Annotated in this window: 40 protein-coding genes, 6 pseudogenes and 1 riboswitch (2 of these 47 cut by a window edge); of the genes and pseudogenes, 23 read left to right on the forward strand and 23 right to left on the reverse strand. The window is 69.7% G+C overall.

Going from position 1 to position 57,671, the window contains the following annotated elements:
- On the reverse strand, positions 1-131 hold the 5' end (the start) of the coding sequence (locus ABZ826_RS12365; RefSeq protein ID WP_361446209.1) for a pirin family protein. The gene continues 850 nt to the left of window position 1, outside the view; only the first 131 of its 981 coding nucleotides appear in the window; its start codon is at positions 129-131; its stop codon lies off the left edge, out of view.
- Positions 132-248: 117 nt separating this feature from the next.
- Between ABZ826_RS12365 and ABZ826_RS12370 the strand changes: the two genes are divergently transcribed.
- Positions 249-737 carry a carboxymuconolactone decarboxylase family protein gene (locus ABZ826_RS12370; RefSeq protein ID WP_361446211.1) on the forward strand — a complete coding sequence of 163 codons (489 nt, stop codon included), beginning with the start codon at positions 249-251 and terminating at the stop codon, positions 735-737.
- A gap of 426 nt (positions 738-1,163) precedes the next feature.
- Entirely contained in the window at positions 1,164-1,514 is a 351-nt protein-coding gene (locus ABZ826_RS12375; RefSeq protein WP_361446213.1) for a UBP-type zinc finger domain-containing protein, read from the forward strand.
- Positions 1,515-1,585: 71 nt separating this feature from the next.
- Here ABZ826_RS12375 and ABZ826_RS12380 read toward each other — a convergent pair.
- The 3 genes and pseudogenes from ABZ826_RS12380 to ABZ826_RS12390 form a co-directional block, all read right to left on the reverse strand.
- Positions 1,586-2,014, reverse strand: a pseudogene (locus tag ABZ826_RS12380) (glyoxalase); the annotation flags it as partial.
- A 609-nt stretch (positions 2,015-2,623) separates the two neighbouring features.
- Entirely contained in the window at positions 2,624-3,766 is a 1,143-nt protein-coding gene (locus ABZ826_RS12385) for an alpha/beta hydrolase-fold protein (protein ID WP_361446319.1), read from the reverse strand.
- A gap of 138 nt (positions 3,767-3,904) precedes the next feature.
- A complete protein-coding gene (locus ABZ826_RS12390) occupies positions 3,905-4,453 on the reverse strand; it encodes an FABP family protein (protein WP_361446215.1) in 549 nt (182 codons plus the stop codon).
- A gap of 347 nt (positions 4,454-4,800) precedes the next feature.
- On the opposite strand from ABZ826_RS12390, the gene ABZ826_RS12395 reads away from it, so the two are divergent.
- From ABZ826_RS12395 to ABZ826_RS12425, 7 genes and pseudogenes are all read left to right on the forward strand, one after another.
- Entirely contained in the window at positions 4,801-5,160 is a 360-nt protein-coding gene (locus ABZ826_RS12395; protein WP_361446329.1) for a hypothetical protein, read from the forward strand.
- Entirely contained in the window at positions 5,073-5,711 is a 639-nt protein-coding gene (locus ABZ826_RS12400; protein ID WP_361446321.1) for a choice-of-anchor M domain-containing protein, read from the forward strand. The genes ABZ826_RS12395 and ABZ826_RS12400 overlap by 88 nt, the downstream gene beginning before the upstream one ends.
- Positions 5,712-5,728: 17 nt before the next feature.
- Positions 5,729-6,970 (forward strand): choice-of-anchor M domain-containing protein, encoded by a 1,242-nt coding sequence (locus tag ABZ826_RS12405; protein ID WP_361446217.1) that lies wholly within the window; start codon positions 5,729-5,731, stop codon positions 6,968-6,970.
- Positions 6,971-7,053: 83 nt separating this feature from the next.
- A pseudogene (locus tag ABZ826_RS12410) lies at positions 7,054-7,548 on the forward strand (ATP-binding cassette domain-containing protein); the annotation flags it as partial.
- A 247-nt stretch (positions 7,549-7,795) separates the two neighbouring features.
- Positions 7,796-7,945, forward strand: a pseudogene (locus tag ABZ826_RS12415) (metal ABC transporter permease); the annotation flags it as partial.
- A 118-nt stretch (positions 7,946-8,063) separates the two neighbouring features.
- A complete protein-coding gene (locus ABZ826_RS12420) occupies positions 8,064-8,615 on the forward strand; it encodes a metal ABC transporter permease (RefSeq protein WP_361446323.1) in 552 nt (183 codons plus the stop codon).
- 412 nt (positions 8,616-9,027) lie between these two features.
- Positions 9,028-9,486: a hypothetical protein gene (locus ABZ826_RS12425; protein WP_361446219.1), complete on the forward strand. Its 459-nt coding sequence runs from the start codon at positions 9,028-9,030 to the stop codon at positions 9,484-9,486.
- Positions 9,487-9,619: 133 nt separating this feature from the next.
- Here the strand turns inward: ABZ826_RS12425 and ABZ826_RS12430 are convergent, their stop codons facing one another.
- Positions 9,620-10,696 carry a hypothetical protein gene (locus ABZ826_RS12430; protein WP_361446221.1) on the reverse strand — a complete coding sequence of 359 codons (1,077 nt, stop codon included), beginning with the start codon at positions 10,694-10,696 and terminating at the stop codon, positions 9,620-9,622.
- A 194-nt stretch (positions 10,697-10,890) separates the two neighbouring features.
- Here ABZ826_RS12430 and ABZ826_RS12435 point away from each other — a divergent pair, with 194 nt between their 5' ends.
- From ABZ826_RS12435 to ABZ826_RS12465, 7 genes and pseudogenes are all read left to right on the forward strand, one after another.
- Positions 10,891-11,478, forward strand: a complete 588-nt coding sequence (locus ABZ826_RS12435; protein WP_361446223.1) for a L,D-transpeptidase family protein — start codon at positions 10,891-10,893, stop codon at positions 11,476-11,478.
- Positions 11,479-11,755: 277 nt separating this feature from the next.
- Positions 11,756-13,123: an alkaline phosphatase gene (locus ABZ826_RS12440; protein ID WP_361446225.1), complete on the forward strand. Its 1,368-nt coding sequence runs from the start codon at positions 11,756-11,758 to the stop codon at positions 13,121-13,123.
- A 605-nt stretch (positions 13,124-13,728) separates the two neighbouring features.
- A complete protein-coding gene (locus ABZ826_RS12445; protein ID WP_361446227.1) occupies positions 13,729-14,202 on the forward strand; it encodes a hypothetical protein in 474 nt (157 codons plus the stop codon).
- Positions 14,203-14,270: 68 nt separating this feature from the next.
- Complete coding sequence (locus tag ABZ826_RS12450) at positions 14,271-15,446, forward strand: MFS transporter (RefSeq protein ID WP_361446229.1); 1,176 nt, start codon at positions 14,271-14,273, stop codon at positions 15,444-15,446.
- Positions 15,447-16,271: 825 nt separating this feature from the next.
- Positions 16,272-17,187 (forward strand): annotated as a pseudogene (locus tag ABZ826_RS12455) (diiron oxygenase).
- Positions 17,188-17,220: 33 nt separating this feature from the next.
- Positions 17,221-18,869 (forward strand): annotated as a pseudogene (locus tag ABZ826_RS12460) (FAD-dependent oxidoreductase).
- Between the two features lie 369 nt (positions 18,870-19,238).
- Entirely contained in the window at positions 19,239-20,519 is a 1,281-nt protein-coding gene (locus tag ABZ826_RS12465; protein WP_361446231.1) for a cytochrome P450, read from the forward strand.
- 188 nt (positions 20,520-20,707) lie between these two features.
- On the opposite strand, the gene ABZ826_RS12470 is transcribed toward ABZ826_RS12465, so the two are convergent.
- The 11 genes from ABZ826_RS12470 to ABZ826_RS12520 form a co-directional block, all read right to left on the reverse strand.
- A complete protein-coding gene (locus ABZ826_RS12470) occupies positions 20,708-21,910 on the reverse strand; it encodes a cytochrome P450 (RefSeq protein WP_361446233.1) in 1,203 nt (400 codons plus the stop codon).
- An 81-nt stretch (positions 21,911-21,991) separates the two neighbouring features.
- Positions 21,992-23,047 (reverse strand): NADP-dependent oxidoreductase, encoded by a 1,056-nt coding sequence (locus ABZ826_RS12475; protein ID WP_361446235.1) that lies wholly within the window; start codon positions 23,045-23,047, stop codon positions 21,992-21,994.
- Positions 23,044-24,768, reverse strand: coding sequence for an NAD(P)/FAD-dependent oxidoreductase (locus ABZ826_RS12480; protein ID WP_361446237.1), 1,725 nt, complete (start codon positions 24,766-24,768; stop codon positions 23,044-23,046). The genes ABZ826_RS12475 and ABZ826_RS12480 overlap by 4 nt, the downstream gene beginning before the upstream one ends.
- Positions 24,769-24,788: 20 nt before the next feature.
- On the reverse strand, positions 24,789-26,471 hold the full coding sequence (locus ABZ826_RS12485; protein ID WP_361446239.1) for an NAD(P)/FAD-dependent oxidoreductase: 1,683 nt from the start codon (positions 26,469-26,471) through the stop codon (positions 24,789-24,791).
- On the reverse strand, positions 26,461-35,952 hold the full coding sequence (locus tag ABZ826_RS12490) for an amino acid adenylation domain-containing protein (protein ID WP_361446241.1): 9,492 nt from the start codon (positions 35,950-35,952) through the stop codon (positions 26,461-26,463). The genes ABZ826_RS12485 and ABZ826_RS12490 overlap by 11 nt, the downstream gene beginning before the upstream one ends.
- Positions 35,953-36,032: 80 nt before the next feature.
- The gene (locus ABZ826_RS12495) at positions 36,033-36,974 is read right to left on the reverse strand and encodes a sterol desaturase family protein (protein ID WP_361446243.1); all 942 of its coding nucleotides are present in this window, start codon (positions 36,972-36,974) and stop codon (positions 36,033-36,035) included.
- Between the two features lie 853 nt (positions 36,975-37,827).
- Positions 37,828-38,673 carry a Gfo/Idh/MocA family oxidoreductase gene (locus ABZ826_RS12500; RefSeq protein ID WP_361446245.1) on the reverse strand — a complete coding sequence of 282 codons (846 nt, stop codon included), beginning with the start codon at positions 38,671-38,673 and terminating at the stop codon, positions 37,828-37,830.
- A 127-nt stretch (positions 38,674-38,800) separates the two neighbouring features.
- Positions 38,801-39,715 carry a class A beta-lactamase gene (gene bla / locus ABZ826_RS12505; RefSeq protein WP_361446247.1) on the reverse strand — a complete coding sequence of 305 codons (915 nt, stop codon included), beginning with the start codon at positions 39,713-39,715 and terminating at the stop codon, positions 38,801-38,803.
- 282 nt (positions 39,716-39,997) lie between these two features.
- Positions 39,998-40,870 carry a DMT family transporter gene (locus tag ABZ826_RS12510; RefSeq protein WP_361446249.1) on the reverse strand — a complete coding sequence of 291 codons (873 nt, stop codon included), beginning with the start codon at positions 40,868-40,870 and terminating at the stop codon, positions 39,998-40,000.
- A gap of 192 nt (positions 40,871-41,062) precedes the next feature.
- Positions 41,063-41,716, reverse strand: coding sequence for an HD domain-containing protein (locus tag ABZ826_RS12515; RefSeq protein WP_361446251.1), 654 nt, complete (start codon positions 41,714-41,716; stop codon positions 41,063-41,065).
- Between the two features lie 94 nt (positions 41,717-41,810).
- Positions 41,811-42,890 carry an NAD(+)/NADH kinase gene (locus ABZ826_RS12520; protein WP_361446253.1) on the reverse strand — a complete coding sequence of 360 codons (1,080 nt, stop codon included), beginning with the start codon at positions 42,888-42,890 and terminating at the stop codon, positions 41,811-41,813.
- 328 nt (positions 42,891-43,218) lie between these two features.
- On the opposite strand from ABZ826_RS12520, the gene ABZ826_RS12525 reads away from it, so the two are divergent.
- The gene (locus ABZ826_RS12525; protein ID WP_361446255.1) at positions 43,219-44,046 is read left to right on the forward strand and encodes an alkaline phosphatase family protein; all 828 of its coding nucleotides are present in this window, start codon (positions 43,219-43,221) and stop codon (positions 44,044-44,046) included.
- 172 nt (positions 44,047-44,218) lie between these two features.
- Here the strand turns inward: ABZ826_RS12525 and ABZ826_RS12530 are convergent, their stop codons facing one another.
- Entirely contained in the window at positions 44,219-45,616 is a 1,398-nt protein-coding gene (locus tag ABZ826_RS12530; protein ID WP_361446257.1) for an APC family permease, read from the reverse strand.
- A gap of 348 nt (positions 45,617-45,964) precedes the next feature.
- Between ABZ826_RS12530 and ABZ826_RS12535 the strand changes: the two genes are divergently transcribed.
- Positions 45,965-46,282, forward strand: a complete 318-nt coding sequence (locus tag ABZ826_RS12535) for a hypothetical protein (RefSeq protein ID WP_361446259.1) — start codon at positions 45,965-45,967, stop codon at positions 46,280-46,282.
- 155 nt (positions 46,283-46,437) lie between these two features.
- Positions 46,438-47,088: a DUF2461 family protein gene (locus ABZ826_RS12540; RefSeq protein ID WP_361446261.1), complete on the forward strand. Its 651-nt coding sequence runs from the start codon at positions 46,438-46,440 to the stop codon at positions 47,086-47,088.
- Between the two features lie 138 nt (positions 47,089-47,226).
- On the opposite strand, the gene ABZ826_RS12545 is transcribed toward ABZ826_RS12540, so the two are convergent.
- On the reverse strand, positions 47,227-47,958 hold the full coding sequence (locus ABZ826_RS12545) for a LysM peptidoglycan-binding domain-containing protein (protein ID WP_361446263.1): 732 nt from the start codon (positions 47,956-47,958) through the stop codon (positions 47,227-47,229).
- A gap of 4 nt (positions 47,959-47,962) precedes the next feature.
- Positions 47,963-48,136: riboswitch (cyclic di-AMP (ydaO/yuaA leader) on the reverse strand.
- Positions 48,137-48,826: 690 nt separating this feature from the next.
- On the opposite strand from ABZ826_RS12545, the gene ABZ826_RS12550 reads away from it, so the two are divergent.
- On the forward strand, positions 48,827-50,488 hold the full coding sequence (locus ABZ826_RS12550) for an ATP-binding cassette domain-containing protein (protein ID WP_361446265.1): 1,662 nt from the start codon (positions 48,827-48,829) through the stop codon (positions 50,486-50,488).
- Positions 50,489-50,566: 78 nt separating this feature from the next.
- On the opposite strand, the gene ABZ826_RS12555 is transcribed toward ABZ826_RS12550, so the two are convergent.
- Together ABZ826_RS12555 and ABZ826_RS12560 are read right to left on the reverse strand one after the other, a co-directional pair.
- Positions 50,567-51,241: a DUF305 domain-containing protein gene (locus ABZ826_RS12555; protein WP_361446267.1), complete on the reverse strand. Its 675-nt coding sequence runs from the start codon at positions 51,239-51,241 to the stop codon at positions 50,567-50,569.
- 100 nt (positions 51,242-51,341) lie between these two features.
- Positions 51,342-52,847: an alpha/beta fold hydrolase gene (locus ABZ826_RS12560; protein WP_361446269.1), complete on the reverse strand. Its 1,506-nt coding sequence runs from the start codon at positions 52,845-52,847 to the stop codon at positions 51,342-51,344.
- A gap of 56 nt (positions 52,848-52,903) precedes the next feature.
- On the opposite strand from ABZ826_RS12560, the gene ABZ826_RS12565 reads away from it, so the two are divergent.
- From ABZ826_RS12565 to glpK, 3 genes and pseudogenes are all read left to right on the forward strand, one after another.
- Positions 52,904-53,377, forward strand: a complete 474-nt coding sequence (locus ABZ826_RS12565; RefSeq protein WP_361446271.1) for a MarR family transcriptional regulator — start codon at positions 52,904-52,906, stop codon at positions 53,375-53,377.
- Positions 53,378-53,583: 206 nt separating this feature from the next.
- Positions 53,584-54,429: an MIP/aquaporin family protein gene (locus ABZ826_RS12570; RefSeq protein WP_361446273.1), complete on the forward strand. Its 846-nt coding sequence runs from the start codon at positions 53,584-53,586 to the stop codon at positions 54,427-54,429.
- 45 nt (positions 54,430-54,474) lie between these two features.
- Positions 54,475-55,991 (forward strand): annotated as a pseudogene (glpK, locus tag ABZ826_RS12575) (glycerol kinase GlpK).
- Positions 55,992-56,053: 62 nt separating this feature from the next.
- On the opposite strand, the gene ABZ826_RS12580 reads toward glpK, so the two are convergent.
- The 3 genes from ABZ826_RS12580 to ABZ826_RS12590 all read right to left on the reverse strand — a co-directional run.
- Positions 56,054-56,515: a hypothetical protein gene (locus tag ABZ826_RS12580; RefSeq protein ID WP_361446275.1), complete on the reverse strand. Its 462-nt coding sequence runs from the start codon at positions 56,513-56,515 to the stop codon at positions 56,054-56,056.
- Positions 56,425-56,877 (reverse strand): alpha/beta fold hydrolase, encoded by a 453-nt coding sequence (locus ABZ826_RS12585; protein WP_361446277.1) that lies wholly within the window; start codon positions 56,875-56,877, stop codon positions 56,425-56,427. The genes ABZ826_RS12580 and ABZ826_RS12585 overlap by 91 nt, the downstream gene beginning before the upstream one ends.
- A gap of 403 nt (positions 56,878-57,280) precedes the next feature.
- A protein-coding gene (locus ABZ826_RS12590) for an MFS transporter (RefSeq protein WP_361446279.1) crosses the window boundary here: on the reverse strand, positions 57,281-57,671 show its final stretch. 836 nt of this gene lie beyond the right edge of the window; 391 of the gene's 1,227 nt are visible here — the last part of the coding sequence; the start codon falls outside the window, past its right edge — the gene reads right to left on this strand; it ends in the stop codon at positions 57,281-57,283.

Genomic DNA, 57,671 nt, shown 5'->3' on the forward strand with positions numbered 1-57,671 from the left:
CGTACCGTCATCGCCCGCGGACCACCCAACGGGACGTCCCGCGCGGAGAGGACGTCGACCTGCGGCACCTGCCCACCCTGGTCCGATGCCCCGCAGCGCGGTTCGGTGAGGTCCTTCTCGACGTCGCTCATCGCACACCCCTCCCAGAGACGGTTTCATGTTCAATAATCATGCCTGATGGTAGACCGACGCCCATCAAGCACACGCAGGACGAGCGGGGGCCGAGAAGTCCCGTGAAGGAGTCCAGGTTGAGCGAGACAGCAGCAGGCCCCGTGAGGCAGCGGGTCTTCGTGGACAAGCAGAGCCCGAAGGCTTACGACGCACTGGTCGAGACGTCCGGTGCGGTCCGCGCCGTCGCCGCGGACGCGGGGCTGGACCGCACGCTTGTGGAGCTGATCAACCTCCGCGTGTCACAGATCAACAACTGCGCCTACTGCCTGAACGTGCACACCCGGGCCGCGCTACGTGCGGGCGAGACCACCCAGCGCCTGGGCGTGCTGCCCGCCTGGCGCGACACCGAACTGTTCACGGCACGGGAACGTGCGGCACTCGCCCTGGCGGAAGCGACCACCGAGCCCGCGAACGCTGTCGCACAGGAGAACGCCTACGACGCGGCCCGTCAAACCCTCACCGACGACGAGATCTCCGCGGTGATCTGGGTGGCGATCACCATCAACGCGTTCAACCGGGTCTCCGTCATGAGCAAGCATCCTGTGCGCGGGGTCCCCCAGCAGTGATCCGGTGTCGTGCGGCCGGGCAACGAGCCGTCGGCCGTGCGCAACGACTTCCACCGCCCGAGCAGGGGGCGGGTGGGCCGCCGAGGTGAGCGGTGTCCCGTGAGCGATCGGCCCCGCCGCAGGACGCGTTGACCGGAGGCGCATGCGGTGCCGCCTGTCAGCGGACCGTGCGCGTCTCGGGTGCGGGCCTCGTGTCGCGCCGTCGGCGTGGACCGCAACACCCGACTCGCCTGGCACGCGCCACGCTGGAAAGACATCGCGGCACGCCCTCCCGGCAAGGCACCACCGGCGGTCGCCACACTGTTGGCAGTACCTCACCTGCCGGGTCCGCGGCGCACTTCATGGCACCCTTGCCACCACCACCCGGGGCGCATGCCGCTCACCCGTCGCAGGGGATCTCGGCACGCCGACACTGTGAGGAGCCGCATGAGCACGGCAGAAGGAATCGATCCGGGCGTACCGCCCAGCGGCACGGGCTGCGCCGAATGCGACGCCTCCGGAGGCTGGTGGTTCCACCTGCGGCGCTGCGCCCGGTGCGGGCACATCGGCTGCTGCGACGACTCCCCCTCGAAGCACGCCACCGCCCACGCAAAGGCGACCGGCCATCCCGTCATCCGGAGCTTCGAGCCCGGCGAGACGTGGTTCTGGAGCTACGACACGTCCGAGCTGTACGAGGCAGGCCCTGACCTCGCTCCGCCGCACAGCCACCCCACCGATCAACCCGTTCCCGGACCACAGGGGCGCGTCCCCGCGGACTGGGCCGACCGTCTGGGCTGAACAGGCACCCGGTCCCGGGACAGGACCGGGTGGCCGACACCTGGTGTCACGCCGAGCCGAGTGGCACCCGGTTACGACGCCGTCTCCCATGCGAACCCGTCCGGGTCGGTGAAGGGAGCGCCGTCGCTGCCGATCGTGAGCCGGTGGGATCCGGTGCCGTCGGGAGAGACGCCGGCGTCCTTGGCGAGGGCCCGGCGACCGTACAGCGCCAGCTTGACAGGGCTCGACGGCGTCGCGAACTCGACATACTTGCGGCCGAAGCTCTTGCCCACGACGAAGCCGCGGTCGACGTAGAACTGCTTGCTCGCGGCCACGTCGTCCACTCCCAGCAGGAGCACGAACTGCTCGATCTGTCGGGTGGCCGGGCCCCTGTCCTTCTTCGCGGAGGTAGCGACCTTCCAGAGCGCCCCGTCAGGGGCTCGTACGACGCCGCCGTAGCCCCAGAGCGACTTCGTGACCGGCTTCACCGGCGAGACACCGGCGTCGAGAGCCCGCTCAAGGCCTTCCGGGGTCAGCCCCTCGACAGCGCACCCGGGCGGTGTCCGTTCGCCGGCCGGTGGCGACGGACGTGGACACGCAGGCGGTGCGGGACCGGGGCCTGGCCGTGCGCGACGAGCCGCCGCCCCCGGGGTGCCGACCCGGTGGGACCGGCTGATCGTCACGGCAGGGGAGGACGGCGGCAAGTCGCTGTTCCGCCGGCAGATGGCCATGCGGGCGCTGTCCGGGCTCCACCGGTTCAAGCGCGCTGGCGGTCGCCGGCCGGGCGTCACGGCGCGCGGCATGTGCGGGAATCGGCGGCCTCCACGTCGTTCTTTGACAGGGCGCACTGCTGGTCGGCATCGGACGGCGTGCCCCGACCGCCGCGGAGAGGCCGAATGGGCCGAGCCGGCCGCCGAACTCACGTACGCTCCCGGATGATCGGTCCGCCGGTGTTCGTCCGGCCGACCGTGGCACCGCAGTATGGCTCGACGGCAGGTTTCGGCGACTGCACGGCGTGCGGCGTCAGGCCGCTTCCCCGGGGTCGGCGGCCGTGGCCGGAATGACGTCGGACTCACGGCCGACGAGGCACGTGCCTCGACCGGACTCCGCGACCGGTCCGGCCTCGTCGGTCAGATGCCCTTCGCGCGAGTGACCCCGCCCGGGTAGGGCGCCAGTTCTGCCGTCAGCCAGCGAAAGACCTGGGGCACCTGGCGCTTCCACAGTCCGATGGTGTGCGGCCCGCTCACCTCGGACACCGCCACCCGTGTCGGGAACACCGCGGCCCGCCGCAGTGCGAGGCCGTCACGGTAGCCGTCGTTGAGCCCGCCCGAGAGATACAGCGCGACGGGCGGCGGGGCGGTGGCGTGGCGCAGAATCCACAGCGGGTTGTTGACGCGCCGAAGCCTCGGGTCCCGGGCCGTGAGGGAGACCCGTTCGGCGGCCGGATCGTTGTAGCCGGAAAGGCCCACGGCGGCCCGGTAGCGGTCGGGGTGGGCGAGCGCCAGCTTCACGGCGCAGTGTGCCCCGGCCGAGAACCCGGCCACCGCCCAGCCGCTCGCACGGCTCTGCGCGCGGAAGGTGTCGGTCACCATCCGCCGGACGTCCACGCTCAGCCAGGATTCGGCGTCCACGACACCCGGCACATTGGCGCACCCGGTGTCCTGCCCGGCCAGTAGGTTGGTCCGCGGCTCCACGAGGATGAACGGGGCGATCCGCCCGCTGCGCATCCCGGAACCCAGCTGTGACTGCACCCGCAGGCTGCCGAACCACGCCTTCGCCGATCCGGGGAAGCCACCGAGGAGCTCGACCACGGGAAACTTGCGGTGCCGGAAGGCCGGCTGGCCGTACTGCGGCGGCAGCCATACGTAGACCTCGCCGCGCACTCCCGACACCCGGCCGGTCAGCTGGGTGACGCGAACGCCGCGGCCCATCCGGGCATCGTGCGTCAGGCTGAAGTCCTGGACGATCTTCGGCTGGCTCGCCAGACGCTCGTGTTCACCGAGTCCGTCGCGCCCGAGACTCGGCGCGGCGACGATGTGGTGTCCGGTGCCGAGCAGGTCGGCCCAGTTGTCGTAGAGGCCGTTGGTGTTGTTGACCATCACGAAGACGCTCAGCACGGCCGCCGCCTGCGCGGAGACGACCATCACCAGGCGGGCCGTGCCGCGCACCACGGCAGGACCGCGTACCCGGCTCCACAAAAGCAGGGGCAGCAGCACGGTGACCGCGACCAGCGCGATCGTGGCCAGGAAGAACGGTGTCCCCGTCAGGCTCATCACGCCTGGGAGGATGCCGTACACGCCCCAATGGTTTACCCGCTTTTCCACCTTTTTACGTCGGACGCGAGAAAGCGGGGAACGCCGCGTTGACGCCGGGCGCCATCGGCCCGGGTCCCGCAGGCGCGGTCCGCCCGACTAGCCGGCTGCCCCCCGTCGAAGCCGTGCCGACAGGTGGTGCTGCAGCGGCTGACCGACCGCCGCGAGGTCGTGGACGAAGTCGAGCGTGCCCTCGTCCGTCAGCGTGTAGCGGCGGCGCGTGGCGTCGACCTCCTTCGCGGTGGGAGCGAGAGCCACCTGATGGGAGGCGAGGTCGACCGAGCCGTCAGCCGCATGGCCGACCAGGATTTCCGCGACGCCGGTGGGCTGGGTGATCAGCGCTTCCACGCGCGCCTCTGGCTGCAGCCGCCACCAGCCGCTCTCCCGCGCCGACGGTCGCAGCGGGGCGCCGTCCGCGTCGAGCAGCCAGGCTCGCGCCTCGTAGCGGAGGAATGGTCGCCCGTCATGACTGAAGGTGACCTCCTGCGCGTACGCGAATTCCTCGGTGAGCGTCGGGTACCCGCCTCGGCCGCGGCCGACCCAGGTGCCGAGGAACCCGATCAGCGGCGCGAGCAGTGCGTGCGGCTCAGGTCCTTCGTCCGGTCGAAGGGCGTCGGGGTACGGATGCTTCTGAACGGGGCCGAACATGAGGTGCGCTCCTGGGTCGAGGCCGGTACCGGGTGGAAGCCTAGGCGTTCCGTCCACAGCGATCACCGACAGAACACACGGAGCGCCGCCGAGCGAGCCGCCCCGGGCGCTCGCGGCCGAGGACGCTCCACCCTTGTCGCACCGCTCGTCGGCCCTCCTCCCACCGCGCGAGCCGCATCGACGGATTCCTGAACGACGAGCGACACGAGCCTGTCCCGGCGGAGGCCGGACGTAACTCCGCCATGGCACCTTCAGTTGTCCCAACTCCCTTGCCCCGCCTTAATGAAAACGATTATCGTTGTGGAGTAAGTGCACATCAAGACATCCAAGCTCAAGGGGGGCTTCCTTTGCGTACCATCACGCGCACTCTCACCGTCGCCGGATCCGTGGCCGCTGCCATCGCCGTCGGCGGGCTCGCCTCGGCCCACGCGGCGGGGACCACGCTGTCCAAGGGGCATGTCGATGTCCTCGACGTCGAGTACGACGGTCTCGCGCTGGACCTGCACGTCCACGACGAGTCGGTGACACCGGACGTCGAGTACGCGCCTGCCGACGTGGTCCTCCAGGCGCTTCCCGCGCGTCGGCGTACACCGTCCCGACCGGCAGCTGCTACACGCACCTGGGCACCGCGGGCTCCACCGTCTTCCGCCTGCCGCAGGTCCAGAACACGAATCTGCTGTGGCCGGGGCTTTCCGGTGAGCACCTGACCAGCGGTGTGTTCCAGAACAACAAGGTCCAGGTCAAGCTGGTCTCGGTGTCGGGTCCGGGCAAGATCACCGTTTACAAGGACGGCCTGTGCCCGAAGAGCAACCGCTCCTGCGACAGCGGTGACGCGACCCTCACCAATGTCAAGGACATCGCGGCGGGCGAACACGACCACGCCAACTGGGTCTTCACCAAGGCCGGTACGTACACCGCGACCTTCCAGGTCAGCGGCCACGCTCGCGAACGGCACCAAGGTCGGCCCGGCCTCTGCGACGTACACCTTCAAGGCCGGTTCCTGACCCTGCGGCCACAACGGCCCTCCGACTCCGTGCCGGGGGGTGGGTCTGCCTCCAGCCGACCCGCTCCCCGGCACGGCCGTGGTCCACTGATCCCACGCTCGAAGGAGACGCCCCGCATGCGGGCCTCACTGTCGCGAAATACGTCGAGAGCCGCCGCTCTCACCGCCGTACTGTCCTTGCTCGCCGCCGCACCCGTCGCGCTCGCCGCCGACGCTCCGCCCCGTGAGGCACCTCCGGCGAACGAGCCGTTCTGAACGGCGGCCACCTGGACATGGCCGCCCGGCTCACGGACGGTGGGCTCGAATACCGGATCAAGGACGGTACGGTCGCGGGCGAGCCCGTCTGGCGTGAACCCTCCGATGTCCTGCTGCACTTCGATCCCCGGCACGAACTCGTCATCCCCCCGCGTGAGGAGGTGCCGCAGTTCCAGGGTTTCGGCGAACCCGGCGAACGCCTCTGGGTCGACAAGGACTTCGAGGTGAAGGAAGGGCTGCTGTGGCCCGGCTGGAACACCATGGAGATCCTGCCCTCGGACGTCTCGGGACCGGTGAAGGTCACCTTCCCGAAGATCGAGGGGCCGGGCCGGCTGGTCCTCGGCCGCTTCGAGGACGACCCGGAACGGGGCATCCGTATCGGCGTCACCGTCGACAGCGCCCGCGCCGACCCGGGCTCGGTCGAGTTCCCCGCGTACTCCCATTCCCATCCGCTGTGGATCTTCAATGCCTCGGGCATCTACCGGATCACGATGGAGATGAGCGCCACCCTGCGCTCCGGGGCGAAGGTCACCGACCGGGAGACCCTGGCCGTGGCCGTGGGCGACGTGGACCCGTCGATGGTCGTGCCGGGTGACGGCAGCACGGGGCCCACGCCGACGCCCACGTCCTCCTCACCGTCCCCCTCTCCGACCGGCACTCCACCGGTCGGTCCGACGACGACCGCGCCGACGACGCCCTCGGCACCGCCGACGCACACCGCCGGCATTCCCCCGTCCGCGACCGCGAGCGCCCCGCCGCCGGATCCCAGGGCGCCGGCCCCAACACCCGGCCACAGCAGATTTTACCTCGGCGTGGGCCCCGTCGCGGGACGACCGGTGCGGCCGGCCGTCTGGCCGCTACGGGCGCCGGAGCCATCGGCCGTCCTCGGTGGTCCGGGCGTCGGCTCCGGCGCCCTCGGTACGAAGGTGAGCGACACCGAGACGCTCACCTTCGCGGTCGGCGCGACCGATCCGCACACGGTCCCGGAGGGGACCTCGGCAGGAGGCGGCAGCACCGGTGGCACCTCCACCGATGGCGCCTCCACCGGTGGCGCGGAACCAGGCGGCACCGGCGGCTCCGGTACCACCGGCGGGAACGTGTCGGCCGGCACCGCGGGCGGTGCGGCCGCCGGCTCCGCCGACCGCGGCACCATGGCCTCCACGGGCGCCGGCTCCGCACTCCTGCTCGGCGGTACGGCCGCCACGCTCGCCGCCGTGGGCGCCGGATTCCGCTACGTCACCCGCAGGAGCGCCGCGTGACCGCCGAAGAAGCCCTGCTCAGGGTCGCATCCCTCTCCGTCGCGCTCGGTGGCCGCACGGCCGTCCAGGACGCGTCCCTGACGGTGTCCGGCGGTGAACTGGTCGGCCTGCTCGGGCCGAACGGCGCGGGAAAGACCACGCTGCTGCGCGCCGTCCTCGGCCTCGCCGCGTCGGCCGCAGGCAGCGTCACCGTCGTCGGCCTGGTCGGCTATGTGCCCCAACGCCATGAATTCCCCTGGGACTTCCCCATCGACGTGGCAGGAGCCGTGCTCAGCGGCCGCACCGGATCCATCGGCCGGCTCCGGCGGGCGAAGGCGCACGACCGGGCGGCGGCCGACGAAGCACTGGAGCTGGCGGGCCTGACCGAGCTGCGCCGACGTCCCATCGGCGAACTGTCGGGCGGGCAACGCCAGCGCGTGCTGGTGGCGCGGGCACTGGCCGGGGAGCCCCGGCTGCTGCTTCTGGACGAGCCGTTCACCGGGGTCGACGTGCCCACCCTGGAACTGCTCAACGAACTCTTCGGCCGACTGGCCGCGAACGGCAGGGGGCTGCTGATGACCACCCACGACCTGGCCTCCGCGGCACGCACCTGTACACGGGTCGTGCTGCTGAACCGCACAGTGGTCGCGGAGGGGCGGACCCGAGCTGCTGGCAGATCCGGAGCAGATGCTGCGGGCGTTCGGACTCGACCGGGCGATCCGCACCGAACCGGGCGCCGTCGCATGACCGACGTCCTGGCGTTCCTCACCGATCCGTGGCAACTCCCCTTCACGGCGCGCCTTCACCGTCGCCGCGATCGTCGGCCTCGTCTGCGGAGTGGTGGGCGTGTATGTCGTCCTGCGCGGCATGGCATTCATCGGGGACGCGGTGGCGCACTCGGCCTTCCCCGGAGTGGCGCTCGCCTACGCCTTCGAGGGCAACCTGCTGCTCGGCGGAGCGGCGGCCGACGTGACGACAGCCGTGCTGATCGCCCTCGTCTCCCAGAACCGGAGACTCAAGGAGGACACCGTCATCGGCGTCTTCTTCGCCTTCGCCTTCGCCTTTCGGACTCGGCATCGTCCTCGTCCCGACGCGCGACAGCTGGACGACGGATCTGTCCTCCTTCCTGTTCGGCCAGGTGCTCGCGGTCGACGCGTCGGATGTCCGGCGGGTTGCGGGCATCGGTGCCGTGCTCGTCGTGCTCGTCCTGGCCCTGCGCAAGGAACTGGTCGCGGTGAGCCTCGACCGCGAAACGGCCCGCGCGGCCGGACTGCCGGTTCTCGGTCTCGACCTGACGCTCTACATCGTGGTGACCGTCACGATCGTGATGTCTCTCGAAGCGGTGGGCAACATCCTCGTCCTGGCCCTCCTCATCACCCCGGCGGCCACGGCCCGGCTGCTGACCGAACGCCTGTGGGCGATGACACTGCTGGCCTCGTCCTTCGGCTGCGTGGGCAGCCCGACCGGACTGTACGTCAGCTACGCGCTCGACCTGGCGGCCGGCGGATCCGTTGTGGTGGTCCTGACCGGGTTCTTCGCCCTGGCGTGGATGCTGGTGCCTCGGCACGGGGTCGTCGCCCGCCTGCGGCGGTCCATGACCGGCGGTCGAGGACCGACCATCGGCTCCGACCCGGCCGGATCCGCCGCGACGGCCGACAGCTCCTGAACCCGACCACCATCGAGCCGAGGTCCGGCGCGCCGGGCGCAGAGACTCCGGGCCGGGCAGTGGCAGAGACCGGCCACTCCCGGCCCGCCAGGCATCTCACCGCCCCGACGGCGCGGCGGCACGTCCTGCACTCGCGTCTGCGCCCACCCGGGAGTCAGCGAATCACGGGCCACGCCCAAGCCCGCGAGCAGACTCGAAAGCACCTCTCGCCGCGCTCGCGGAAACCTGTCGCCAGGCTGACCAGAATTGACCGTAACATGCCAAAAATCATGACGGTGCACCTTGTTGCCTCAAGGGGGCTGTGCCTCAATGGGGAACCAGTTCGCTGACGATCCGTCAGGGAACTGACACGTTCCGACGCGGCCCGGTGATGACGCGCGTCGGCAATCCCCCCACACGAAGGGCAACCACCATGAGGCTTGGCACAAGGCGACTCGGCGTCTGTTCCGCCCTCGCCGCAGGCACACTCGCGCTGGCACCCACGGCCGACGCGGTCAGCCCCACCACCGCCACCATCTCCTTCGACTGCGGCGCCTACGGCTCGGGCAGCGCGACCCTCACCGCTGCTGAGAACGGGACGGCCGCGACCATCAACGTCTCGACGTCCGCCATCACCGCACCGATCAGCATCGGGGCGAACTCGGTGAAATCGACGCTCACCCTCACCAACAAGGGCGCGGGAACGGTGACGTTCACCGGCGACGCCAACCCGGCCATCCCCGCCGGCAGCCCCGTGTCCACGGGCCCGCTCAACGGCACCGTCGCCTCCGGGGACAGCCTGGAGGCCAAGTCCCTCAAGGTTGTGGTCCTGGGTATCACAGCGACCTGCAACACGACATCCACCCAGTCGCCCGGACCGTTCGTGTTCTGAGCCGGCCCCAGGCACTGAACGAGTGCCGGGTCGCGCCGCCGGTGCGGCAGGCCGGTTTCCCGCTCCATGAAGGGGAACCGGCCGGCCGCTCGTCCAGGACTCGGCGCGCCTCGGCTTTCGCAGCGGAAGAAGGTCACGAAAGCTGGTCGTTCCACTGGTAGGCGTCAGCCTGGATATGAACGCTCTGGGATGTCTCGCGCGTGCCCCAGCTCATGTCCGACGACTCGATCACCCACGCCATGGCCTGGTAGGCGCGGGGACGGTCGGCGTGCTGCGCGCAGGCCGCGAGCGGCGTGATGGCCACCTGTCCGGCCGGCACGGTCAAGCGGACGCCGTTGCCCCATGGTCGCGGGCAGGGCCTGATCCCCCGGCTGCGCACCCAGGACAGACGGGCACGCACGGTCAGGGCACGAGGCCCCGGATTGTTGATCTGCAGTGCGAACCGGACGGTGTTGCCGTCGTCCAGGACTTGTGTGCAGGCGCTCCAGTCCGCCCAGGCGACAGCGCGCACCACCCCGCAGCGGTAGTCACCGGTCATCGGCCCCAAAGACGCGGTGGCCGTGACCGTGGCCGGGCCGACCGGACCTTCGAGCGGCGCCCCGTGGCCCGGCAAGGAGGGCTCCGACGGGTCGGAGACCGCCCAGCCCGCCGCCAGCGCTGCGGCGGTGATCGCCGCGATGGCCACCGCGCTGTGGAGCCGGCGACCACGGCGCGGGACGGGGGCGTCGGTCGCCGGTGCGGCCGGCCCCGAAGACGTGCTCGCGTCCGGAGCCGGGCTCACGGGAGCAGGCGGGCCTTCCACGGGGACGGAAGCGTCCGGACCGGGGGCGTCCTGCGTCGCTACGGGAGCGCTCGGCGCAGGTGAGGATGCGCGGCGGCCCCTGGCAGCCCTGCGCCTGCGTTCCTCCGCGCGGGCCAGATCCAGTAACCGTGTCCACTCCTTCGTCTCCGCTTCGTCGACGTGGAAGATCTGGGCCAAAGCGATCAGGACGGCCGGGTCGGGCAGTGCCGTCGCTGTCGGATCCTTGTAGCGGTTGAAGCTGGAATCGCTCAGTCCGCGCTTCTTCTGGCCGTCGAAACGGCGCTTGAGCCGGGCCTCGATCCGCTCCTGCGCCAGGCAGCCCGACCGGGTCCATGCCGCACCGATCCTGCGGGCCAGCTCCGCGCGGGTCTGTCCCCGCTCCGGGGTCTCGCACATGTTCGTCGTCATCCCTCCGCCATCCCAGCCTCTGACATATGTGCAGGTCAAAGAGACGGGACGAGCGCGGGACCAGGGTGAAACAACGGCGGGCGGGCAGGCCCGGCCAGGGTCCTGGTGACACGGTCGCGTCCTGCGGATGCTGGATGAGCCGAGCCCTTGGAGGGCGCGGCAATCCCTCTGCCTGACACAGGAGAAGAACGAACATGAATCGCGTCAAGACACGCGCCGCCGGCCTCGTCGCAGCGGCGACCGTTCTCTCGCTCGCCGCCCCCGCCACCGCCTCCACGGCCGTCACCCCGTCCGTAGTCCCCGCTCACAGGGGGGCCGCGTCCGCAGCCGGTGCGGCGGTGTACCTGGTGTTCGACAAGAACCCGAAGCACCCCACCTACTCCAAGCTCACCGCCTACAAGGGCACACGCGAGATCGGACACTGGCGGGCGGGATCGGGCACCGACACCCGTGAGTGCCACGTCGGCAACAACGGGAAGACCGGCGGCTGGCTGCCCGACGGGGCCTACGCGATCAAGGGCCGCACCAAGAGTTACAACGGTCAGCAGATCAAGGGGTACGCCATCCGGCTGGCCGACAAGCGGTGCGACAACGGCAAGGGGGCCTTGCGCAACGAACTCTTCATCCACAGCAGGATGAGCGTCAAGGGGGCTTCGCTGTGGCGGGGTGACCGGGACTACCGGTCCGTCGGCTGCATCAAGCTGCGCCCCGACCACATCAAGGCTCTCTTCGCCGCACTGGACCGCAACGGCGAGCCGACCACCCTGAAGGTCATTCCCTGACGGCACCCGGGTGCCGGGGCGGGCGAGGAGTGTCCGGCGCCCCGCGGCCCCGGCACCGCTGGGCGTGAGTGCCGCACAGCATCCACGCGGCCGCGATCCCGCCCTCCGGGTGGCCGGGTGGCCGGGTGGCCGGGTGGCCGGGACTCCGGAGAGAACGCGGCACGACGCGCCACGTCCCGGCAGGGCCGAAGGCGCCTGAATGCCGTCCGTGGTTCACGTGGCGCTGATGGACTGATCAGCGTTGGCACCCTGCACCGACCCGTACAAGGAGACCTTCATGCGCGGAACGCGCCTGACACGCAACCACCTGATGGCCGCCAGTGCGGTCTTCGTCGCCACCGCCGCCGTGGCAGTCACCACGACGGCCGGCGCGTACGACACGGCGGAGCATGCCAAGGGCGCAGTCAAGGGCGGAACGGCGAAGAACGTCATCCTGCTCATCGGCGACGGCATGGGCGACTCGGAGATCACCCTGGCCCGTGACTACACCGTGGGCGCGAGTGGCCGTCTGAACATGGACAAGTTCCCGCTGACCGGCGCCTACACGACGTACGCGGTACACGCGGACGGCACCCCGGACTACGTCACCGACTCCGCGGCCAGCGGCACCGGCTGGGCTACGGGCCAGAAGACGGTCAACGGACGGATCTCCAAGACGCCGGGCACGGACAAGGCCGTGCAGACCATTCTGGAGCTGGCGCAGAAGGGCGGCTACGCGACCGGTTCGGTGACCACCGCCGAGCTCACCGACGCCACCCCTGCCGTCCTGGCCTCGCATGCCACCGACCGCTCCTGCCAGGGCCCGGCCGATATGGCCAAGTGCCCCACCGACACGATCGCCAAGGGCGGACCGGGCTCCATCGCGGAGCAGAGCGTCAATCACAAGGTCGATGTCCTCCTCGGCGGCGGCAAGCAGCGCTTCGACCAGAAGGTGACCGACGGCAAGTACAAGGGCCTGACCGTCACCGAGCAGGCGCGGAAGCTCGGGTACCAGGTCGTCGAGGACAACGCCTCCTTGAAGGCGGTCAAGGGCGACAAGCCGGTGCTGGGGCTCTTCGCGCCCGGCAACGTGCCGACCGAGTGGACGGGCAAGGCCGCCGCGGTCGGCGGGACCGACCCGCAGCGCTGCGTCACCTCCAATCCGAACCGGCCTTCGGGCACCCCGAACCTCGCCGACCAGACGACCAGGGCCATCCAGCTCCTGGAGGCGAAGCAGAAGCCGAAGCACACCAAGAACGGCTTCTTCCTCCAGGTCGAGGGCGCCTCGATCGACAAGCAGGACCACGCGGCCGACCCGTGCGGCCAGATCGGCGAGACCGCGGCGTTCGACCGTGCGGTCGAGGTGGCACGCGCCTACGCCGCCAAGCACCCCGACACCCTGGTCATCACCACGGCCGACCACGGCCACACCAGCCAGATCGTGCCCCTGGAGGCCCAGCCGCCCGGTCTGTCCTCCACGCTGGTCACCGACGAGGGCCAGCAGCTGAAGGTCAACTACTCGACCAATGCGCCCGGTCAGTCGCAGGAGCACACCGGCACCGAGGTCCGGATCGCGGCTCAGGGGCCGCTGGCGTACCGGGTCCTGGGCGTCACCGACCAGACCGACCTGTTCACGACGATCCGCGAGGCGCTGCGTCTGCGCTGATCACTCGCAGACCGCCCACCGGCCCCGTCGACGCGAGCAGCGCGTCGACGGGGCCTTCGGGGAACAGGGCGGAAGCACTCGTCTGCCACGGCAGACTCACCCGAATGAAATGAGGTCCAACGGCCTCTCGTCTGGATCAGGCCGGGCCGCGCGGCGTCCGGTGCGTGCGATCGCGAGGCGGAGGGACCGCAGAACCTGCTGACCGCGCCCGTCATCGACACCGACAGCGGCGCCGTGACTGCAGGTCTCGGCCCACGGCCGGACCGGAACACTTCGGGCGCTCGATCGGGTATCGGGGCAACCAGCGCCTGACTATTTTCCGGATTATGGAAAAGTGACGGGTGGGTCTCTCGCCCGTCCGAGCATTCCATCGGACGGGCGCTCCAGCGGACGGGCGCTCCAGCGGACGGGTGCTCCATGGGACGGAGCGAACCTCTTCGTCCCTTTTCTGCACAGCTCTCACCTGTACGGGTGGTGCATGCCTGGGCGCGGTCGTACTGTCGATTCTGGAACCGCCGCCGGAAGAAGTGCACGGCCACCGGCGACTTCCCTTGCCGCGCGGGCCTCCGCGTGCGGAGCGGTCGCGGCGTGAACGGATGGGCCGCGTGGGCACGGAAAAGGGCAGCTGGGGAGCCGACATGCAACGAAACAAATTCAGGAGCGCGGTCATGCTGTGTGCCGCCCTGGCCCTCGCGGCTGCGGTTGTTCCGGCTTCCGCCTCCGCGCAGTCGCCCTCGCACGCTCGTGCAGTGGTCGTCGACTGCTTCTCGAATTCACAAGTACGCCCAGGCGAATTCCTGATCGCCTGCGGGGACGGAAACAACCGCCTGATCGCCCTGCAGTGGAGCAAATGGGGTCCGACGTCCGCTGTGGGGAGCGGACTCGACGCGGTGAATGACTGTCAGCCCTACTGTGCTGCGGGAAAGTTCCACTCCTATCCTGTCACCGTAACGGTCGACCGTCCCAAGAGTTGGCAGCGGCATCCCGAGGTACAGCAATTCACCCGACTGCAACTCGTGTACACCGGTGCCAAGCCGGCACAGACGCAGCAGGTCGTGACATACAAGCTCTGGGACTGACGGTTCCCGAAAACCAGGCCTCAAGCCGACCGGCCGCATCCGTATCGGGCTATCCGGCAGCGGCAGCGGTGTTCGCCATCGGGATGGCCGGGACCACTCTGCCGACGCCGTTGTACGGGCTCTACCAGCACCGGATCGGGTTCTCCGAGCTGATCGTGACCGTCGTCTTCGCCGTGTACGCCATCGCGGTCATCGGCGTGCTTCTGGTGGCGGGAAACTACTCCGACGAGGCGGGTCGCAGACCTGTCCTCCTGTGCGCCATGGTCCTGTCGGCCGGCAGTGCGGGATGCTTCCTCCTGCAGAGCGGCCTGCCACTGCTTTTCGCGGGACGCCTGCTGTCCGGCTGCGCGGCCGGGCTGCTGAGCGGCGCGGCGACAGCGGCCGTCATCGAACTGGCCGGTCCCGGGCAGAAGGCGCGGGCCGGGTTCGCGGCCACCGCCGCGAACATGGGTGGTCTGGGGTGTGGGCCACTGCTCTCCGGCGTGCTCGCGCAGTACACCCCGTGGCCACTGACGTTGCCGTTCTGGGTCCACCTCGGGCTGGTGGCGGCCGCCATGGGGATCACCTGGTTCCTGCCGGAAACCGTGGTGGAGCCGAAGAGATGGCCGCCCCTGAAGCCGCAGGGCGTCACGGTTCCTCCCGAGGTGAAGGGCGTGTTCACGCCCGCGTCGCTGGCCGCGTTCGCCGGCTTCGCGCTCCTCGGGCTGTTCACCGCGGTCGCGCCGAGCTTCGTCTCGCAGACACTGGGGGTGCACAACCTGGCCGTCACGGGCGCCGTGGTGTTCTCCGTATTCCTCGCTTCGACTGTCGGGCAGTCCTTGACGCAACGCATCGGCGCGCGTCTCGCGCTCCCCGTGGGGTGCGGCGTCCTCATCGTGGGCCTGTTGCTGGTGGCGTCGTCACTGATCGCCGAATCCCTGCCCCTGCTCGTCCTGGGCGCCCTGTGCGGCGGCGCCGGCCAGGGGCTCGCCTTCCGCTCTGCACTCACCCTGATCAGCGACGCCGCCCCGGCGCAGCACCGTGGCGGCACGATTTCGGCGTTCTTCGTCGTCGCCTACGCCGGGATCTCGGTGCCCGTCGTCGGTGTCGGTGCCCTGGCCACATGGCTCGGCCTGCGCCAGGCCGGCCTGCTCTTCACGGGCTGCGTGATGCTGCTGGCCGCGGCCGCGGGCACGTACGCCGCGCGCAGGCCACCGGCGGGGTCCCGGGCCGAGGACGACCGCCGCACGGCGCCGTCCGATTAGCCCGGCCGGACAGGGACGCCCACGCCCACTGTTCGGCATGCCGCGAACACCGGGGCAGCCATGTGCTGAAGATCCCCCGGCCCCCTCCGTGCGAGCCGATGTCCATGGGCTTCCGCCGGACAAAGCGGCGGCCCCCTGCTCGCAGGAGGCCGCCGCTCGCGGTGAATCCGATCTCCCTCTGAGAGGAGCCGTTTCCGTGGATCATGCTACGGCGGAATGCCGTGAGCGCCCACTCCAAGGAGGCCCGCCGCACGCGGTGCGTCGCCTTCGATGCCGCTCGTCGGCGGCCTCGCGCCGCGTCCGTGCGGGCACCGCCTCCCCGCGCCGTGGAACGCGGTCGCTGCGGCGCGGGCGTCGGCGAAGGCCGTGTTCGTTCGCCGGTCGGGAAAGTCCCGCCTGGTCAGCGGCAAGGTGACCGGGTGGACGACGTACACGGTCGTGGGTTCCGTGAGCCCGCCGGCATGCCGCTCAGGGCCCCGCCCCAGCCCCTCACCGGACCTGACGCAGAGTGACTCGCCGCACCGCCGCCCGCATCGGAACGGGCGCACCCTCTTGACTCCATCCGGGCACGCACCCGCTCACGGCAGGGCGGGCGAACCAGACTGCCCGGTCGGCGGGACGGGGTGTCGACGGGCGGGAGACCGGGCGGATTTCTCCACAGGGGGGGTAGGCCCGCACGGCACTTGCTATACGTTCCGTCCAACAGCTTGCTAGACGTCACGTCTAACAAGCGAGGGCGGCGTCCGGCTGCCGACGGTCTCATCGAGGCGCGAGATGGGGCCACGGCCGGCGTCGAGTCGTTCCGTCGATTCAAGGAGCCGCAGCATGGCAAGGAGCACCGTTCGGCCGGAGGACCAGGACCGGCTCCACCAACACGACATCGCCCGTCGCCTGCTCGACTCGTCCGCGAAGTTGTCCTACGACCCGGTCACGGAGGTGGACTGGGACACACCGCTGGACAAGGACTTCCACGGTGCGAGCCCCGAGTGGAGCACGCTCTACGGCACGGCCTACTGGCAGGAACTGACCGATGCGCAACGCAAGGAGCTGACGCGGCAGGAGGCCGCTTCGGTGGCCAGCACCGGCATCTGGTTCGAGATGATCCTGCAGCAGATGGTGCTGCGCGACATCTACACCACGGACGCCACGGACCCCCCGGTTCCAGTGGGCCCTCACGGAGATAGCCGACGAATGCCGACGCTCCGTCATGTTCGCCCGCAGCGCGGCGAAGCTGGGCGCCCCGGCCTACCGTCCGCACCGGCTGGTCGTCGAACTCGGACGGGCATTCAAGACGCTCGCGTTCGGCGAGGCGGCATACGCGGCGATTCTGGTCGCCGAAGAGGTGCTCGACGTCATGCAGCGTGACTGGATGCGGGACGCGCGGGTCGCGCCGTTCGTACGCACCATCAACAACATTCATGTCGTGGAGGAGTCACGCCACATGAAGTTCGCCCGCGACGAGACCCGTAGGCATCTGCGGCACGCCGGTCCCCTGCGTCGACAGCTCAACGCCTTCGTGATCGCGGTCGCTTCCTACTACATCGTCACGAGCATGGTGAATTGGAGCGTCTACGCGAACGCCGGGCTGGACACGGAGCGAGCGGTGGCCGAGGCCAGGGCGAACGAGCACCACAAGTCCCTGATGCGGTCAAGCTGTTCGGGCCTCATGGAGTTCCTCGCCTCGGCCCGGCTCCTCACCAGGCCCGCACTGTACTTCTACAAGCGCGCGAACCTGATCTGATCCGAGCCGAGCCGAGCGACCCGGGCCGACGACATGACCTACGCCATCACACAGACCTGCTGCAGCGACGCCACCTGTATCGCCGTGTGCCCCGTCAACTGCATCCATCCGACACCGCAGGAACGGGCGTTCGGCAGCACGGAGATGCTGTACGTCGACCCGAAGTCCTGTATCGACTGCGGTGCCTGCGCCGACGCCTGCCCGGTCGACGCGGTCTTCCCGGTGGATGGCCTGCCCGAGACGCAGAAGGGCTACGCCGCCATCAACGCGGCCTATTTCGCCGAGGAGGAGCCCGAACCGGAGGGCACGGGACCGAACTTCCATGTCTGGGGCGCGCCCACGTTCGAGCGCAGCCTGCCGTCCGATTTCGCGCCGATCCGGGTCGCGGTCGTGGGCACCGGCCCGGCCGGCATGTACGCCGCCGAAGACCTGCTGCTGCACACGAACGCCGAAGTGACGCTGATCGACCGGTTGCCGGTGGCCGGTGGTCTCGTACGGTACGGCGTGGCGCCGGACCACCCCTCGACCAAGAAGGTGTGCGACTCCTTCGCACGCCTCCACACCCATCCCCGGGTACGTATGCATCTGGGCGTCGAGATCGGCAAGGACATCACCGCGAACGAGCTCGCCGCGCATCACGACGCGGTCATCTACGCCGTGGGCGCGTCCGCCGATCGCCGACTCGGCTTCTCCGGCGAGGAGTTGGCGGGCAGCGTCTCGGCGACCGCGTTCGTGTCCTGGTACAACGCCCACCCCGAGGTCGCGCCGGACGCCATCGATCTGTCCGCCGAGCGCGTGGTCGTGGCCGGCAACGGCAATGTCGCTCTCGACGTCGCCCGTGTCCTCGTCATGGATCCCTCGAAACTGGCCCGTACGGACATCGCCGACCATGCCCTCGCGGCCCTGCGCAGCTCAAGGGTGCGCGAGGTGGTCCTGCTCGGGCGGCGCGGCCCCGAGCACGCGGCGTACAGCACCTCCGAGTTGCTCGCTCTCACTCACCTGCCCGGTGCGGAGTTGGTCGTCGACGACCACGATCCGCGGATCGGCGCGGCGATCGACGGCGCGCGGCCCGGCGGGAAGGCCGCCTCGCTGCGCGGCGCGGTACGCGAGTCGGTGGACTGGTCGCGCGCGCCGGCGTCCGGGCGGCGCATCGTCTTCCGCTTCCACTCCGCTCCTGTGGCGGTGCTGGGTGACGACAGTGTCCGGGCCACGCGCGTGACCGGAGGTTCAGGTGAGCTGGACATACCGGCCGACGTTCTTCTGCGGCGGTGGGCTACCGCGGTGTGCCGTTGGCCGGGCTGCCCTTCGACGAAGCAACCGGCACGGTCCCGCACGAGGATGGTCGGGTGACGGGAATGCCGGGGACGTACGTGGTCGGCTGGATCAAGCGCGGGCCTTCGGGCGGTATCGGTGCCAATCGCGCCTGCGCCGCCGAGACGGTCGGCACCCTCCTGGCCGACGCCGTCGCCGGCACGCTGCCCCCGCCAACCGGTTCGGCCAAGGCGTTGCTCCGCCTCGCCCGCAGCCGAAGCCGTCATGTCGTCGACGCCCGGGGCTTGGCGGCCATCAACCGGGCCGAGTTGGCACGTGGCCGCGGCGAGGGGCGCCCCCGGGTCAAGTTCGGCACCGTGCCGAAGCTGGTGGCGGCGGCGAAGGGCAGCCGCTGGAAGATGCCGGGCTGAACCCCGGCGCACCGTCACGTCGGCATCGCGCGCCGCGAGCGCGTGCTGCGGCTCTCCTGCCGTGCTCGCCCGTCCGCCGGTGGCCCGGCACCGGCCGGGGCCGCGTGCACGCGGCCCCGGCCGCCCGGTGATTCCGCCGTGGTCACCCGTTGCCGCCCCGGTCCTCCGGCCCTGGCGAAGAAGGCTGCCGACCGACCGCCGTGCCCGCTCGCGCTACCGTGTGCTACCAGCGTTGTTGCGACTTCTGCCCTGAGATACGACTCTCTCGGTACAAGTCACGTCAGCGCCTGTCCATGTCCATTGCCGAGCCCGCTGCACATCCCTCTCGTCTCCGCACCGTGCGTGCGGACCGCGCGACCCATGGAGAACATGTTGAGGACGAAGTTCCGTTCTCGTATCACCGCCCGGCTTGGGCGCACCTATCTGTCCAGGATCCAGAAGTACGGAATTGGTTCCTCCACGATCCGGCTGCTGCCTGAAGACTTGCTGATGATGCTGCGCAGGGATGGGCTGGACCCGGTGGACAAGCTGGCCGGACTCCGGGCGGATGCGCCGATATCCAAGGTCTCGCTGCCGTTCGGCATGGACGTCTGGGTGGTCACCGGATACGAGGAGTCGAAGGCCGTGCTCGGATCGGCCGACGGGTTCAGTACCGACTTCGCCCACCTCGCCACGAACGCCGGAGTGGCAGCCGAACAGAGCCCGGGCGGACTCGGGTTCAGCGACCCTCCCGTGCACACGCGGCTGCGCCGCATCCTCACCCCGGAGTTCACGATGCGCCGACTGCGGCGGCTGGCTCCCCGGATCGACGCCATCGTCGAGGAGCGCCTCGACATGATGGAGGCCCGGCAGGGGCCGGTCGACCTGGTGAAGGAGTTCGCGCTGCCGATCCCCTCCCTCACCATCTGTGAACTGCTCGGCGTGCCCTACGAGGACCGCGACGACTTCCAGCAGCTGGCCATGGACCGCTTCGACCTGTTCGGCGGTACGACCGCGCCCTTCGGTGCCATGTCGGCGTCGCTGGCGTACTTCAGGGATGTGGTCGAGGCGCAACGCCGGAAGCCGGGTGACGGCCTGCTCGGCATGATCGTGAAGGAGCACGGCGACAGCGTCGACAACGAGGAACTCGCGGGCCTCGCCGACGGCGTGCTGACCGGTGGATTCGAGACGACCGCCAGCACGATCGCCCTCGGCTCGCTCGTATTGCTGCAGAACAAGGACGTCTTCGAGCGAATTCGGACCGACGACGCGATGATCGCGCACTTCGTCGAGGAGGTGCTGCGCTACCTCTCCGCGGTACAGATCGCCTTCCCTCGGTTCGCACGGGAGGACATCGAGATAGCGGGGGTGGTCATTCCGCAGGGCGACATGGTGCTCTGCTCGCTGAGCAGCGCCAACCGCGACGCGTCGTACGTCATGGACGACGGACACTTCGACCCGCACCGTCAGGCCTCCGGGCATCTCGCCTTCGGCTACGGAATACACCGGTGCATAGGCGCCGAACTCGCGCGCATGGAACTGCGCTCCGCCTACCCGGCCCTGGCCCGGCGGTTTCCCCGGATGCACCTCGCCGTTCCGCCCCAGGAGCTGGCCTTCCGCAAGCTGTCCATCGTGTACGGCATCGAATCGCTGCCGGTGCACTTGCGCTGAGCGGGTGCTCACCCCCGGCGCACCAGCTGCCCTCCACCGGACCCGTCATCGCTCCGATCGCCGTTTGCGGGCCTCGCATCGCCCCTACCGGGTCCGTCGGTCCTGTCGGGTCCGGGGCTCCGCGGCCGGTTCGTTCGCGGTCGGCCTCGGTGTGCTCCGGTCCCTCCCACTGGCCGTGTGTCGTCCTCCTACCAGGTGACGGTGATCCGCTGAGGACTGCGGGACGTGGTGCCGCGTCGCCACTCGATTTCTTCGGCGGGTCGTGCCAGCCGGAGGCCGGGAAAGCGGGCGGCGAGCCGGTGCAGGGACAGTTGGAGTTCGAGCCGCGCCAGCCAGGCGCCCAGGCAGTAGTGCGGACCGGCGCCGAACGACAGGGTGGGGGCCGCCAGGGGGGCGAACAGGTCGTCGAACTGCCGGGGCGGGAAGACATCGGGATCGCGGTTGGCCATGCCGCAGTCGGCCAGCACCACCGATCCGGCCGGGATGGTCACGCCGCCGACCTCCGTATCGGCGGCGGCGTGGCGCGCGGTCCCCCGGTCGTCGCCGAGCGGGACCAGGTGCAGCAACCGCTCGGCCAGCAGCTCGGCGGCCCGTTCGTCCTCCCCGAGACGCGTCCAGCTCTCCGGCCGTTCGCCGAGCAGATAGAGCAGGGCGTTGCCCAGCATCGTCATGGTGCTGTCGTGCCCGCCCACCACCAGTCCGCACACGAGGTCGACCAGCTGCCCCTCCGGGATGCCTCCCTCCTCGTCGGCCGCGCGTACCAGCACGCTGGTCAGATCGTCCCCCGGCGCGTTCCTCCGCTCGGCGAGCAGCGCGGCTCCGAAGTCGGCGAACTCCGCCAGCGCCGAGTCCATTTCCTCCTTGGGGTGGGAGCCGTCCGAAAAGGCGTACTGGGTCCAGTGGCGCAGCCGTTGCCTCGCCGGGGCGTCGAGACCCATGAGCCGGCTGATCACCTCGACCGGGAGCGGCAGGGTGAAGGCGGCAACCAGGTCCACCGGAGGGGCTTCGGCGGCGAGTTCGTCGAGGCGCTGTTCCACGATCATGGCGATCCAGGGCCGCCATCGGGCGACGGCCCTCGGTGTGAACGCGCGCCGCAGGGAGCGGCGCAGGCGCAGATGGTCCTCGCCGTCCTGGTTGAACATCAGATCCAGGCTCCCCACCAGACCGGCGTCCGCCGTCAGTGGCTGGGCATCCGGTGTGTGGAGCCCCGCGCGTCCGAACCGGGTGTCGGTCAGGACCTTGCGCACGTCCTCGTACCGGCTCACCAGCCATACCCGCGTCCCGTCGGGCAGGTCGACCGGCCTGGGTGGTCCGGGCGGGTCGAAGCCCAGGCGGTGGAGAGGGAGGGTCGGCAGGCCGGTCGTCGCGTCGGTGTCGTCGGAGCAGGGCATGGGACCTCCAGGCGTGCACGGTTGCGTCGGGCTGCTGGGCAGGGGCATGCGAGCGGGAAGGAGACGTCGGAGCAGCGGAGGTCAGAGCTCGACCAGCACCTTGCCCCGACTGGCTCCCGTGTCCTGGTAGAGGCTTCGGTAGGCGTCCGGGATGTTCTCGAAACCCTGGTGGAGGGTGTGCCCGCAGCGGATCTCGCCCCGCCGGACCCTGCCGCCGAGCTCGTCGTGGAGCGCGCGCCAGTTCTGTTCGGTGAACCACTCCAGCGAGAAGATGCCGCGCACCGAGGTACGGGGAAACATGATGTACGGCAGCAGCCTCGGCCCGAAGGCCTCCCGGCCGACCTGGGTGGCCCACTGCCAGCACACGGCCACCTGGCTGTCGACGTTGAGCATGGAGAACACGGCGTCGGTGACCGTGCCACCCAGGTTGTCGAAGTACTTGTCGATCCCGTCCGGTGCGACCCACGAGAGGGCTTCCCGCACCGCTTCGCAGCTGTCCTTGTGGCGATAGACGACGACCGCGTCGAAGCCCAGTTCGTCGAGGTACTCCGCCTTGTCCGCCGTCGAGGTGGTACCGACCACCCGCGCCCCGGCGAGCTTGGCCAGCTGACCGACCAGCGAACCGACGGAGCCCGAGGCGCCACTGATCACGACGGTGTCCCCCGGGCGGACGGACATGAACTTGGTCAGGGTGCCCCAGGCCGTCATCCCGGGACCGCCCATGACGCTCAACGCGGTGGGCAGCGGAAGGGCGTCGTCGTACCAGTTCGGGTCCAGGCGGCGGAAGGCCGGGAAGACCATCGGGAACGTACCGGTCTGCCACGGGGTCGCCGCGCCGTCGCTGACGAGATGGGTGCGCCAGCCACCGAACCCCTGCACCAGATCACCGGGGCGGTGGGCCGCACGCGGACCCGCCTCCAGCACCTCCATGATCGAGTCGGCCCCCATGTGGGCGCCGAGAGGGGTGTCCAGCGCGATGCCCTGGAGGTAGGGGTCCACCGATACGTAGCGCGTTCTCAGCAGCATCTCGTCCGGGGCGAGGTCGACGTCGAGTTCCTCGTCGACCAGCCCGTAGACCCGCTCGATGTCGGGGACGCCCTCGATGTGCTCCCGTACCACCCATTTCCTGGTCCTCATCCCGTTCCCTTCCTGTCGACGGGGGACAACCGGTCGTCCGCCACGGACCGCGCCTCCGGTCGGGGGCCCACCGGAACGACGAGATGGGTCGGGGGCGGCCCGCTCTCGTCGACGGACGCGGTGAACGTCCTGCCGTCGTCCCGGCAGATGAACTGCATGACGTGCCGGCCCGCCGCCGCCGCGCGGATCAGGCCGCCGGTCGTCGCCCAGACGCCGGACTGGTAGAAGTTCCGCAGTCCCGGCAGGCCGGGGCCGTGCTTCTTGATGAGCGTCTCCAGCGTCTCCCCGCTCTCCACGAACGGCTGCCAGCCGAGCACCGTGCCGTCGTAGTTGCCCGTGTAGCGGACCTGTGTGAGCGGGCTGGACACATCGCGCACGGCAATCGCGTCGGTGATGCCGGGGTGGCGCCGTTCCAGGAACGCCACGAGCACGTCGCGGGCCCGCTTCTTGGCCGCGTAGTACCCACGGCCGTGGCGTACCGGCAGCGTGTGGAGTCTCCGGCCGCCGCGCGTCCGGGTCGCCTGCTCCGGTCCTTCGTCCAGGGCCCGCCAGGGAGCGATGTCGCAGAAGTAGGTGACGTACGCGATGCTCGTCCCGCGCGGGGAGAGTTCCGGGTAGTGCCTGTTGCGGAACTGGACGTTGATGCTGGGGTGGCGGATTCCGGTCAGATGGGCGGCTTCCGCCTCATCGAGCAGATAGGTCGTGCAGGGGTCGGCGTCCGGGAAGTCGCGGCGCAGGCCGAGAAAGAGGGTGAAGTACCCGGGGAACACCATGCCGGGCTGGTGGATGGTCCTGGTGTAGAGGTGGCGGTAGGCGTCGTCGAGGTAGCGGCCGCCGAGCAGTTCCATTATCGTGGTGCGGCCGTCGCAGGCCGAGACGACGATGTCGGCGCGCAGTTCGCCGCCGTCGCTCAGCCGTACGCCGATGGCACGGTTGTCCTCGACGAGAATCTCCTCGACCTTGGCGTTGTAGGTCACTTCGCCGCCGAGTCCGCGATAGCGCCGCTCGATGGACTCGGCCAGTCCGAGCGATCCGCCTTCGGGGACGCCGGCGGAGAGGTTCGCGTGCGAGGCGAGCTGGAAGTGGAAGGGCAGCACGGGGAACGCCGGATGCTTCTCGTACAGGATGAAGTTGAACGCCTCGCGCAGCAGGGGGTCCCGGAACCTGGCCGAGTAGTCGGTCATCAGGACGCTGATGGATTTGCGCACGACGTTGAAGTACGGCACGAACGACGCCAGCATGCGCCAGCGCTCCGGCGTCGACATCAGCCCGACCGGCTTGAGGAACGGGTAGACAGCGAGGCACTTGCGGAATGTGCGCAGTTGCTTGCAGAAGTCACGGATCAGAGCGGAGTCGACGGGCGAGATATCCGTCAGATGCGCCTGAAGCCGGTCGGGGTCGGAGTAGAAGTACACGGCCCGCCCGCACCGGCCGCGCACGACGTTGAACACATCGAAATGCCGTACCTCCTTGCCCTGCAACGCGCCCAGCTCCAGCCAGATCTGGTACATCTCGTTGCCGGGTCCGCTGCCGAGGAGCCAGCTGACGCAGGGATCCAGCGTGAAGTCGCCGCGGTCCCAGGCCGTGCAGCAACCGCCCGGCAGCTCGTGCATCTCCAGGACGTGGGTGCGGTAGCCGTTCATCCGGGCGTAGCAGCCGGTGGACAGGCCGCCGAGCCCTGCGCCGACGATGATCATCGACTCGCGTCGGGAACCCGACATGAACCTGCTCTCCCGGGTGTTCATGTGCGGGTGCCCCCGCTCGCGGACCATTGGTCGAGCTGGGGCAGACGGCCCAGCTTTCCGGGGTGCCAGGGTTCCTCCCCACGGCTCTCGGACGCCGTGAATCCGCGGCCCAGCTCGTCGCAGAGGTATTGGACGACGAAGCGGCCGGTGGACGCGGCACGGATCAGGCCGCCCATGCCGACCCACTGTCCGGCCATGGAGAAGCCGCGCAGGCCCGGCAGGCGCATGCGGTCCTTGCCGACGAGCCGGGCCGCGATGTCGTCGGCCTCGGAGAAGGCCTTCCAGGCCAGGATGGAGCCGTCGTGGTTGCCGGTGTAGCGCCGGGTCGTCACCGGGGAGGCGACGTCGACCAGTTCGATGCGCTCGGCCGTGCCCGGCAGGCGGCGTTCCAGGAATCCTCTGACGAAGTCGGCCACTTGGCGCTTCTGTGCCCGGTACTCCCTGCGGTCGGCGCTGCGCAGCGCCTTCCAGTGGGCGAAGTCGCTGAAGTAGGTGCAGTGGACCACCGACCTTCCGGGCGGGGCGAATCCGTCCGAGTAGCGGGAGCGCAACTGGACCACCAGACTGCTCTGGAGCGCGCCGGGCAGCCGTGCGGCGTCCTCGGGGGAGAGCAGATACGTGGTGCTGTGCGCCCGGTCGGGGCCGAGATCGCCCCGGATCCCGACGAAGGCCGAGACCACAGCGGGGAAGAGGGTGCCGGGGCGGTGCAGCAGCTCGTGGTACAGCTTGTCGATCCGCGGCCCGGTGAACCGGCCCTGCAGAAGACCGTGGATCGTGGTGTGGCCGTCGCAGGCGGAGACGACGTGGTCGGCGTAGTACCTTCTGCCGTTGCGCAGTTCGACGCCGATGGCACGGCCGTCCTCGACCAGGATCCGTTCGACCCGCGCCCGGTAGCTGATCTCGCCGCCCAGCGCCATGTACCGCTCCTCGATCGACCGGGCCAGACCGAGCGAACCTCCTTGCGGGAAACCAGCGTTGTGGTGATGGGCGCTGGCCATGTTGAACAGGTACGGGAGCAACGGGAACCCTTCCGGGTCCTGGAAGAAGATGTTGCGGAACGCCCGGCGCAGCAGCGGATCCTGGAACCGGTCGGCGAACTCGTGCATGGGCGTCGACGCCGTACGCCAGAACAGGCGGAACGCGGGCAGGACGGTGCGCAGCGTCTCCACCCGCTCGCGTACGGTGCGCAGGGCCGGGGCGGTGAGGAAGGGGTACAGCTCGATGTCGATGAACCGCCGCAGATCACGGCAGAATGAGCGGATCGTCCGGGCGTCGCCGGGCGAGACGTCGAGCAGGTGGCGCTCCAGCCGGTCCGGGTCGTTGTAGAAGACCACTGACCGGCCGGTCTCGTCGACGACCCGGTTGAACATCTCGAAGTTGGTGATGGTCTTGCCGTCGAGCGCTCCCAGTTCGCGCCATACCTGGTGGGCGTCGTTGCCGGCGGCCGTGCCGATGAGCCACTCGATGCAGTAGTCGAAGATGTAGCCGTCGCGCGACCAGGCCGTGCAGCAACCCCCCGGCAGCACATGTTTCTCGAAGATGCGGGACCGCATACCGTTCATCTGCGCGTAGCACCCGGTGGACATGCCGGCGACACCGGCACCGATCACGATGACCCGGGGGCTGCCGTCCGCCTCCCGCTCACCGGCGCTCCACGCGTCGCCCGTGTCACCGGCCATCGGCGCCGCCCTCCTGGAGGATGCCGCGCACCAGCTCGGCGTTGCGCGTCACGTGCTTGGGGTCGAGCATGTCAGCGTGGATTCCGGAGCCGCGCACTACGGCCGTGGCCGTGGTGGAGCTGCCGTGCCAGGTGCCACGTGCGCCTGCGGCGTAGAGCGCGGTCTTCTCCTCGTCCGTGACCACGCTGACGGTGGCGGATACGGCGCCGAGGTTCGGTGTGCGGCCGCAGAACGCCAGGTACTCCGCGGCGTGTTCGAGGGTTTCGCGAGCGACGGTCTCCGAGCCGGTGTGCTTGCGCAGGTGTTCGGCCAGTTCCGCCTCGAAGATCTCGAAGTGCTCGCGGCCCGGTGCGTAGGGCTCCAGGATGCGGTGCGAATCGAGGACGACCACATGGGCGACGTCGCGTCCCCGGCATTCGAGTTCCTTGGCCACCTCGAACGCGAGGTTGCCGCCGAGGGAGTAGCCGAGCAGCAGGCAGCTGCCCTCGGGCCGCAGGGATTCGACGAGGTCGGCGTAGTGGCCCACCTTGTTCTCGCCGGGGACGTAGTTGAAGGCGATCAGACGGTACTCGGGCAGTCGGGCGGCGAACGCCCGGTAGACGAGGCCGTGGCCGCCGGCCGGCGGGAAGCAGAACACCGTCCGCTCCCGGTCGCCGTTGAAGCTCAGGCAGGGCAGGTCGTCCGAGATCCCGCCGGTGGCGAGACGCTCCACCGTGGCGGCCATCCCGTGCAGGGTCGTGACCTGGTACAGCAGACTCACGGGAATGGCCACACCGAATTCCTGCCGGAGTCGGTGGATGAGCTCGATCAGCTTGATGGAGCTGCCTCCGGCCTCGAAGAACTCGTGCGTCAAATTGACCCGTTCCAGTCCGAGCAGTTCCTTCCAGTGCCTGGCCATGCTCACCTCGAAGGGGGTGCTGAGCCTCTCCTCGGGCTCGTCCCGCGCGTCGAACCGGGGCGTGGGGAGACCGGCGAGGTCGACCTTCCCATTGGCGGTCAAGGGCAGTTCCGGCAGGGTGACGAAGTGGGAGGGGACCATGTACGCGGGCAGCAGCCCCGCGAGGCGCCGACGGAGCGCGTTTCGGTCGAGCGCTGCTCCTTCCATCGGAACGCAGTAGGCACAGAGCACATCCTCGCCGCGGGGGTCGGGGCGCACCGCGACGACCGTCCGGGCCAGCTGTGGCCACCGGGCGAGGTGTGCCTCGATCTCACCGATCTCGATCCGGTGACCGCGGAGTTTGACCTGGCCGTCGACGCGCCCCAGCAGATGGACCGAGCCGTTCACGTCCCAGCGTGCCGCGTCGCCGCTCCGGTAGAGGCGTACGGGTTCGGCGCCGGGCTCCCGGCTCAGTGTCCGGGTCACGAAGCGCTGGGCGGTCTGCGCGGGGTCGCCCGCGTAGCCGAGCGCGACGCCGTCCCCGCCGATCCACAGTTCGCCCGGCACGCCGGGCGGCACGGGCTCGCCGTGCTGATCGAGCACATGGAGCGTGCTGTTGCTCAGGGGGCGTCCGATCGGCACCGTCCGGCCGGGTTCCAGGTCGTCGACGGGTCCTTCGAAGCAGGCGCTGTCGATGGTGGCCTCGGTGACCCCGTAGGAGTTGATCAGACGGGTGCGCGGTCCGCACAGCTCGCGCAGGCGTCGGTACTCCCCCACCTTCCAGGCGTCGGACCCGACGACCAGCAGACGCATGAAGTCCAGCCGATGGCCCTCTCGTTCGCAGTGGTCCATGAGTCCGCGCACGACGGCGGGGACGAACTCCGCGCAGTCGACGTGTTCCTCTCGCATGGTCCGGTGGAGACGTTCGGTGTCGAAGAGCAGGTCCCGGTCGACCAGGACCAGGTTTCCTCCGGAGCACAGTGCGCGTACCAGGTCCCCGGTGAAGACATCGAACGACGGGGCCGCCATCTGGAGGTGCACCCGCACGTCACGGTCCAGCCGGTACTCCTTCAGCCACGCTCCGTACGCCGAGGCGAGGTTCCGATGACTGACCTGCACGGCTTTGGGGTGCCCGGTCGAGCCGGAGGTGTGGATGACGTACGCGGGCGAGTCGAGGCCGGGCGTGTCCTCCGCGCCGGGCTCGGGCTCCCGCCGATCGTCCGGGGCGGGCGCGGACTCGTAGAGCTCCCGCAGGGTCAGCGTCTCGGCCGGCAACCCCGGCATCCGGTCGCGGCAGACATCGTCCTCGACGACCACGAGGGTGGCGGCCGCGGTCCGCAGGGTGCGGGCGACCCGGTCGGCCGGATGGTCGGTCGGTACCGGGAGGTAGGCGCCTCCGGCCCTGAGCACCGCCAGCAGGACGACGACGAGGTCGGACGATTTCTCCAGGCAGAGCGCCACCACCGATCCGGCACCGGCTCCCCGTCCCCGCAGCCGCCGGGCCAGTTCTCCGGAGCGCCGGTCCAGGTCCGCGTACGTCAGCCGAAGGGCCGTCCCGTGACGTGCCGGTACCGTGACGGCGACGGCGTCCGGGCACCGGGCCGCCACCTCTGCGATCAGCTGATGCACCGGGCGGACCCGGCTCCTCTCCCACTCCCCCGCACCGGATGGCGGAGCAAGGTGCCCGGAGCCGCTCCACTCGCGGACCAGCCGTTCCCGTTCCTGGAAACCGAGCATCTCCAGCCGGGTGGTGGGCCGTTCGGCCGGTGCCCGGGTCATGCTGTCGAGCAGTGCGGTGTAGTGCGTTGCCATCCGCCGCATGGTCCGAGGCAGGAACAGGTCGGTGTTGTACTTGAGGACGCAGTGGAACCGGCGCTCCGCCTCGTCCTCGTAGACGGAGAGCGTGACATCGAGCTGCCCTTCCTCTTCCGGGAGTTCGATGTACTCCAGTCGATAGCCGTACTGCTCGGTGGCGACCTTGTGGGTCAGCAGGATGAACATCGCCTGGAACACCGCGGAACGGCTGGGGTCGTGCTGGAGCCCCAGCTCGTCGACGAGCAGGACGAACGGGTACTCCTGGTTGTCGAGGCCGCCCAGCACGGTCGTACGGACCCGCTGCAGCAGGTCGGCGACCGATGGTTCGCCGGACAGGTCCGCGTACAACGGGAGCGGGTTGACGAAGTAGCCGTAGACCGAGGCGAACTCCTGGTCGGTCCGGCCGGTCACGGGACTGCCCACGATGACGTCGTCCTGGCCCGAATAGCGCTGGAGCAGTACGTAGTAGGCACTGAGCAGCACCATGAACGGGGTCACGTCGTGCTCGCGGGCCAGAGCGTGCACACGGGCCGTGAGGTCCGTGTCCAGTACGAAGAACTCCGAGGCGCCGTTGTGTGTCTGCACGGCCGGGCGGGGCTTGTCGACGGGCAGTTCCAGCACCGGCACCTCGGCAGGCAGGTGCGAGCGCCAGTAGTCGAGCATGCGGTGCGCCGCCGGCCCGGCCAGGAAACGGTTCTGTGCGTTGAGGAAGTCCAGATACCGGGCCGTGACGGGCGGCAGCGAGGGCGCACGACCTTGTCGCAGCCCCTCGTACACCGCAAGGAGTTCCTCGATGAAGGTGAACGTCGAGATCGCGTCGGAGACGATGTGGTGGACCGCCTTCATGATCACCCAGCGGTCGGGGCCACGCTTGAAGAGGCGGAAGCGGAACAGCGAGTCGTGTTCGAGGTCGTACGGCCTGCGGTACTGGGCCACGATCGTGCGGTGGATGTCCTCCCATTCCTGGTCCTGTACGTCGAACAGGGCGACGTCCGGGCTCCGGTCCGTGGACACCTGCTGCACCGGAACACCGTCCACGGTGAGGAAGTTCGTCCGCAGCGCGGGGTGACGTCGCACCAGGCAGCGGACGGCCTCGAACATCAGGTCGGGTTCGAGAGCGACACGGACCTCGACCGCGCCGCCGATGTTGTACGCGTAGCCGTCGGGGTCGAGCTGCCGGAGGAACCACAAGGCCTTCTGATTCTGCGTCAGCGGATGGCGCAGCTCGTCGTCGAACACCTCCACCGCGGCCTTGTCGTCACCATCGGTTTCGAGCGCCACCGCTTCGGCGAGGCCGTCGTGGAGCTGTCCGATCAGCTCGTCGACCGGAGTGCCGCTCAGCAGGGCCACCACGGGCGGAGCGACGCCGAGTTCGGAGACGAGCCGGGCGCGCAGCTCCATCGCCAGGAGCGAGTCGAGCCCCAACGCGTTGAGGCCTGCCCGCGGGTCGATCTGGTCGGCTCCCGTCCGCAGCACCGAGGAGGCCACTTCCGTGAATCGCCGGGTCACCAGCGCCAGGCGCTCGGGCGCGTCCGCGTCGCGGAAGGTGTCGAGGATGCCCTCACCCGCGGCGTCGCCGGTGCCGGTGCCGGCCGTCGCCGCGAGGTCGGCCACCAGCGCCGGCGGCGAGGCGTACCAGGCCAGGAACACCGGCCAGTCGACGACTGTCGCGACGAGCAACTGGGCCCGGTCCTGGCCGATGACACGCTCCAGGACCGCCATGCCGGCATCCGGTGAGAGCGAGCTCATCCCGCGGCTGCGGAGGTAGTGGTCGACAAGCCCGAGCTCTTCGATCATGCCGGTGGCCCACGGTCCCCAGTCCACGCTCAGCCCCGGCAGACCGAGTGCCCGGCGGTGGTGGGCCAGCGCGTCCAGGAACGCGTTCCCCGCGGCGTAGTTGGTCTGGCCCGCCGTGGTCAGCAGTGAAGCGATCGAGGCGAACAGGACGAAGTGGTCGAGCGGTTCGTCGCCGAGGTGCCGATGGAGCAGATACGCGCCGATGGCCTTGGGATCGTGGGCCTCGGCGAAGGTTTGCCGGTCCATGTCCGTGACGAGTGTGTCGCGCACCCGGCCGGCCAGGTGGAACACCCCTCGTACGGGCAGCGGGGAGGTGCGCCGACGCTCGTGGAGCCAGGCCGTGAAGGCGGTCTCGTCGGTGATGTCGAGGGGAGCCAGGACGACGCGTGCCCCGAGCGCCTCCAGTTCCTTGACGAAGGCCACGGCACGGCCCTCGGCGGTGTCGGGGTCGAGACCGCACCAGGCGGAGCGCTCCGGGAGGGCGGTGCGTCCGATCAGGATCAGACCGCGCGCCCCGCGTCGTACGAGTGTCCGGCAGAGCAGTCTGCCGAGCGCTCCGAAGGCGCCGGTGACCAGGTAGTCGGCGTCGGCGCGCAGCCACAGCGGAAGGGGACGCGTCAGCCCCTCGGCCCGCCGCACCCTGCTGGTGAGGCGGTGGTCGCCGCGCAGCGCGATCTCTTCCTCGTCGTCGGTGAGGACTTCACCCAGCAGCGCTCGGGCGTCGGCCCGGCATCCCTCGACTCCTCTTCGGCCGGGATCCAGGTCGATCAGTTTGCCGCGGTGGGAGGTCAGCTCCTGATGCCTGAGCACCCGGCCGATCCCCCATGCGGGTGCCCCCAGGGGTTCGACGGTCTCGCCGGGCTCGACGTGCTGCGCGCCGCGCGTCACGATGTGCAGCCCGCCTTCGGCCCCGTGGCCCAGCAGGGTCCGGGCGAGCGTGATCAGCGAGTAGGCCCCCGTGCCGCTGTGCCGTACGAGGTCCTGCCGTGAAGTCTCGGCGAGCCGCGGCAGGTCGAGGTTCCACAGATGAACGATGGTCCCGAAGGAAGCCGCACCGGTATCGCCGTTCGCTCCCTCCTGGTCGTCGCCCCGGTCCTGGCCTCCCTCGCCCAGGTCGGCGAAGAGCCGTTCCAGATCCGCGGCGGATCCCGGCACGACGGTGAACTCCCTTCCGCTGTCGCCCTTGTGGTACGCCTCGCCGGGACGCACGAGACGGCAGCGCTCGCCGCGCTCGGCGAGCAGGGCGCTCAGAGCATCGCCGACGCCCTGCCGATCGGCGAACACCAGCCAGCCGGCGCCGCCCTGTGAGGCGGTTCCGGCTCCGGCCTCGACCTGGGCCTCGCCGTCGTCCCGGCCGTTGCTTTCGGCGGAGTCGAAGGGCCTGTCGATCCACGTGGTCTCGGCGAGCCAGGAATCGATCGTGCCGAGACCGACCGTCGTGGACGCCTTCTCCACATCGGCCGCGCGAAAGCCACCGATGCCGCCCAGGGACTCTCCGCTGTCCGTGTAGACGGCCATGTCCCCGACGAGCTCTTCCACGTCGCCGCGGGTCACTGTGGCGTGCACCCAGATCGGCCGGTCCCCGACCGGAGCGAGGCACACCTCGTCGATGGACAGGGGCAGACGGATGCCGGAGGTCTGCCGGTCCGCGCCGTCGTCGAGGAGTTGCGTCGCGAGCAGGGACTGGAAGCAGCCGTCCAGCAGTACAGGGTGGATGTGGTGCCGGGCCGCGTCGTCTCCGATCACCGCGGGCGGGCGGAGGCGGGCGAGGACTTCGCCGGATCCGATCCACACCTCGTCGATGGTCCGGAACGCGGGGCCGTAGTGGTATCCCAGAGCGGCCAGCTCCGTGTAGCAGTCCGCGCCGTCCAGGCGGCGTCGGCAGCGTGCCGCGAGAGCCGCGGTGTCGACGGGCGGGCCGGCCGGACGCGGCTGCCCGGAGCGCACGACACCGCTCGCGTGCACCGCCCGGTCGGCCTCGCCCTCTTCCGCCGAGGCGATGGTGAACGCCGCGTTCCGCGGCGAGAGCGTCAGGCGTACGGCCCGGTCCTCGCCCTCGGACAGGAAGAGCGCTCTGCGGAGTTCGACGTCCGTGAGTACGACGTGGGTGCCGCCGGTCAGGGAGCGGACCGCCTGCACGGCCATCTCCAGGTACCCCGCCGCCGGGAAGACCACGGTCGACTGGATGCGGTGGTCGTCGAGGTAGGGCAGCCGCTCGGTGTCGAGCGTCGTGTGCCACGTCGGTTCCGTGTGCGTCGTGCGGCGGCCCAGCAGGGGATGCTCGGTCCGGCCGAGGCGGACGTGCGCGACGGGGCCGGGCTCGGTCCAGTAACGGTCGCGCTTCCACGGATAGCGGGGCAGGGCCACCGGACTGCCCACCGGGTGCAGGGCGTCCCAGGCGACGGGGACGCCGACGTTGTGCAGCTCCGCCAGCGATGTCGCGAAGCGCTCCGGTTCGTTCTCGCGGCGGCGGATCGACGCAAGGGTGCGTACGGCCGTCCCCCTGCCGTCGAGGCACTCACGGATGGAGTGGCCGAGCACCGGATGCGGACCGATCTCCAGGAACAGCCCGAACCCGTCGTCGGCGAGCCGGTCGACGGCCGAGCGGAAGCGGACCGGGTGGCGGACGTTCCTCCACCAGTACTCCGCGTCCAGCTCGCTGCCGTGCGCCGTGCCCTCCTGGGCCGTCGGATACAGCGGAACCATCGCCGCCCGGGGTTCGAGCCCGGCCAGGGATGTCAGCAGCTCGTCCTTGATCGCCTCCATGCCCGCGCTGTGGTACGGGACCTGTACCGTCAGAGGCTTGGCGAAGATCTGCTCGGACCGCAGCACGTCCGCAAGTTCGGCCAGTGCGTCGCGGTCCCCGGCCAGCGTCACCGCCGAGGGACTGTTGGCCGCGGCCACGGACACCCGGTCCCCGTACGCCGCCGCCCGGAGCCGCGCCTCCGCCTCGGGCAGGCTCACGGCGAGCATGGTGCCGGTCCCGGTCAGCCGCTGCTGGAGCCGGCTGCGGTGCACCACGATCCTCGCCGCGTCCTCCAGGGTGTAGACGCCCGCCTCGTAGAAGGCGGCGATCTCGCCGGTGCTGTGGCCGACCACGGCGTCCGGCCGCACACCGTACCGGCGCCACATGGCCGCGAGCCCCACCTGTACGGCGAAGTTGGCCGGCTGGGCGAGCCATGTCTCAGCCATGCGCGAATCGGCTTCGTCTGCCGTCATTTCCTCGATCAGGGACCAGTCCGCGAATGTGCGGATGGCCTGATCGCAGCGGGTGACCGCCTCCCGGAACACCTCGTCGCCCTCGAACAGCTGGCGGCCCATCCCCCACCACTGCGGTCCCATGCCGGTGAACACCCAGACCAGACCGCGCCGTTCGGCATCGAGCTGCCTGCCGTGAACGACCCGGGGGTGGGGTTCGCCCCGTTGGAAGGCGGCGAGCCCCTCGTCCAGTTCGGCGCGTGAGGAGTACACGATCGAGAGCCGCGACTCAAGGTGCTGGCGGCGACGGGCGAGCGTGTATCCGAGGTCGGGCAGCGACACCTCGGGCCCGTGGACGCCGGCCAGTTCGCGCCGGATGCCCGCCGCCGCCTCGGGCAGGACGTCCGGGGTCCGGGCGGTCAACGGAAGGATGTTCCAGGCCCGTTCGCGGGGCATGGCCTGCGGCGCCTTTTGGTCGGGCGCCTCCTCCAGTACGACATGGGCGTTCGTGCCGCCGAAGCCGAAGGAGTTCACTCCCGCCCGTGCCGGGCCCTCGTGCTCGGGCCAGTCGGTCGGCTCGGTCGGAATCCGGTACGGGGAGGTCTCCCGGTCGATGGCGGTGTTGATCCGCTCCAGGTTGATGTGGGGCGGGATACGGCGGTGCTTCAGGCAGAGAACGGTCTTGATCAGTCCGGCGATGCCCGCCGCCGCTTCGGTGTGCCCGATGTTCGTCTTGACGGACCCGACATAGCAGGGGGCACCGGGTCTGCGTCCCACGGCGAGCGCCCGGCTCAGCGCATTCGCCTCGATCGGGTCACCGACCGGGGTCGAGGTGCCGTGCGCCTCCACGTACTGCAGGGCGCCTGGCGTGATGCCGGCCGAGGCGCAGACACGTTGGATGAGGCCGGACTGAGCATCCGCGCTGGGCACGGTGATGCCATGGGTGCGGCCGTCCTGGTTGACCCCCGTACCGATGATCAACGCGTGGACGGGATCGCCGTCGCGGACGGCGTCCTCCAGCCGCTTGAGCGCGACCATTCCGACGCCCTCGGCCCGTACGTAGCCGTTGGCGGCGGCGTCGAACGTACGCGAGCGGCCGTCCGGCGACAGGAATCCGCCCTTCGTCTCGGCGATGGTGTACTGGGGCGCCATGTGCAGCAGGACGCCACCGGCCAGTGCGAGATCGGTCTCCCGGTTGTTCAGGCTCTGGCAGGCAAGGTGCACCGCCACCAGGGAGGAACTGCACGCGGTGTCGATCGACAGGCTGGGACCCCGGAAGTCGAAGCAGTGCGAGAGACGGTTCGAGACCATCGTCATCATGGTGCCGGTGGCGGTGTGCGCGGCCAGTGAGGAGAAGCCCAGATCGGAGAACTGGAGGATCTTGTAGTCCAGTGTGAACGCGCCGACGAACACGGCGGTATCGCTGCCGGCGAGTTCCGAGGGCCGCTGGCCGCCGTCCTCCAATGCCTCCCACGCCACTTCCAGCAGTTTGCGCTGCTGGGGGTCCATATGGTCGGCCTCGCGCGGACTGATGCCGAAGAAGCCGGGGTCGAATTCGTCGAAACCCTCGATGTATCCGCCTCGGCCACCGATCAGACGTCCGGGTTTCTCCCTGAACCGGCTGGCGAGCGTCGAGACGTCGTAGCGGTCCGCCGGTGTGGGGGTGATGCAGTCCTTGCCCTCCATGAGGTTCTGCCAGTAGGCGCGGTGGTCCGATGCACCGCCGGGCAGCCGGCAGCCCATGCCGATGATCGCTACTTTGTCGCTCACAGAGGCACTGTTCACGTCGGGCAAGGTTGTACTCCTCAAGTCGTGGCGCCGCGACACGGCATGGATGCGAGAGGGGGTGCGGTATCCCGGAAAGGTGAGGCAGCTCAGGCGGAACCGGGCCCGGCTCTCTTCGCGCGGCGCCAGGGGTGGAGAAGGCTGGTGGCGATGTCGGCGGTCGGGGGGAAGGACGCGGGGTCACCGATCCCGACCGCGATCGGCTCCCGGCCGGGCCGCCAGGTGTAGCTGCCGAAGAGGTGGTCCCAGATCGACAGGTCCGATCCGTAGTGGCCCGCCTCGGACAGGTCGACGCTGTGGTGCAGGCGGTGTTGTTCGGGGCTGGCGAGCACATGGTTGAACCGGCCGATATGCACGTCGATGTTGGCGTGGACGAAGTAGCCCTGCGCGGCCACGAAAAGACCCACGACGAATACGGATTCCCAGGAGAATCCGACCGAGGCCAGAGCCAGCTGCACAGACCCCTGTGCGAGCATGATGTCGAGGACATGATTGACCCCGTTATTGGCGACATTCACTTTCTGCGGCACGTGATGCACGCCGTGCAGTCGCCACAATATCGGGCTGGAGTGCCCCAGTCTGTGTACGAGATAGCTCGCCAGCGAACCGGTCAGCAGGGCAGCTGGAATTTCCTGCCAGAGATGGGGCACGGGTTCGTCGGGTGCCACCGCCGAAACGGCGGCGATGACCAGATATTGCGCCAGGGCACTGGCCGCCATCGTCAGCAGGAAGTAAATGCCGTACCAACGCCACTCGCCGGCGTTGGGGTGCCAGGCACGCTGGTGCGGAATGAGACGTTCGAGAGCTGTGAGATAGGAAATGGTGCCGAGCAGGAAGAGCGGGCTCACCCGGCCGGGATCCCAGTCCAGCCAGAGAGCGGCTGCGGCCACGGAAAACGTGGCCGCCAACAGGAAGGGGTATGCCGATACGCGGAGGACGGCGCGTGCTGAAAGCACGGTCGCATTCTGATTCCGCGCCGGGCCGGAACCCGCGCCCGGACCACCACCGGGCGGCGGTTCGCCATTTTCCATCCGCAGCACCTTTACAAAGGACCAGTACAGAGGAGTACGCAGACCGCGAAGCAGACCGCGCGAGAGGAACTGACGACTTCCTGCGGGCGCGCGGAACCGGAGCGACGGACGCCGGTGGTCACGCGTGAAGGAATTCGTACCTGGGGCTGATGTGAACCGTGTTACGGACCTTGCGAACTCGATCGGAACCGCCGGACGGTCCCGCCCTGTTTCCTTTTCCCGTCCCGACGCCTTCAACCGTCGGATTCCAGCCTCGTCACGGCACCCCGGAGAACCTCGGTGGTTTTCGCGACCTCGTTTGATTTCGCATCTGGAGAGCGGACCAGCCGGGCGGAATGCGAATAATTCGACCAGCCACCGAGCGAGTCACTCATAATATTGATAATCTATTGGGACTTTATAATTCGACCCGTCGGGCGGGGTCTTCGCATGTCCGAGACGGCCCGAGGAGACCGGGAAGAAGCCGGCACACCGCGACCGACTTCCGCCGTGGGCCGGGATCCCGCCCGTCTCGGCCAGGACGTCGGCGCGGCCTCGGTGCGGTCCCGGCGACGCGGCGATGCCGACGGCGCCCCGCACGCCCCGTCATCGGACGGGCGCGCGGGAGGCGGTCGGGTCCGCCATGGCTCATAAGTGCCGGATCCGCAGCACCAAGGGTGTGTCTGCTTCTGCCATGCTTCCGGCCACCAGCCGTCGCGCGACGCGCGAGAAGTCCTCGTGGCGGGGCCCCGGTGGCCGCGCGCGACGTGATGCCGGCGTTTCCACACGCCCCGACCACCCGCCCGCCGTTCCGGTACCGTCCGGACGGCGGGCGTCGTCGTCTCGTCGGCTCGTCGGCTCGTCCGGGAGCGGCCTATCGACTCCGCAGGGCAGCGGTGACGGCTTCCAGGACCTCGACGGGGCGCAGCAGATCCGCGTAGCCGATCGGCGGCCTGCCCGTACGCGCCATCTCCAGGAACGCTTCCAGCCCCGGCACGCAGTAGTTCGCGCCGAGGGCGAGAGTCTGCTGGACCATGCTGTCCTGAGTGAGCGTCATCCCGTGGAAGGGGATCTGGTGCGTTTCGGTCGGTTCGACGAAGTTCACGACGACCCGGGTGCCGCCGGCGGTGAATGACGCGGTGACGGTGGTGTCGGTGCTGTCCGTGCGAACGTCGCGGATCTCACCGGGGGCGAGCCGGAGAGCGAGATCCACCGGGTGGATGCCGTAGAAGAAGATCCCGCCGTACTCGCCATCGGGATCGGCCGGCCCCGACGTCACCACCACGTGCGGCGTCCCGCCCCGGGCGGACCGGGCCGCCAGCGCGTCCGCGTCGGGAATCCAGCGGAGCGCCGAGAACGACGTCAGCGGCGCGTCATGGGCGAGTGCGGTGTCGATGATGGCTCGGGCGTCCTCGACGGAGCAGGCCAGCGGCTTGTCGACGAATACCGCAAGCCCCTCGACCAGGAAGGGGATCGCCTGGTCCCGGTGGCGCGCGCCGTGCCGGTCGGCGACGATGACGGCGTCCACCAGCCCGAGCAGGTCGGTGGGCTCGTCGACGATCTTGGCTATCCCTCCGGTGGACGCCAGCGCGTCGTTGCGTCGGCCGCGCCCGCCGCTGAGGGCCACGACGCGGGCGTCACCGCCCGCGTCGTGGACGTTGAGATGGCTGACGATGTGGTCGACATGGCTGTTCTCGGTGCCAACGATCCCGATGCGCATCGGGAGAGGTTACCTTCACGGTGACGTGCCTGGTCAGCGCGCTCCCCCACGCGTCGGGAGGAGACCCATGGCGCCGTGTACGCCTCCGCCGCCGCTCAGCCGGTTGCTCGGGTGGCCCGTCGCGGTTTCAGGCGAGGGCCTCCGCCAGGACGGCGGCCGTCTCGGAGATCACCAGGTCGTCCGCCGCGGCGTCGGCGTCGGCGTCGCGCTTGGTGGACAGGACTGCCAGCACGATCGGCCCCTGGCCCGGTTGCCAGGCAATGGCCACGTCGTTCGCGGTCCCGTAGCTGCCGGTGCCGGTCTTGTCGCCGACGGTCCAGCCGTCCGGAAGGCCCGCGCGCAGGCGTTTGTCACCTGTCGTATTGGCCAGCAGCCACCCGGTCAGTCGCTTCCGGTCCCTCGTCTCCAGGGCACGCCCGAGGACGAGCCTCGCATAGGTCTCGCCGATCGCGCGGGGAGTGGTGGTGTCGGTCACACGGCCGGGCTCCGCCGAGTTCAGTTCCGGCTCCCAGCGATCCAGCCGGGTCACCACGTCTCCGACGGACCGGCAGAAGCGAGTGACGGACCTCGGTCCGCCGAGTTCCTCCAGCAGGAGGTTCGCCGCGGTGTTGTCGCTGAACGAGATGGCGGCCCCGCACAGGGCCTCCACCGTCATCCCGTGCGCGAGATTCTCCGGTTTGCCCGTCACCGGCGCCCCCTTCGCCCTCTCGATGTCCTGTTCCGTGTAGTGAATGACCTTCGACAGGAACGTCCCGTCATGGTCCAGGTCCCTCAGGACGGCCCCGACAGCCAGCGTCTTGAACGCCGAACACATGGGAAAGCGCTCGTCGCCCCGATGCACGACGCTCCTGCCCGTCACCGTGTTCCACCCGAACACCCCCAGCCGAACGGCATGTTCCCGCTCCAGAGCCTGCAACTCCCGTTCCGTCGCGCTCCCCGGACCGACGGCGTGCGCGGCCGACGTCATGGGACCGGCGGCCAGCACCGCCCCCAGGCCCCCGGCGAGTACCGCACGGCGTGACGCGTTCCTGTTCGGCCTCAAGATCTCCGTCCCTCCTTCTCGTTCACCTTCACTTCCTGCAAATGACGTGCCCTGCGGGCCCACCGGTTGCACTCGTCGGCAACCAGGCCCGGTCCAGGCCCTGTTCACGTGGCGAAGCCGCCGATGTCGTCGCTCCGAGCGAAACGCACCTCCAGCTCTCGTGACAGGCGCGGCGGTCCCGGGCGACGAGGCCGGTCCGGGCGCGGTCGGGGCCGGGTCTGTTCGCACGGCCCAAGTCCGTGACGGAACGGAACCATGAGGGCCGCCGAGGGCGATTCCCCGTCACTCGGCCGTGGCGAGCCGATCCTGTGGATGGACGGTGACGAGAGCGATCCCCCCGCAGCACACCGCGAGCAGCAGCAGTTCGGTGGCCGACGGCGCGGGCGCGGTGTGCAGCGCCCAGTCGCCGAGGCGCACCGTGAACGGGACGGCCAGCTGCACAGCGGCCGTGAAGACCGGTCCGCGCAGCAGGATGAGCCGGTGTTGTACAAGGTAGGCGGGCGCGTAGAGAGCCGCGCCCAGCACGACGACACCGCCGGTCGCGGCGGCTGTCGGCGGGTGGGCAATCAGGGCGGGCAGGGCCATCGGGAGCAGCAGACACGTGGCCGCGGCGAGCAGCACGGGCAGTACGGCGAGCGGCGGCAGCCCCGGCAGCCGTTCCCGGTACAGGAACCCGTACACCGCGAACGCCGCGGTGGCGGTCACCACCATCAGCAGTCCCTCCCCGTCCAGGTCTCCCGCGTCCGCGCCGAGCGCCGCGTACCCGGCGGCAGCCGCACAGGCCAGGATCGCCCCCGCCGCCTTGCGCGGCCCGGACCGTTCCCCGAAGAAGACCGCGCCCACCGCCACCGAGGCGCATGGCATCAGTGCGACGACGAGGTTGGTCAGCGACGTTCCGATGCGCGGGATCGCGAGGAGGGTGCCTGCCGCGTAACCGGCGAAGCCGAGCAGGCCCAGCAGCCACATGGTGGCGGGGCGGGCGGCGGCCCGGCGCAGATCGGCCCGGCCGGCCGTGCTGGAGGCGGCGGCGGCGGTGAGCACCGCGCAGCACACCGCGGTGCGGCCCACGGCGACGATCAACGGGTCCGTCCCGGAGACCAGGGCGCCGGAGAGCAGCCAGGTCCCGGCGAGCAGCAGGACGAGAGCACCCGGCACGGCGTGGCCTTTCCGCAGGCGGTCGAGGGACGGACTGCGGAGCTCGGGCCGACAGGTTGCCCGGTCCCCTGTGGCCGTCACCCGCCCGATGGTTGTCACGGCTCTCGTCCACGCCGAGGAGCCCCGGCTCGGACCACCATCATGGTGTGCCCGGAGACAGCCGTCCACCGGCTCGTGTCCCCTGCCGCGACGTCACTCCGGCCAGGGGGAATCCAGGATGGTGTCCACGAAGTCGCCCCGCTCGAATCCGGGTGTGTAACGCTGCAGGACATCGGCCTTCACATTGCCGAAGGTGGTGTCCGGCTTGGGTTCGATGCCTTCGGTGAAGGCCCGGAGAATGCGCTGTTTGAAGTCGGGACGGGGATGCAGGGCAACGATCGAGTCGCGGTCCGCGTCGCTGATGTCCCCGTACCCGATGCCGAGCACGTCGTACTCCACCCCCGCGGTCACCAGGGCGACCTCGGGTTCCATGTACTGGGGGATTCCCGGTGTCGTGTGGAGCGCGATCGACGTCCAGACACGACGGATGCTGTCCTCGGGCACGCCGTGGCTCTGCAGGAATCTCCGTGCCTCGTCGGCGCTGTCCACCTCGAACCGGCGCTCGCTGCCCCGGAACTCCTCGTTGAGGCCCAGGTCGTGGAACATGGCCCCGATATAGAGCAGTTCCGGGTCGAAGCTCAGTCCCTTGTTGCGGCCCTGCAGACTGCCGAAGAAGTAGACACGGCGGGAGTGGTGGTAGATCAGGTCGTCGGTCGTGTCACGCACCAGTTCGGTGGCCGCGGCGGCCAGTCGGGTGTCGGGCACCGTCACTCCGGTGACGGACGCGAGGTCGGCACTGCTGGTCATATGGACTCCTTCTTCGTACGGCATGTCGGATCCTCTCCTGCGAATGTCGGGGCTTCTCGTCCGATTCTTCAGCCGCCGACCCTTCTCCGACCGGTCAGCCGTCGGCGCCGTCCGCCCTGTCCGCCAGGGAGAGATGGAGATGGGCCAGGTCGTACGGGACGGGCCCGTCGTGGCGGAAGAGGGGCGGGCTCTCCCCGTCGGCGGCCGTCGCCGGGGCGTCCGTGAGGCCCAGACGCGTGCGCAGTCGCCCGAAGAAGTCGTGCGGACCGAGCCTGATGACGCGCAGACGACGCGGTGCCGCGTACACCCCGATCCAGTCTCCGGCGTGCAGTACGCCGCGCAGCTGACCATCGATCGTGACCGCGCCCTGCCCCGAATGGGCCAGGACCCGCACCGCGACCGGTTCGTCCGAGGCGGCGACGACGGTGCGATTGAAGGTCATATGCGGTGCGACGGGCGTGAAGAGGACGGCATCCATGCGAGGTGAGACCACCGGGCCGCCCGCGGCGAAGCTGTAGGCGGTCGACCCGGTGGGCGTGGCCATGATCACGGCATCGGCCGAGTACGAGGCGAGGAGCCGACCGCCGATGTAGACGCCGAGGCTCACCTGCCGGTCGCGCGCGAGTTTCTCGATGACGACGTCGTTGAGGGCCGTGACGTCCAGCGCCACCCCCCAGCCCTCCGCCGCGGCCTCCGCCTCCCGGTCGACCTGGGGAGGCGGCAGCATCGGGCGCTGTCCGTAGCCCATCAGGGCGTCGATGTCCTTGGGCACTTCGAGTACGCGGGAGGCCCGCATCGTGAGCGTCATGCGTTCCTCGACGTCGGCCTGTTCGTGGTGGACGGCATCGAGCGCCCGGACGACGTCCGCGGCCCGCACCTCGGTCAGGAAGCCAACCCGGCCCAGGTCGATCCCGAGGACGGCGGCACGGTTCTTGGCCGCGATCCGGGCACCGCGCAGAAATGTTCCGTCGCCGCCGAGCGTCACGATGAGATCGGGGTTGCCCGCGACATCCGCCTCCTCACGGCCGCCGCGCCGCCGTGCGTCGTCACGCCATACGTCGATCTCCGTGCACGGGATGCCTTCGCCCGCGCACCACCCGCGCACGACGTGCTCCGTGGCGACGGCCTCGGGACGGCCCCGGTGGACAACGACTCCCACCCGCTCGACACTCATCTCGCTCCGACTCCCCTGTTCCGACGATGTGGCGATGTCCTGCTCCCACCTTGACCGCCCAGGGGTGTGCCGGCCCGGTCGCCGGGCCGACGGACGTTCCCCGGTCAGGCGATCGGGCCCCGGAGCGACCTGCCCGCCGTGCGGGCAGACTGATGGAGAAGGGTTCGTCCGCTCTTCATGTACGGGACGCGGCCGGGTCCACGCAGTGGTCTCCGGGCCAGCGGCGCCCCGCACCCCGTGCCCTCGTCGTTTCTGTCCGGAGGGCTGTCATGACCGCAGTCCGGCGTCCAGGCGCAGTCGACGTCACCTCGCCGCGTCGGCCGGGACCGTGGCGCTCGCCGCTGCGATCGGCCTCTGGGCCACCACCGGTTCGCCGGCACGTACCGCCGCCCTGCCGGCGCCCGATCATGTGGTGGTCGTGGTGATGGAGAACCGCGCCTACAGCCAGGTGATCGGCAGTTCCAGCGCTCCGTACATCAACCACACGCTGAAGGCGGGTGGTGCGAACCTCACCCGGTCCTTCGGGCTCACCCATCCCAGCGAGCCGAACTACTACATGCTGTTCTCGGGCTCCGACCAGGGCCGCACCGACGACAGTTGCGTGGGCGTCGGTTCCCTGTCCGCACCCGATCTCGCGTCCGAGCTGATCGCCGCGGGAAAGACCTGGGCCAGCTACAACGAGACGCTGCCCAGCCAGGGTTCGACCGTCTGCAGCAGCGGCGACTACGCCCAGAAGCACAATCCCTGGTTCGGGTTCTCCAATGTGCCGACCAGTCCCGCGAAGACCATGACGCAGTTCCCGGCCGATTTCACGAACCTGCCGAAGGTGTCGTTCGTCGTGCCGAACCTGTGCGACGACATGCACGACTGCTCGGTGGCCACCGGCGACACATGGATCAAGAACGAGCTGGGCGCCTATGCCGCCTGGGCCAAGACCCACAACAGCCTTCTGGTCGTCACGTTCGACGAGGACGACAAGCCGTCGGGCAACCACATCCCCACCGTCCTCTACGGAGCGCACGTCACCCCCGGCAGCTCCAGCGGTGCCACCTACGACCACTACGACGTCCTGCGCACCCTGGAGGACCTGGCCGGGCTGACGACACACGCCGGCAACGCGGCCTCGGCGTCCGACATCACCAGTATCTGGGAGTGACGGCGGTGTGTCTCGCGGACTCCCGCCGCGCCGAAGCCGCCGCGATCGTCCCGCACGGCGCGGAGCACGGCCCGCCGGCCGATGACGTCCGCCGTCGTCCCGGCCCACCCGGGGGGTGACGACTCGACGGCCGGGACGGGGGAACCGTCCCCGTCCCGGCCGTCCGGTGTGGTCAGGACCGCACGTCCTCCGGAATGCTGACCAGCCATCGGGTCTCCCCGCGGGGCCGCAGGTAGAGCGCCCAGTAGAGCGTGGCGACCGCCGTGATCCCGCCGGTCCACAGCAGGTACTCGGTCTCCTGCTGGGTCAGGATGTACGCGAGCACGGCGATGAGCAGCAACGGGATCGCGGGCCACAGCGGCATGCGCCAGGCCGGCGCCTCACGGTGCGTGCCGCGGCGGCACAGCAGGGCGGCGACCGCGACCAGCAGATACATACCGGTGACGGAGACGCCGGTGACGCCGTACAGGGTGTCGAGGTTGACGAAGCAGAGCGCCGCTCCGGGCACGCCGACGACCAGGGTCGCCACCCATGGGGAGCCGAACCGGCCGAGGCGGGACAGCGCGGCGTTGACCGGCTCGGGCCAGGCCTTGTCACGGGCGGAGGCGAACAGGACCCGCGAGTTCTGGATCACCATGACGATGCCCGCGTTGATGATCGCGAGAGCGACGCAGAGGCTGACGAACGTGCCGACGGCCGAGTTGGACCAGGCGGCGACCATGGTGTTCAGGTCCCCGGAGGTCAGGGCCGCGAGGTCCGGGGCGCCGAGCGTGATGGCGATGACCGGGACGAGGATGACCGCCGTGGAGATGGCGAGGGTGGCGAGCACGGTACGGGCGACGTTGCGCCGCGGGTCCTCCAGTTCCTCCGAGAGGTAGACGGCCGTGGAGAAGCCCTGGGTGATGAAGAGTGCGATCGCGAGCCCGGAGACCACCATCATCGCGGTGACCGTGGAAGTCGTTCCGCCCGACGAGGCGACCGACCCGTGCACCAGCGCGGAGGCCCCCCGCTCGGAGTGCGCGAACCCGAGCACGGCGACGACGCCCGCCGCGATCACCTCCAGGACGAGGAAGATCCCGGTGATCCACGCGTTGGCCCGCAGGTCCAGGAGACCGGCGAGGGTGGCGAGCACCATGACGCCCGCGCCCGCGGCGGGGGCCGGAATGTGCACGACGGGGGCGAGGTAGTCCGCCGTTCCCATGGCGATGACCGGGGGCACGATCATCACGACCAGCAGGGAGAGCACGAAGACGAGCCATCCGGCCAGCCGTCCCGCCATGGTCGACACCATGGCGTACTCGCCGCCCGCGCTCGGAATGAGGGTGCCGAGCTCCGAGTAGCAGAAGGCGACCGCGATACAGAGCAGTGAGCCGATGGCGATGGTGAGGGCGGTGTACGTGCCGAGGCTGGAGAACAGGTCCGGAACGACCACGAAGAGGGTCGAGGCGGGCGTCACGCAGGAGAGCGTGAGCAGTGTTCCGCCCACGACGCCGATGGAACGCTTGAGCTTCTGTGGGGTGGGGCCGGTCGCCGGCGCGAGCGCCTGGGGAGCGCTGAGCGTTTCGGTCATCGTGCGATTCCGATCAACAGGTGCGGTGTCTGAGCACGGGAGCGGTATCGCCTCCAGACGAGGACGTGGTGAGTGGTTTCATCGCTCCCAGCGCGATATGCAATCCTGACGAGTTCCGCAGGTCAAGAGCTGTTCACCTTCGGAATTCGTTGTTTCGGAAGCAGAATTCAACTGTTTGGCGTTAAGAAGGCGTCAATCTGTTGGGGATCGGCGGGTACGGGAACCGCAGCCGGATCCCGTGGAAAGTTTTGCCCGTCCCGGATACCGGAAGGGTGCGGCGCCCCGGGACGCCCTGAAGCCGGGCTTGCGCGGGTCGCGCATCCACCGTCTTGGTGCCAGCCTGAATACATGGCTTGGGCGTCATGGACGACTCGCGGTGTGTTCTCCGGGCACGGTGGCGTGCTGACGGAAGAGGTCGGCGTCCTGTCCGGGGATCTGACCGTCCACACGACCTGGGCCGATGACACGGCCCAGGTGACAGTGCAGTACACAGGGGCGATCGACTGGTTCACCATGTCCGGCAGTCCGGTGCCGTGCTGCTCGGAGGATGACAGCCGGCGTCTGCACGACGCGGTGGTGCGGTCCGTTCGGGAGGGAGAGGCGGCCACGGTCCCCGGACCGCCGCCGCAGAACTCGGAGCGGCCCACGGAGAGCGCCCAGGAATGACGGTGACGTCGCCGGGCGTCCGGTGGGGCGCGGTGCCCCGCGTGGGCGCGTCGGACGCCGCACGGGCACGACGACCGGACGCACGTCGCGGGTCGCTGAGGGCTGACCCGTCATCGCAAGCGGGCGCGCGGCCCTGCTTCATTAGGATCCATTGCATGAGCACAGCATTCAGCGGCTGGACAGAGCAGGCATTCGAGCTGCTTCTGCAACTGGAGGGCGCGCCTTCGCAAGAGACACGCGAGAAGCTCAGGAAGGACCGGGAACGCCTCGTCCGGCAACCCATGATCGCGTTGCTGAACGACGTGGCGGACGCGGACCAGTTGTACGAGGACTTCTCCGTCTGGGGGTTCCGCAAGGATCCGTGGTGGTGGCAGCATCAGGCGGCGGTGATCCGGATCGCGCGCAATGTCCAGATAGGGCTGCGCTTCGACCTCGACGGGCTCCGGATCAGCGGCGGCTGGAGCTATCCGGATCCGGGGCAGATCCCGTTGTTCCGTACGGCAGTTGCCGCGCGAGAGAGCGGACCGGAGCTGGTGCGCGCCGTCGGGGCCCTGGAGGCGCGAGGGTATGAGATCACCGGTGACGTCATGCAGCGCGTGCCGCGTGGTCACGACGCCGGCCATCCGCGCGCCGCTTTCCTTCGGCACCGCTCGGTGTCCGCCGCCCGTCCCCTCGGCGGGGACTGCGCCGAGCACACGACGGCGCTGGTCGGCTCCGTGCTCGTGGCGGCGGAGGAATTGGCTCCCCTGCTGTCCTGGCTTGCCCGTCATGTGACCGTTCCGGGCTCCCGTCGGCCTGCCACGTGACGTCGCCGCCGTGTAAGGCCCCCTGCCGACGAGCTGCCGAAAGGCGGTCCCTGACCGGGTGGGTGGTCCGCTGCCGGGAGAAGTGTCCGGCCTCTCGCCACCCGTCGGTCCTGAACCGCCTTTCTGTGCCGCTGTGCGTCAGTACGCCCCGAAGACGTTGTCGATCGAACCGTACTTGTCGGCGGCGTAGTTGCACGCTGCGGTGATGTTGGCGACCGGGTCGTAGCTGTCCATGGACGTGCCGGGCACGTGGTAGGCACGGAACGTCGGGTCGATGATCTGCAGAAGGCCCTTGGAGGGCGTTCCCGCCGCGGCGTTCGAGTCCCAGTTGTTGATGGCCCGCGGGTTGCCGGAGGACTCGCGGATGATGTTGCGGTGGATGCTGTCGTAGCTGCCGGGGATACCGTGCTGGGCCATGACGGCCAGCGCCTCCCTGATCCAGCCGTCCAGATTGTTCGCGTACGTCGCGGGCTTTGCCACCGAGATGGTCGCGGCCGATGCAGCGGCGGTTTTCACAGTGGACGCGGCGGGGGTGGCTGCCCCGATGGTCAGCGTCATGCCCGGGACAATCAGTCCGGGATTGTCGCCGACGACCTTTCGATTGTCCGCGTACAGCTTCTGCCAGCCACCGCTGAGGGAATGGGCTTTCGCGATCTTGGCAAGAGTGTCGCCGGCGACCACGGAATACGTTGCGGGTGCAGCCTTCTGCACGGAAACTTCCTTGGCGGTGGCGGCCTGCGCCGGCGCGGCGGAGGCGAAGCCGGCACCCACCAGCGGAAGTACGAGGGCGACTCCGCCGGTGGCCGCGGCGATGAAACCGCGGGTCAGCGAGGTGGACGTGCGGCGACCGTGCTTACCCGTTGTGGACATGCTGAATTCCTCTCCGTCGCCTGCGAGGTGAGCTGTCGGGTTCGGACTGGAGATGTCCGGCCGCACGTGAATGCGGCTTCACCCCGAGCCGTTCCGGATACCGGACCGGCGGCTTACCTGGGTCCCCCGCTCCTGCCGAACATGAGTGGGTCGGATTCTCGGACGGCGGCAGGATTTGGCGTTCCGTCCGGATTGACGGTGACCGTAGGCGAGAAACACCGAAAGGAACAAGCCCCTATTTTTGGATCACATTTCATTTGCAAGATCGAGTAACTGAATTCGCCGTAATCCACCTCACACCGCGCGACCAAATTTCGTTGCACAGAAGGGAAGCGCGCCGACTGCCGAGCGCTTCGGAACCCAAAACGTGACTCACACCACGAAGCCACAAAAGGGACATTTCTTTCGGATCCCAAATGGTGCGGTCGATGGATAAATCCACCTTTATTGACGAAGTTATTAATTTCGGACAAATCGCTCATATCGAGACATTCGACCGCCGGTGCGAAGGCTCTCCGCTCCGGCACACCGCTCACCGGACCGACCTCGTCCGACGGGGGCTCCGTCACCTCGGGGCTTTGCCTTTCGTCCCGCGGCTCGCTATCGTCCCTGGCGGCCCTGTTGTCTCCGATAGAGGTGGACGTTGCGCATCTGAGGTTCGCGAACATCGCGCCGTACGGCTCCTGCCGTACGCCCGTCACGCAGTAGCAGTGTTTTCTCCTGCCCGTGACCCCGCGCGGATGCGACCTCGGTGCCTCAGCCGTCCTTCGACCTTCCGGACTGCCGCACCCTCCTTCTCGGCACGGTCGCTGCGTGGTGCTCGCATACGAAGCCCCCATTCACCACGCTTGCGACTGCGAGGATCATCATGGCGACACCCACTGCCCCCAGCGCTTCGCTCACCTGCTCCGCTCTGTCCTTCCAATGGCCGGACGGCACGACCGTCTTCGACGGCCTCTCGCTCAGCATCGGCCGGGGCCGCACCGGTCTCGTGGGGACCAATGGCGCGGGCAAATCCACCCTGCTGCGACTGCTGGCCGGCCGACTTCACCCCACCCAGGGCTCGGTCGCGGTCGGCGGCAGCCTCGCCTACCTGCCGCAGAACATCACCCTCGACACGACGCTGCGTGCGGACGAGGCCCTCGGCATCGCCGAGCGGCGCGCCGCGCTGCGCGCCATCGAAACCGGGGATGTGGACGAGAAGCACTTCGAGACGATCGGCGACGACTGGGACGTCGAGGAACGCGCCGTGGCGACCCTGAGCTCCCTGGGACTCGGCAACATCGAACTGGACCGAACCGTGGCCCAGTTGTCCGGAGGCGAGACCGTCCTTCTGCGGCTGGCCGCGCTGCTGCTGGAGCGTCCCGACGTGCTGCTGCTGGACGAGCCGACCAACAACCTCGATGTACTCGCCCGGCGCAGGCTCTACGAGGCCGTCGACAACTGGCGCTCCGGTGTGCTGGTCGTGGTCAGCCACGACCTCGACCTGCTGGAGCGCGTCGACCGCATCGCCGAACTCCGGTCCGGTTCCGTGAACTGGTACGGCGGCGGCTGGTCGGCCTACCAGGAAACCCTGAGTATCGAACAGGAGGCCGCCGGAAGGATGTTGCGCGCCGCGGAGGCGGATGTGCGCCGACAGAAGCGCGAACTGGAGGAGACCCAGGTGAAGCTGGCCCGACGCCAGCGTCAGGGGAGGAAGACGGAGGCCGACGGCGGGCTCCCGAAGATCCTCGCCGGCCGCCGGAAGCGGTCCGCGCAGGAGTCCGCGGGAAAGCTTCGCGGCCTCCAGGAGGACCGGCTCAGCGAGGCGCGCGACCGTCGTGAGGAGGCCGCGGACGCGATCCGTGACGATGCCGAGATCCGAGTGAGCCTCCCCCACACCGCCGTTCCCGCCGGCCGCACCGTGCTGAGCCTGCACGAACTGCGCCCCCGGTTCGGCCAGCTGCACCAGGGCGACCTCCATGTGCACGGGCCCCAGCGGATCGCGCTCGTCGGGCGCAACGGCGCCGGCAAGACGACACTGATGCGCACCCTCACCGGCGAACTGGCTCCGCTGTCCGGCGAGGCCAGGACGTACGTACCACTGCGATTCCTTCCGCAGCGGCTGGACGTGCTGGACGACGACCTCAGTGTCGCGGCGAACGTGGCCCGGATGGCTCCCGGAGTCACCGACAACCACATCCGCTCCCAGCTGGCACGCTTCCTGTTCCAGGGCAAGCGCGCGGAACAGCCGGCGGGCACCCTCTCCGGGGGAGAGCGCTTCCGTGCCGCGCTCGCCGCGGCGATGCTCGCCGCACCGGCCCCGCAGCTGCTGATGCTGGACGAGCCGACCAACAACCTCGACATCGCCAGCGTGCGGCAGCTGACCAGCGCACTCGAGTCCTACGAGGGAGCGTTGCTGATCGCGAGCCACGATCTGCCGTTCCTCGAATCGGTCGGCATCACCCGCTGGCTGGTCCTCGGGGAGGAGCTCCAGGACACCACCGCGGAGGAGGTGGGCGACCTGCTCGCGGCGTCGGAAGCGGGCTGAGCAGTCACGTGACTCCGTGGAACACGTACGGGAGGGGGTGCGGGCCACGTGAGGCCGGGGCCCGCCCCCCGCCAGGGGTCAGAGCCTGGCGATGATCTTGTTCATCTTCTCGATCTCGGCCGTCTGGGCGGTGATGACGGCGTCGGCGAGCTTCTTCGCGTCGGCGTTGCCGCCGTTCTTCCGCTCGGTCTCGGCCATGGTGACCGCGCCCTTGTGATGGCCGATCATGAGCTGCGCGAACTTCTTGTCGAAGTCCTTGCCCTTGGCCGCCTCAAGGCCGCTCATGTCCTTGTCGGACATCATCCCGGGCATCCCGGAGCCGTTCGAGCCATGGTCCATGCCAGGCATGTCACCCATCGAGGACGAGGCCGCGGGCAGCGGCTCGCCCCAGGACTTCAGCCAGCCCTTCATGGTGCTGATCTCGGGGTCCTGGGCCTTCTCGATCGCGGCGGCCAGCACCTTGATCTCGGGGTCGGCGGCGCGGCCGTCGGCCAGCTTCGCCATCTCGATGGCCTGCTGGTGATGCGGGATCATCTGCTGCGCGAACTCCACGTCCGCGGCGTTGAACGCACCGCCGGGAGTGGCCGACGCGGCGGCACTGCCGGAGCCGTGGTCCATGCCGGGCATGGACGAGCTGTCGGACTTGGAGCTTTCCGAGGAGCCACAGGCCGCCAGCGTCAGAGCGAGCGCGGCAACAGTGCCGACGGCCGCGAGCGTGCGGCGGAGGGTGGCGGAGGACGGAGAAACGGACATCACGCGTTCTTTCCAGGTGGATTGCGCCACATCGGTGGCGCGCGAAAGGGACAGGAGCATCCGGCCGTCCGGCCGGACGGCCGGGAACGGCGGACAACTGTCACGTCCGCGCGATGCACACCTGGAGCAGTAGATCCCTGCCGGCGAAGGGCGGCCCCCGCCGTGCCGGTCCGCACACCTCCGTGCGCCGTCTCCCGAGCACCCACAGGGCCAGGACCACCAGGCCCAGCGCCATGAGCAGCGGCAGCAGCCGATCGCGGGCGTGGGTGAATACGCATGACTCACCGCTCGTCGCGGGCATGACGGCGGCGGCCTGCGCCGGGCCGTGCTCGTCCGGCATGGCCGTGTGGGCCGCACCCGTCGTCATCGACATGTGCGGGTCCGAGGCCGCCGTCGGGGCACCGTGACAACCCTCGGCGGCGCTCGTGGGAGCCCCGTGCATGAGGAACAGACCGCACAGGACGGCACACAGCACGAGCAGCCGGGACACTCCCGGTGTACGCGCGCCTCTGTGGTCCACGGCTGCCTCGCATGCTCGGTCGTACGGGTTCTGAGGTACGCGCCCGACGATACCCCCAGAGGGTTTCCCCGTCCTGTCGTACCCCGTCCTGTCGCAGCCTTGTCGGCGTACGGCGTACGGCGGGTCCTCGGCCGCGCACGGGGCGTGGGACGGCTCACTCGACGCTTCGGGCACGCGCCCATGCGACGTCGCTGAGCAGGCGCAGACCATTGAGGCATCTACGCGTTGTACGACGACCACGTCGCTCCACCCGCCGTCACTCCCCCGAGCGATGACGGAGTCCAGGAACCCCCCGAGGATCTCATCGAAGGCCTCCGGTCGTTCCATGTTGGGGAAGTGCGCGGCACCCTCGACGGTTGCGGCACGCCCGTCGGCGACTGTCCGTACGAGGCGCTGGGCCATGCCGATATGGTCGTCCGAATCGATGCCGCCGCTGATGGCCAGTACCGGGATCGTGATGCTCGCCACCCGCGCCCAGGTGTCCGGCACGGGCCGGCGCCAGTCGCGTTCGTCGCCGGTGTGCTTGGCGACCGTCCGCACGGTCATCTCGCGCAGTCGGCGCACGACGGTGGGGTCGACATCGCCGAGCGTGCGGCGCGGACCGGCGGCGAAGAGCATGGAGGCGTCGATCCAGCCTCCGACGTCACCGGCGGCCAGGGCGCGGGCCTGGTCGGCCAGGATCCCCTCGGCCCAGGGGTCCTGGAACTCGGGCTCGCTCGTTCCGGCACCACTGACGACCAATGCGCGCACCAGATCGGGGTGTTCGAGCGCGGTGTCGACCGCGGTCGCCGCACCCATCGACACCCCGACGAGGATCGCGGGACCGGCGTCGAGGTGGCGCAGCAGTGCGGCCAGGTCGTCCGTGTGACGGAACGGCCCACCGGCGTTGGACGATGCGCCGTGTCCACGGGCGTCCGGCACGACCACCCGGTGGCGCCGCGCGAGAACCGGCACCTGGTCGTCCCACATGCCGTGGTCGAGGAAGCCGGCGTGCAGCAGCACCAGCAACGGGCCCGCCCCGTTGTCCCGGTAGCGGAGGAGGCCGTCCTCGGTCTCGTAGGAGAGCAGGCCTGAGGTAGCAATCATGACAACCAAGGTGCCATCTGCTCACATATTGGCAACCTAGGTGTCATGATGACCGGGTGACCGACAGCGACCCGCCCCTGACCCCCGACGATCTCGCCCAGCGACTCACGGAGGTGTTCACTCTTGTCGGCCCGCTGTACAGACGGGTGCAGCGCAAGGTGGAAGAGGCCGCGCCGATCGAAGGCCTCTCCGTCGGCGTGCGCGCTGTCCTGGAGCTGCTGCGCGAGCACGGGCCCATGACGGTCCCGCAGATGGGGCGCGCACAGGCGCTGAGCCGGCAGTTCGTGCAGCGCATGGTCAACGACGCCGCGGCGGGGCAGCTGGTCCGGATCGTCCCGAACCCCGCCCACCAGCGGTCGTCGCTGATCCGGCTCACCGATGGCGGCAGGGCGGCGATCGACGCCGCCCTCGCCCGCGAACAGGACCTGCTGCGCCGGGTGGACGGGAACCTGACCGACGCCGACGTGACGGCCTGCGTCCGGGTGCTCGGCAAGATGCTCGATCTCTTCGACAACGTCGACGTGGACTGAGAGATCGGCGGTGCCGCGGTCGCTCCCAGGGGGTGAGCCGGAAGGAGGACGACCCGGCGCCCCGGCCGGCGGCACGGGCAAACGCGCGTCAGGCGCCGGTCCACCGGCGGCCTTCCGTCACCGAGTGCGGAACCATTTCTCCGCGTCTACGCTCATATCTGGATCTATGCCGCCAGCAGTCGTGACGCGACAGGAAGCGAGTTCCCATGGAGCGGCTCAAGACATCGGGACTCGCTGGGGAACTCTCGGCGGAGTTCCTCGGCACGTTGGTGCTGATCCTCTTCGGCTGTGGTGTCGTGGCCCAGGTCGTCGCGGGCGGTGCGCTCACCGAACCGCCGGGAGGCCTCGGGAATCACGACAGCATCGCCTGGGCATGGGGCCTCGGAGTCACTCTGGGCGTCTACGTGGCGGGCAGACTGAGCGGGGCGCACCTCAACCCCGCTGTGACTCTTTCGCTCGCCGCTTTCAAGGACTTCCCTTGGAAGAAGGTGGCTCCCTACACGCTTGCCCAGTTGGTCGGGGCCTTCATCGGGGCGCTGCTGGTGCGTTGGAATTACACCGAGGCTCTGGCCAAGGCCGACCCGGGGCACACGATCAAGACGCAATTCGTCTTCTCGACGCTGCCCGCCAACGGGAACACCGCGCTTCCGGTTCATGAATGGGGAGCGCTGCGGGACCAGGTCATCGGCACCGCCATTCTCATCCTGCTGATCTTCGCGGTCACGGATCTGCTCAACACACCGCCGGGCGCCAACATCAGCCCGTTCATCGTGGGCCTCATCATCGTGGCCATCGGCATGGCATGGGGCACCAATGCCGGATACGCGATCAATCCGGCGCGTGACCTCGGCCCCCGGCTCGCAAGCTTCCTCACCGGCTACGAAGGGGCGTGGCGGGACCAGTACGGGAAGCTGTACTTCTGGGTGCCGATCGTGGGCCCGCTCGTGGGCGGCTTGATCGGCGCGTTCGTCTACAAGGCCCTGATCGGCCGATTCCTGCCGGGCGCCGAACCGGAGCCGGAGGGCAGCATCCCCACGCCGCCGGAGAAGTGACGCCCGGTTCCTTCTTCGGGCGCGACTCAGGAGAGGCAGCATGTCATGGCGGACTTCATCGGCGCGGTGGATCAAGGCACCACCAGCAGCCGCTTCATGATCTTCGATCACGGCGGAAACGAAGTGGCCAAGCACCAGTTGGAGCACGAGCAGATCCTGCCCCGCCCCGGCTGGGTGGAGCACGACCCGGTGGAGATCTGGGAGCGCACCAACTCGGTGATGCAGAACGCCCTGCGCACCGGCGGTCTCGGCGCCACCGATCTCGACGCCATCGGGATCACCAACCAGCGCGAGACCACCGTCGTGTGGGATCCGCGCACCGGCCGTCCGTACTGCAACGCGATCGTGTGGCAGGACACCCGGACCGACTCGATCGCCAAGGCCCTGGAGGACGAGGGGCATGGCGAGGTCATCCGGCGCAAGTCGGGGCTACCGCCGGCCACGTACTTCTCCGGCGGGAAGATCAAGTGGATCCTCGATCACGTCGACGGAGTGCGTGAGGCCGCGGAGCGGGGCCGCGCGGTGTTCGGGAACACGGACAGCTGGGTGCTGTGGAATCTCACCGGCGGTCCCGACGGCGGCATCCACGCGACGGACGTCACCAATGCCGGCCGTACGATGCTGATGGATCTGGAGACGCTCGACTGGGACGACGAACTGCTGGGCATCTTCGGCATCCCCAGAGCGATGCTGCCGGTGATCAACCCGTCCTCCGACGCCGAGGCGTACGGCCGCACGCGCACCTCCCGGCCCTTGCGGGCGGCGATCCCGGTCACCGGGGTGCTCGGCGACCAGCAGGCGGCCACCGTGGGGCAGGTGTGCTTCGAGCCGGGCGAGGCGAAGAACACGTACGGCACCGGCAACTTCCTCGTGCTCAACACCGGCACGAAGCCGGTCCGGTCGCAGCACGGGCTGCTCACCACCGTCACCTACCGGTTCGGTCGGAACCCGGCCGTCTACGCCCTGGAGGGCTCCATCGCCGTCACGGGTTCCGCCGTGCAGTGGCTGCGGGACCAGATGAAGATCATCACCGAGGCCGCGGAGAGCGAATGGCTCGCCCGGACGGTCGAGGACAACGGCGGGATGTACTTCGTGCCCGCGTTCTCGGGCCTCTTCGCTCCGTACTGGCGCTCGGACGCCCGCGGCGCCATCGTCGGCCTCGCCCGCTACAACACCACGCCCATCTGGCACGGGCCACTCTGGAGGCCATCTGCTATCAGAGCCGCGACGTGGTGGAGGCCATGGAGCAGGACTCCGGTGTCCATCTCGACGTGCTCAAGGTCGACGGCGGGGTCACGGCCAACGACCTGTGCATGCAGATCCAGGCGGACGTACTCGGGGTGCCGGTCAGTCGCCCGGTCGTGGCCGAGACAACCGCGCTGGGAGCCGCGTACGCGGCGGGCCTCGCCACCGGTTTCTGGCGCGACGAGGGCGAGTTGCGCGAGCACTGGCAGGAGTCGAAGCGCTGGGAGCCGCAGTGGAACGACGAGCAGCGCGCCGAAGGGTACGCCGGCTGGAAGAGGGCGGTCGAGCGCACCCTCGACTGGGTCACCGTGGACTGACGTCAGGGGTTCGACGACCGTACGGGCGTGCCCGGCGGGGCGCGCCCGTACGGTGAGGCCGGTCAGGCCCCGGTACGCAGTCCTGCCAGCAGTTGGTAGACGGTTTCAGTGCCCTGGCGCAGGGCTTCGACGCCGATGTGTTCGTCGGTGCCGTGCATGCGCTTGAGCATGTCCCGGTTCACGGTGAACGGGTACATGCCGTAGACGGGTATGTTCTGCTCCCGGAACGGCACCGCGCTGGTGACTGCCTCGAACTGGCAGGCGGTGGCGCGTACTCCGGGATGCGTCCGGCGTACGGCTGTCTGCCAGGCGCGGAAGACGTCCGTGTCGTAGCTGGAGTCGGGCACCGCGAGATAGCCACGCAGCCGGTCCAGAGCCTGCTGCTCGCTCTCGCCGGGGTTGCCGACCACGGTCGGCGTCGCCCGTTTGCCGATCAGTGAACGCAGTTCGGCGACGACACGGCCGGGGTCGTCGGCCCCCGGCAGGAACGCCGCCCGGAATTCCGCCGTCGCCGTGCCCGGCACGATGCTCGGGTAGTAGCCGGACTGTGCGGAGAGTCGGGATCCGCCAGCAGCTCCGGGTCGGTCAGCCCGACCCCGGTGACGAAGGCTCGGGCGTCCTCCACCGTCACGTCGCCGCCGTCGCCGTGGAAGTCGCCGGGACACTGTCCTGCCACCGCGCACAGCCGCGCGACCGGCACTCCGGCGTCGAGCAGCCGGCAGCATGTCTCGTACGCCGGCAGCGCGCCGAGGCTCACACCGATCAGTACCAGCCGCCGCCCGCCACGCGACGCACGTACCTCGGCCGCCACCGCATCCGCGTAGGCCGCCATGTCGGTGACGGGTTCCTCGTCGACCCGGGTGCCGCGGCCCGGCGGTGTGATCAAAAAGCGCGAGTGCGGTGTCCTCGGGCAGCCGGCCCCGCCAGCTCACGAACGTCGAACCGTGGGCGCCGGTGGGCGCGAAGCAGACGACGAAGGTGCCGTCCCGGCCCGACGGCGGCTCTTCGCCCGGCATGCTCAGCCATGGGACGTTCATGCCTGTTCCTCCTCCTGGATCTCGCGGCACAGCGCAGCGATCGCGGTGACGGTGGGTGCACCGAGGATGCGGCGCAGGGGGCGCGTCGGCCCGCCGTGCTCGCCGGCCGGTCGTCCACGGTGAGCACGGGGTCGTCGCCCTTGGCCGACAGATGGTTGAGCATCCCCTGGTGTTCGACAGTCGCGGCCCTGGGGCGGCCGGGGCTCCTTGACGAGGGGATCGATGGTGGTGAGGCGGTCCGGGCGGGGTGCTTCAGCCATCGGTGTCACGCGGTCCGCGCAGCATCACAAGGGGGACGAGCGCGCCGAGCAGCAGTACGCAGGCGAGCGCGATCCAGCCGGCCGTGCCGAGGGCGAGCACGACGCCGGTCATCAGCACCGGGCCGGCGACCCGGTTGGCGACCGTCCGGCTGGTGTTGAACAGCACCAGGTAGGCGCTGCGCGCCCCCTCAGGTGCCAGGTCGAAGGAGAGCGTCCACGAGGCGCCGACCTGGAGCAGTTCGGCGAACGTCAGGAGGACGACGGCGGCGCCGAGCACCAGCAGTGCCCCCCGCGTCCCGAAGCCCGGCGCGGCGGCGAAGGCCAGGGCACCGAGGGAGAGCAGCAGCGCGGCGGTGGCGTACGAGTACCACGCCCGGCGCGTC

Source organism: Streptomyces sp. NPDC047515, from assembly GCF_040643055.1.
In the GTDB taxonomy this organism is placed as follows: domain Bacteria; phylum Actinomycetota; class Actinomycetes; order Streptomycetales; family Streptomycetaceae; genus Streptomyces.

Coding starts and splice junctions, on each gene's coding strand:
- ABZ826_RS12375 (WP_361446213.1), top strand. CDS start 1,164: ATGAGCACGGCAGAAGGAATCGATCCGGGCGTACCGCCCAGCGGCACG.
- ABZ826_RS12385 (WP_361446319.1), bottom strand. CDS start 3,766: ATGAGCCTGACGGGGACACCGTTCTTCCTGGCCACGATCGCGCTGGTC.
- ABZ826_RS12390 (WP_361446215.1), bottom strand. CDS start 4,453: ATGTTCGGCCCCGTTCAGAAGCATCCGTACCCCGACGCCCTTCGACCG.
- ABZ826_RS12405 (WP_361446217.1), top strand. CDS start 5,729: ATGGCCGCCCGGCTCACGGACGGTGGGCTCGAATACCGGATCAAGGAC.
- ABZ826_RS12425 (WP_361446219.1), top strand. CDS start 9,028: ATGAGGCTTGGCACAAGGCGACTCGGCGTCTGTTCCGCCCTCGCCGCA.
- ABZ826_RS12430 (WP_361446221.1), bottom strand. CDS start 10,696: ATGACGACGAACATGTGCGAGACCCCGGAGCGGGGACAGACCCGCGCG.
- ABZ826_RS12435 (WP_361446223.1), top strand. CDS start 10,891: ATGAATCGCGTCAAGACACGCGCCGCCGGCCTCGTCGCAGCGGCGACC.
- ABZ826_RS12440 (WP_361446225.1), top strand. CDS start 11,756: ATGCGCGGAACGCGCCTGACACGCAACCACCTGATGGCCGCCAGTGCG.
- ABZ826_RS12465 (WP_361446231.1), top strand. CDS start 19,239: ATGTTGAGGACGAAGTTCCGTTCTCGTATCACCGCCCGGCTTGGGCGC.
- ABZ826_RS12470 (WP_361446233.1), bottom strand. CDS start 21,910: ATGCCCTGCTCCGACGACACCGACGCGACGACCGGCCTGCCGACCCTC.
- ABZ826_RS12475 (WP_361446235.1), bottom strand. CDS start 23,047: ATGAGGACCAGGAAATGGGTGGTACGGGAGCACATCGAGGGCGTCCCC.
- ABZ826_RS12480 (WP_361446237.1), bottom strand. CDS start 24,768: ATGTCGGGTTCCCGACGCGAGTCGATGATCATCGTCGGCGCAGGGCTC.
- ABZ826_RS12485 (WP_361446239.1), bottom strand. CDS start 26,471: ATGGCCGGTGACACGGGCGACGCGTGGAGCGCCGGTGAGCGGGAGGCG.
- ABZ826_RS12495 (WP_361446243.1), bottom strand. CDS start 36,974: ATGGAAAATGGCGAACCGCCGCCCGGTGGTGGTCCGGGCGCGGGTTCC.
- ABZ826_RS12500 (WP_361446245.1), bottom strand. CDS start 38,673: ATGCGCATCGGGATCGTTGGCACCGAGAACAGCCATGTCGACCACATC.
- ABZ826_RS12515 (WP_361446251.1), bottom strand. CDS start 41,716: ATGACCAGCAGTGCCGACCTCGCGTCCGTCACCGGAGTGACGGTGCCC.
- ABZ826_RS12520 (WP_361446253.1), bottom strand. CDS start 42,890: ATGAGTGTCGAGCGGGTGGGAGTCGTTGTCCACCGGGGCCGTCCCGAG.
- ABZ826_RS12530 (WP_361446257.1), bottom strand. CDS start 45,616: ATGACCGAAACGCTCAGCGCTCCCCAGGCGCTCGCGCCGGCGACCGGC.
- ABZ826_RS12535 (WP_361446259.1), top strand. CDS start 45,965: ATGGCTTGGGCGTCATGGACGACTCGCGGTGTGTTCTCCGGGCACGGT.
- ABZ826_RS12540 (WP_361446261.1), top strand. CDS start 46,438: ATGAGCACAGCATTCAGCGGCTGGACAGAGCAGGCATTCGAGCTGCTT.
- ABZ826_RS12545 (WP_361446263.1), bottom strand. CDS start 47,958: ATGTCCACAACGGGTAAGCACGGTCGCCGCACGTCCACCTCGCTGACC.
- ABZ826_RS12550 (WP_361446265.1), top strand. CDS start 48,827: ATGGCGACACCCACTGCCCCCAGCGCTTCGCTCACCTGCTCCGCTCTG.
- ABZ826_RS12555 (WP_361446267.1), bottom strand. CDS start 51,241: ATGTCCGTTTCTCCGTCCTCCGCCACCCTCCGCCGCACGCTCGCGGCC.
- ABZ826_RS12560 (WP_361446269.1), bottom strand. CDS start 52,847: ATGATTGCTACCTCAGGCCTGCTCTCCTACGAGACCGAGGACGGCCTC.
- ABZ826_RS12570 (WP_361446273.1), top strand. CDS start 53,584: ATGGAGCGGCTCAAGACATCGGGACTCGCTGGGGAACTCTCGGCGGAG.